Genomic DNA, 55,454 nt, shown 5'->3' with positions numbered 1-55,454 from the left:
AGATAACCATTCCTAACCCTCTGTAAAAAATCTTCTCCCGATTTTTCTATTCTATCTTTTGATTCTAACCTGTTTAAAGCAACTTTTACAGGAATATCAATTAAAAATATTAAATCTGGGTATGTGTTTAAAAGAATTTCATTGTGAACTCTCTCAATAAAATCAAGATCAACACCTCTTCCGAACCCTTGGTATGCAATCGAACTTTCCGCAAATCTATCTGATAATACAATATAACCTTCTTTAAGTTTTGGTTTTATTAATGTTTTAACATGCATGTTTCTATCAGCTGCAAACAGTAAAAACTCAGAGTACCCATCCATTTCTTCAGTTAAAAGAATACTTCTTATTTTTTCTCCAAATTTTGTTCCACCTGGTTCTTTCGTTAATATTACCCTATAACCAAGATTCTCTAAAAATTCTTTAACGTATTTTGCTTGAGTTGTTTTTCCTGCACCATCTATTCCTTCAAAAGTTATAAACATCATTTTCTCCTTGGGTAGATTAAGAGTCTAAGGTGAGGTTTTAATCCAACTAACTCTGTTACTAAGCCAAATTTTTCAATAAAATCGGCAATTTCTTTAAGATCTTCTTCCTCTCCTTCTAATTCTTTAGAAACACCACTTGCTGTAATCTCCTCCACGAGATTTTCTATATCTGTAAAGTTAATAACTTTTTCATTCTTTTTAACTTTAAACGATTTTTTTAAAAATTCTTTTATGCCACTTAACGAAGTTTTTTCTAATACTTTTATTTTAATTCCCAAATTTGAAGCATATTCAAGTAAATCTTTTCTTTTTTCAAGTGATTTCTTATCACATAGTATCAAGTTTGCCTTTTCTAAATCTTTTACGATTTTTCCACCAATTCTAACCGCATGGATTGCTCTTTCAACATAACTAGAATTGATACCTAAAACAAAAATTTTTAGTTCTTGCTTTTCTTCTCTATTTTTTAAAGTATTTTCAAAGTTTTCTGCTGTTTCTTTTTTGGGTTTGATTTCATCTGAAGCTTTTCTTATCTCAGGAAAAACTGGAAAACCACGTAAAATAGCGTCAACTGTTTCTGCAACATCGTTGTATATGGCATAAACCCCTCTTTCTCTTATCTCAATAAGGACATCAAAAGTTGGTGGTGATTTTCTTTCTAAGACTGTTTTTTGAGTGCCCCTTCTTATGGCTTCCTCGTCACTTAATGTAACGGAGGTAATTCCGCCTATTAGGTCCTGTAAGGTTGGATTGACCATTAAGTTTTCAATACTATTTCCATGCGCTGTTGCAATTAATCGAACGCCTCTTTCTGCAATAGTTCTACATGCCTTTGCTTCTTCTATTCGACCTATCTCGTCAATAATGATAGCTTCTGGGAAGTGGTTTTCGACTGCCTCAATCATAACTTCTTCTTGCGGAACTCCAGTTTGCACTTGCATTCTTCTTGCGCTGCCTATACCTGGGTGAGGAATATCACCATCTCCGCCAATTTCGTTTGAGGTATCGATTACTATAACTCTTTTTTTAAGTTCTGTACTGAGGACGCGTGCAGTTTCTCTTAATAAGGTAGTTTTTCCTACACCCGGTTTTCCTAAAAGTAGAATATTCTTGTCACTAACGATAATGTCTTTAAGAGGGTCAATGGTGCCGTAAATAGCTCTTCCGACTCTACAGGTAAGACCAATAACCTCACCTTTTCTATTGAAAATGCCAGAGATTCTATGGAGAGTTTTTTCAATTCCTGCCCTGTGATCTCTATCAAAGACGCCTATTTTATTTAAAGTCTCATTAATTTCTTCTCTTGTAACTGGCTCTTCCCTTAAGTAAATTGTCTTATCAGTATAGCGAGCCTCAGGATACCGACCCAAATCAAGTACAACTTCAATTAGAGACTCAAAACCCCCAATTTCAACGAGTTTATTTTTTATATCCTCTGGTAATATTCTTAAAAAAGCTTCTTTTTCAAAATCTACTTCATTTTCTTTCATTTATTCTCCAGAAAAATACTTCAATTTTTTTTCTTACGTCTTCTATATCACCAAATAAACTATATATCTCATATTGGTCTGTGTCAATAGTTATAACAGGTGCTATTGAAAATTTTGTTATCCACTCATCATACAAATCATTTAACTTCTTTATATAACTCTTTTTAATATTTTTTTCATAACTCCTTCCACGCTCTTTTATTCTTTTCATTAGTGTATCTACTGAAGTTTTTAAATAAATGACAAAATTGGGAGGGGTAATTAATTCAATGTAGTTCTCGTAAATTTTTTTGTATATTTTATACTCATCATTACTTAAGAGCAAATTTGCAAATATTTCTGCATCTTCGTATATAGTTCTATCAAGAATGATATTAGAATAGTTTTTTTCAATTTTCAGTTGTAGATTTGCTCTTTCCGTAAGAAAAAAAAGTTGAGAGTGAAATGCCCATCTTTCAGGGTTTTTATAAAATTTCTTTATAAAAGGGTTTTTTGCTTCAGGTTCTGGCAAAACATTAAACCCCCATTTTTCACTCAGGTATTTTGATAATGTTGATTTTCCAGAACCAATATTTCCTGCAATGGCAACAATAAATTTAGGTTTCATGATTTTAATTTTCTTTCTAGAACACTTAACTGACCCAACACGTTCTCCACTAGTTTTTTATTAAATTCTTCTAATTTAACTTTAGTGCTATTTTTTAGTTCAGTAATGATGTAGTTTCCTTGCATACCCAAAAATGTATTTCCTAAATCAAAAGTCAATTTTTCTTTAAATTTTTCCTTTTCGATTATTATTCTATCATTATTAATTATATTTTCTATTTCAAAAGTTGGTATGTTTCTAAAGAAAATTTCATTAAAAATATATGCAAGTAATGTGTTTACGTATTCATAGTAATAGTAATACAATTCAAATTGTTCCGAAAATTTATTTTTTATTTCTTCAAAGGCAAGTTTTCTTATGTAAGTGATGAACCCTTGAACTACAACAGGGTTTATGATGTATTTTCTTTTAGATTGGCTTTTTTGCATGTATTGGTTGATGTACCCCTTTCCGATACTTCCGTGGTTTATAAAATCGATGATGAATTTATTAATATTTATTTCTTCACTTATGTATATTGCAATCTCATTTTTATTATCAAATTCACCTGCTCCAAAAACGTAAAGATTGAATTCATCAATTAAATCGAAGATTTCTCTTGGAACGAAATTGATTTTCCATTGGGTTTCTATTTTTAAACCAAAAAGTTTTGTTTGTAGGTTCTCAACAATCTCAATGATTTCTAAAATGTCTTTTTCATTTACTTTTTCTAAGGAAGTGATTGTTTCGTTTAGTGTTTCATAGTAAGGAGCAGTTATTCTTATTTCTCTTGCTTTTTTAACGATCTCTTGACTTAAAATGTTGAGATTTTTTTCAAGCGTCTTTTTAAGGTCTATTGGTGAACTATTTTCAAAATTGTTTAAGGTAATATACGGTTTAACATTGATTGAAAAATTATTTTTATTCAAGCCTTTTAAGATTTTTTGTATGTATTCGATTGTTTCTTTTACTTCTGTTCTTTCGTTCTTAAGGTTTTTGCGTTTATCTACATCACTTTTTGATAAAAAGAAAGCAGAAAAGTGGTCAATGAATAACCCAAGTCTGTCTAAAGTTTCTAATATTGAGTTTTCTGTTAATTCTGAGAATGACTCAGTATGTTCTGTAATTGTTTGTGGTATTTTCTTTAGTTCGCTAATCCTTTCGCTGAAATTGCTACTTTTTATGCTAACTGGTTTTGCTTCCGTTAAGGCAACTGAAAGGATCCCAATAGCAGTATCATAGATAATGAACGGAATATTATCTGTTAGGCCAGAGTTCAAAAATTCTCCTAAATTTGTAAGAAATTTCCTAAATATTTTTATATCTTGAGTTTTGTAATTTCTACTTTTCTCTTCAAATAGTTTTAAACTATTTAGAGTGTTTCCTATGGTTGTTTTTAAAGTATTTATATCAGATTTTGTTAAACTTGATAATTTGTAGTCATACCTGTGTATACCACTCAATGTTGCCCATGAAGAAAAAGTATAGTAATAATCATCAAAGAAGTTTTCAATAATTGCTTCAAGATCACTTTCAGTTTTCATTTATGCTCACCGATGTATTTTTTAAGTCAACTGTTAAAATAGAGGTTTCTTCTACAGGCATTAATACTTCTAAAGTAAATTTTTCTGGCTGTCCGTCGGTTAATAGTTCCATAGTTAAATTAGCATTTTTACCTATAAAAACAATTTTTTGAGGGCTTTCAAAAATCACTTTTTCATTAACCTCAGAAAAGAAATCGTAAATTACATCTGACAAAGGGATAAGAATTAAGTTAGAATCTAAGAAATCTTCTTTATTTTCTGTAATTTCTCTTAGTGAGCCACCGTCTTCTTTTGTGTACACCTTTCCATTTAAAACAAAAATCTCTAAAGAAGTAGTTTTTTCATTTGTGGTATATAAGGTTTTAGTGTAGATGTTGTCTCCATCAATTATCTGCGTAAATGTGTAGTTTTTATCTTTCGTTATGTTTTGGAAAGTGTATTTGTAGTCTATAACACTTCCAAGCCATGAATTTATTTGCTCTTTAATGTATTGAGCGTCTCCTTCTTCTAATTGAACATCAGTTTTTCTAAAAAGTAATCTAAATGGTAATTTGACCAATGTTGTTTTGTAACCGATCCTTTCAACGCTTAGAAGGTTTGCAAATGAGAAATTCAAAAAAACAGTTTTCCCATATGGATCCGTAATGAAGTTATTGACCTTTGCACCAGCAACCCCTGTATTTAAACTTTTATCACTAACATCTACCTCCTCAACAACAAACATAAGTAAAAAAACTACAAGGAGAATTACGATTGTAAACAGTGTTTTCTTCATGTCAAAAGATCTTGTATGTTTGTTATTCTATAGATTTCAGGAATATCTGTTCCCAAGAAAGTCCCATACCAGAACCTCATAAGTTTTTTGTAGGGGTTATCAACCTTTATTAAATTTATATTATCCCGAATTAGTGTTTGCCTAAGGGTTTGGTTTACATAATTATTTTTCTTATTTGTTAACGCATCCTTCTCTATAAGTGAGTAGTTTTCTTTAAAGTACGCATCTTTTTTGTTTTGATCACTGGTATAGGCAGTCCAGAAATCGTTATAAAAATCTTTAACCTCTTTTTCGCTCACTGAGATATTTTTGGTAAGTTCATCTTCTTCTTTTTTAGCTAAAAGAAGTTTCTCTACGATCTTAGGAAAAGAATTCTTGCTTACATTAATAGTTATCAAGAAGTCTTCAAGAGCAAGGTCTTTATTGGTAAAATCTTTTCCTATCTCTTCCTTTAGGTTATTAACGTAGTTATTGATTTCAGTTTGTGAAACCTTCAGATTGTTTTTCTCCGATAAATTCTTAAGAATTGTATCGGAAATGGTATTTACATATGCAAGTTGCAACACATTCTTTGCTGCAACGAGTTCTTTTGGATCTGATGAAGTGAGGCTAGGCAGCTGTGCGTTCAGAGTTTTTGCTGCAAGGTAAATTTGGTAATTTATTTCATCGTAAGTTATTTTATTTTTATCAACTTCAAGAAACACATTGTTCCATGGCAAAAATACCGAGGTGTAAACACTTATAAATATTGCAACAATAACCAATAGTGATAAGATAGGAATTAATAATTTTTTAATATTTATTTTCCTTTTTTTCTTAAAAGTTTGACTGCTTTTCATGTTAGCTTCCTGAAGAAGGGTTTATGGGTTGTAGAGGTTCAGTCCCATCTGTTCCTGTGCTAGGGTTAGAAGGGGTGATAGTAGATGATTTGGATAAGCTATTTATCCAAGCTTGTAAATTGTTGAATGGAGTTGCAACAAATTTTCTTAAGAAATTAGCAATAATTCTTCCAGGATTTGTTGTCCTTACTCCGTATTGTTTTTTAAGTTCTTCAATGAATGCCTTTTTAACCTCTTGCTTCTTTACGTTTATGAGCTCGTCTTTTACCTTTGCGTAGGTATCTTTGTCAGCGAGTGTAGCTTCTTTAGCAGGTTGAATATCGATTAACTGTGCAACAACATAACCATCTTGAGTTTTAATTGGGGAAGTGATTTCTCCCTTCTTTAGTTTAATTACTGCGTTGAATATCTCAGGTCTTTCTTCTTTAGTAAAGTATCCTGTTTCTCCATTGTTGTTTTTTGTTGCTTCATCCTGTGAGAATCTTTTTACTGCTTCAATAAAGTCCATTCCCCTTTTTGTTTGGATTGATATGCTATTTGCTGAGGTGTACGCTAAATCTTGTGATTTACTATCATTTGGAGTAAAATTAAATTTGACCATCCTCACATTGACTTTTTCTGGTTGATCGTATGTTTCCTGAACTGTCTTTTCCCCCAAGATATGGATGATATGAAATCCGTATTCTGTTTTTACAGGACCTATAATGTCTCCCACTTTTACATTTTCATTAAAAACGGCATCTTCGAATTCTTTAACCATAACTCCTTTTCCAAAATATCCAAGGTTTTCATACTTTAAAACTTCTTTACCTTCTTTGTCGTTTATTTCCTTGACTTTATTCTCTGCAAAAATCTTGAAGTTAAAATCTTTTGTTGATTTTTTCTCGTTAATCTCTTTTAAAATATCATTTGCTATTTGTTCAGCCCTATTATTTGGTAACAAAACAAGTAAATGCTCTGCAGAGACTTCTTTAACAGAATTGAAAAACTTTTTAATTTCCTCGTCTGTTACTTTAATGTCTTTGTTCTTATCATTTAATGCGGCATCGGCAAGTAATGGTCTTTCAACTGATGGTCCAAAGACCTTCTCAAGGTATGTTTTGAATGCATCAAGAGAACCGTATTGAGCAGTTACATAATTATTAAAATTAGCTTCCCCAATTTGCTTTTTTTGCTGGTCGATATAACTATTAATTTGATCGCTTAAGTTTTTCTTATAAGTTGCTTCGTCTGCTTTTAGATTGTGGTCTTTTGCATACTGGACCAGAAGGGATTCTTCAATGAGGTTATTAATAATACTCTCTTTGAATTGTTGTTCTTGTGCGGCAGTTAGTGTTTGTCCAAGCTGGCTGTAGAGATCTTTATAGTAATTTAGATACTGGTCTACTTGGTTAAATGTAATGCTTTCTCTTCCGACCTTTGCAACTGTATCTTTTTCAACATACCCCCATACAGATGATACTATTCCAAAAATAAAAAGAAATATTAATATCGGAACAATAATTCTTGCTAACCTAGAAGGCTTCCTATTATGCACAACTTTAGGTATTTTACCCTGTTTTCTAAGTTGTCTAATTTTACTTTCTTTTCCCATATTTCACCTCTCATCTTTTAAAATTCCATTCTTTAGTATTATACTTGTTTTTATATAAATCGTATGCAATATCAAGTTCTAAAGAAGTTAATTTACTTTCAACAATCTCTTCGTTTAGAATTTCTTGCATGCCTTTGATTAAGTTAATTTTAACATCTTCAAAGGTTATTTTTCTTTTTAATTCTTGTGAGAGTGAAGTAATTTTATTTTGACCATCCTCTATAAGTCTTTGCCTTGTTTTTTCTTCAAGATTGAAGCACTCAAAAATGTCTCTTACATCAACCTCATAAATTATTGAACCGTGCTGCAACAAACCAATTTTGTTTCTCATCTGTGCTGAACCTACAACCTTTTTTTCATTAAGTAAGATATCAGAAAACGTTGGAGAAGCAAAGCAAGAAGGATTAGAAAAATTCTTGTCCTCTTTTTTAGAAAAGTATGCGTTTCCTCCAAGGTATTCTATTGCTTTTATTATCCCTGTTGAAAGGTGGTGAAATGAATCTAACAGGTTCATCTTGAGTATTCTATGTGGGTATGTAATTGTAATACTGTATGTTAATTCTCTGTCGTGTAGGACAGCTTTTCCTCCTGTGGGTCTTCTTACAAAACCATAACCTTTTTTTGTTAAACTTTCAAAATCAACTTCTTTAATTGCCGATTGAAAATAGCCAATTGAAAGAGTTGGAGGAACAAATTTGTAAACCCTCAAAACGGGACTTGAACCATATTTTGCTTGGGCAATTAACAGGGCTTCATCTATTGCCATGTTAAATGCTCCATTGTTTTCTTTGGTATCGATTAATCTAAACATCTTTATAATTTTAACTAAAATATCTTAAAAGCAAAAAGTTTTCAAAACAGTCAATTTAATTATAATAATAAAAGCGATGTTATGCAATGGGAGGTAGCAATGGAAATTAAAAGAGTTATAATTTTAGTGCTTGATAGCGTCGGTGCAGGTGAAGCAGAAGATGCTATTGAATACGGTGATTGGGGAGCAAACACCCTTTTACATACGATTCAATACAATCCGGATTTAACTTTTCCAAATCTTGAAAAATTGGGTTTGCGTGGTGTAATTTTCAATGAACCTGGAAATTATATCGCTTCATATGGAAGATTAAAAGAAAATTCTAAAGGGAAGGATTCAATTAGTGGACATTGGGAGATGACTGGTGTAATTCTAAAAAAGGCTTTTCCTACATATCCAAATGGGTTTCCTAAAGAGGTTATTGAAAAATTTGAGGCATTAACTCATAAAAAAGTGATTGGAAACAAACCTGCTTCTGGCACAGAAATCATAAAAGAGTTTTATGAAGAACATAAAAAAACTGGAAATCCAATTGTTTATACATCTGCAGACTCTGTGTTTCAAATTGCAGCCCACAAAGATGTAATTCCACTTGAAGAGTTATACAGAATGTGCGAGATTGCAAGGTTTGAGGTTTGCATTGGTGAACATGAAGTTGCAAGGGTTATTGCTCGTCCATTTGTAGGATCTTTAGAAACTGGTTTTATTCGGACTTCGGAAAGAAGGGATTATGCCGTAAAGCCACCTCACAAAACCGTGCTTGATCTTATTAAGGAAAAGGGATTAAATGTAGTTGGAATTGGAAAAATCCATGATCTGTTTGCAGGAACAGGTCTAACTGAATCCGTTCATACCGATAACAATACCGATGGTCTTGAGAAAACTATTCAAGAGATAAATAAAGATTACCATGGCATTATTTTTACGAATCTTGTTGAATTTGATGCAAATTGGGGGCACAGAAGAGATTTTGTATCGTATGGAAAAGGTTTGAAAGATGTGGATAATTATCTACCTAAAATACTTAATGGTTTGAAGGACTACGATATGTTTTTGATAACAGCAGACCATGGCTGTGATCCTACCTTTAAGAATCATACCGACCATACAAGAGAATTTACTCCTCTAATAGTATATGGGAAACATATCCAACCTAATGTTAACCTAGGTTTACGTAAATCAATTGCCGACATTTCTGCAACGATTTCTGAGATCTTTAACGTGGAAAGAATTAATGGAGAGAGTTTTTTAAATCTAATTTATAAATGAATTTTGAAAAACTTACTAATCCACTTAGACTTGAACTTAAACGTGGTTGCAATAACGATGCTGTAATTGGAGGTTTGGATAAATTTATTCTGAAATCTCTTACTGATTTAGATGATGTAAACCTAAAAAGAAAGTTAACAAAACTTTTTAAAGATTACGATGAGAGGACTTCCGAAGAAAGAAAAATTATCATTAGGGAATGTTTGTCTTTAATTGAATCTAATTTAAAGAAAGATAGCCACGTTAGGCAATCTAAAATCTCAAATGAAGTAGAAAATAGTTTAAAGAAAACAAAACTATCTGAACTTTTTATCCCCGTTCAGTATGTAAAAGGAATTGGACCTGAGCTTGCTAAAAAACTATACAAACTTCGTATAGAAACTGCTTACGACTTACTCATGTATTTTCCAAGAGAATATTTAGATTTAAGAGATGTTAAAAAAATCGTGAATCTTACAACAGGCGAAAATGCTCTGCTAAAGGTAAGAATAAGAAATATTGAAGAAAAAAAAGGCAAATTGAATATTTTAACTGTCCTTGCAACTGATGGAACGGGTTTTATAATTGCTGTTTGGTTTAACCAAGGTTATCTAAAAAAGATTTTCAAAGTAGGAATGGAGCTTTACCTTTATGGCAAGGTTCAATTTTCTTACGGCAAGTGGGAAATGCCTTCACCAGCGTATGAAATTGTAGAAGAAGGAAAAGAGCCTTTAAATGCTTTAAGAATTACCCCGATTTATTCTTTAACAGAAGGTTTAAACGAAAAAGTAATGAGGTCTAAAATTAAGAATTTTATAGACTCAATTCCATACAAAATTTTTGATTATATTGATAAGCAGGTTTTGGAAAGGAATAACTTGGTGGATTTAGATTTTGCTATAAGAAACATACATTTTCCACAATCATTTCAGGATATAAGTAAATCAAAGAAAAGACTTATTTTTAATGAATTGTTTGAACTCCAGTATTTACTTCTGAATAGAAAAAGGACTTTTAAAAAACTTGAAGGTTATGCTTTTACAACTAAAAATTCTTTTATTGATGAGTTTTCTTCTTTGCTACCTTTTGAATTAACTTCCGACCAACTAAAGACAATGTCTCACATACTAAAGGATTTTTCTTCTCATCATCCTATGAATAGATTAATTCACGGCGATGTAGGCTCTGGTAAAACTGTTGTTGCTCTTTTTGCTTCCTATGTTGCCTATAAAAATGGTTTTCAATCAGCGATAATGAGTCCTACCGAGATTCTCGCAGAGCAAACTTTCAAAAATGCACTCAATATTTTTAAAAATCTCAATATGAACATTGCTTTATTGACCTCAAGCACAAAAAGAAAAGAGAGGTTGAAAATACTCGATGATCTTCAAAATGGGAATATTGATATAATTATTGGAACCCATGCTCTAATTGAGGAAGACGTATCGTTTAAGAAGCTTGGCCTTGTTGTTGTTGACGAGCAACATCGGTTTGGTGTTATGCAAAGAGGGGCATTAAAGAATAAAGCCATACAACCTCACACCCTTGTTATGAGTGCAACCCCTATTCCAAGAACTCTTGCTTTAACTTTGTATGGTGATTTGGATATAAGTGAAATAAGAGTTTTACCTAAAGGAAGAAAGCCAGTTATAACGAAGGTATTCTTAAATGATGAAGAAAGTCCTTATTCCCTTGTTCAAGAAGAGCTTAATAAAGGCCATAAAGCTTACATAGTTTGCCCATTAATTGAGGATTCAGATTCTTTAGAAGTAAAATCGGTTGAGACACTTTTTAATAAATTGAAAAACACACATCTTAAGAATTATAAAATTGCAAAATTGCATGGTGCGATGCCTTCGGTTGATAAACAGAAAGTCATTGATGATTTTAAAAATGGTGATATTCAGGCAATTGTTTCAACAACTGTAGTTGAAGTTGGAGTTGATGTCAAAGATGCAACAGTAATTGTTGTTGAAGATGCAGATCGTTTTGGGCTTGCAACTTTGCATCAATTGAGAGGTCGTGTTGGAAGAAGTGACCTTCAATCCTACTGCTTGCTTATTGTAAGAACTCCTTCAAAAGAGAGTGTTGAGAGATTGAGAATATTAGAGAAAACAAATAATGGTTTTGAAGTTGCAGAGGAGGACTTGCGCCTGCGGGGGGAAGGTGAGATTTTTGGGACAAAACAATCTGGTTTATCAAATTTGCACTTATATTCTCTTATGCAAGAAGATAGTATTACTTTACTTGAGCAAGCTCGAAGTGAAGCTTTATCGATGATAAATAAAGAGATAACGTGGGAAGAAGAGCGTGTTGAAGAACTTAAGAGGATAATTTCAAAAAAGTATGAAGATGCTATTTTGCTTATTGAGGTAGGCTAATGAGAATAGTTTCAGGTGCATTTAAAGGAATAGAACTCATTTCTCCACCAAGGCATCTTACTCTTAGGCCCACTTCTGATAGAGTGAGAGAAGCAATTTTTGATGTTATCCGTTTTGAAATTGTAGGTAAAACTTTCCTCGATTTATTTGCAGGCTCTGGTGCAGTTGGAATTGAAGCGATAAGTGAAGGCTCAAAATTTGCTTATTTTGTTGAAAAAAATCATGAGGCGGTAAATACTATTTTTAAAAATATAAAGAAGTTTGGAATTGAAAAGCAAATAAAAATTTTTAAAGAGGACGTTTTTAAATTTTTAAGAAATTTTAATGAGGATGTCTTTTTTGATTTTGTTTTTCTTGATCCCCCTTATAAGACTCTATTATCCAGTTTAACCTTAGAAAAATTGTGTTTTTTCAAGTATCTTGCCGAATTTGCAGTTGTTATCGTTGAGCATGCGATTTACGAGAAACTTTTGGATATGTATGAAGGTGATTTTATTCTGCGTAAATTTAAAGAAAAAACATATGGAAAAATTGTTATAAGTTATTATGTTAAAGAAATTAAACAATATTAAAAATCTTGTAAAGAAAGATATTATAAATTACTTCTTTTTGTAGCAAATTTTTTGAAACCTAATTATAATAACATCAATGAAAAAAGAAATTTTTTTGAAAAGAAAGAGTCTTGCTGAAGCAGTTAACGTATTTAGAGAAAAATTAAGAGACCTTAGGATTTTTAAATCCTTAAAAGAAGAAGAAATTCCAACTTACGATTCGCTAGGAAGAATTACTTCAAGAGAGGTTTATGCTAAAATATCAGAACCTTTTTACAACGCCTCTGCAGTTGATGGTTTTGCACTTATTTCTTCCTCAACCTCAAATGCAACTATTTCGAATCCTAAAACATTTGTGATTGGTAAAAATGCAAAATATGTTAATACTGGTGATATTTTGGACTTTCCATTTGATTGTGTTGCGATGGTAGAAGATGTAAAAGTTGACGATAACCTTGTAAGCGTATTTAACCCACTTCATTATTATGAAAATGTAAGAACAATAGGAGAGGATTTTTCTAAAGGAGAAATAATCATCCCAGTTTATGAAAAAATAAGACCAGAGCACGTTGGTATTTTGATTTCTTCATTAAACGAAAAGGTTTTTGTCTTTGAAAAGCCCAAAGTACTTATCATTGCAACAGGTGAGGAAGTTAAAAGGATAAATGAACCACTCCAAAAAGGAGATGTTGTTGATTCAAATTCGTATATGGTTTCTTCAATTGTTGAGGCATACGGAGGAGAAGCAAATGTTTTTGACGAGGTCTTACCGAATGATTTTAAGGTTTTAAGAGACACAATTGATAATGTAAAAGATGTATTCCATGCTATTGTAATAATTGGTGGTTCTGCCAAGGGCACAAAAGACTTAATTGCAGATGTTTTTGAAAGCTTTGGTGAAATTTTATTCCATGGAATTACAATCCAACCAGGAAAACCAATCGTTATAGGATTTAATAAAGATACCCCTCTTATTGGACTTCCTGGGTTCCCTGTGTCTAATTACATTGATGCAAAAATATTTTTAAAAATTTTTATGGAAGAAATAACTGGTGTGAGCCTTGATTATCCATCGAAAGCAAAAGGAGTTGTCAAAAGAGATATTCCTTCAAGCTTAGGTGTACAAGAGTTTGTTCGGGTAAAAATCTCAAATGTTCATGATGAACTGATTGTTGTTCCATTAAAAAGGGGTGCATCTAACATTTCCTCAGTTGTAAATTCAGATGGTTTAATTAGTATAAAAGATGATCTTGAGGGCATTCCTGCAAATTCGTCCATTGAAGTTGAGCTTTTAAAAAGTATAGATGAGTTGAATAACCAACTTCTTTTTATTGGCTCAAACGATCCAATGTTAGAATTCCTGTTAAATTTTGCAAAAAAGCAAAATCCACAATTTAAATTTGGTATTGTAAATACTGGTAGTTTAGGAGGTCTTCTTTCTTTTTTAAGAGGTGAAACCTTCTTTACTTCAATACATCTCTTTGATAAAGAAACAAGGACGTATAACGAATCTTATATAAAGAAATATCTTAAAGATAAGAAAATTTTAAGAATCCTTTTTGCTTTAAGAAACCAAGGTTTAATAGTAAAGAAAGGAAATCCAAAAAAGATCTACTCTATAAATGATTTGCTGAGGAAAGACGTTGTTTTTGTTAATAGGCAAAAAGGTTCCGGCACTAGAATTTTTTTAGATTATCTACTTGAAAGTAATTATATTGATCCTAATAACATAAAAGGTTATGATGTTGAGGAAATTACACACTTAGGTGTAGCAAATGCTGTTTTAAGTGGTTTAGCAGATTGTGGTTTGGGTATAGAGTATGTTGCAAATTTGTTTGACCTTGATTTTATAAAACTCGGCGAGGAGGAGTATGAAATTCTTATAGATTATGAAGAGAAAGAAAACTCTAAAATAAAATATTTTCTTGAAGTGATGCATTCAGAAGCATTTAAAAAAAATGTAGAAAATTTTAAAGGCTATATTTTTAAAGGAGAAATAAGGAGTTTTTAAAATGAAAAAAACACGAGCAAACATTATCAATGTAGTTATCCTTGGCCTTACGAGTTTTTTCACAGACGTTTCAACTGAAATGATCGTAAAAGTATTACCCCTTTTTCTTGAGTCGATAGGTGCAGGTGGTGCTTTCATAGGAGTTATTGAAGGCCTTGCAGAGACAACATCTTCTATTTTAAAGATATTCTCTGGTTATATTTCAGATAAAATTAGGAATAGAAAGTGGCTCACTATTTTTGGATATGCTGAATCAACTGTATCAAAGTTCTTTTTACTTTTTTCAAAGACTCCGTTTTCAGTCCTTATTGTGCGATTCTTTGAAAGAATTGGAAAGGGTATAAGAACTTCTCCAAGAGATGCTTTGATTGCCTCTTATACAGATGAAACAAATAGAGGGTTTTATTTTGGTTTTCATAGAGCACTTGATACTTTTGGAGCAGCAGTAGCCCCACTTTTAGCATTTTGGGTTCTTGATAAATTTGGAAAAACTAACTATGAAGCAGTCTTTAAGATTGCTTTAATTCCTGCAGTCATTGCTGTTCTCATCCTGTTTTTTGTAAAAGAGAAAAAATTAGAAAAAGAAATAAAAAAATCTCAGGGAACCTTTTTTAAGAATTTAAATTTAGGTAAGAAATTTTACATCTTTTTGTTTGCCATTACGATCTTTACCTTGGGGAATAGTTCAGATGCTTTTATTACTATGTATGCAAGTTCATTTGGGATATTTTCAACTACAATACTCCTTATGTGGTTTGTTAATACTATAGTTTATGCAATTTTATCTACTCCATTTGGCATTCTTTCTGACAAAATTGGTAGAAAAGCTACTTTGATTTTAGGATTAACTATTTATGGAATCTCTTACTTGGCATTTGCTCTTGCAAAATCTGAGACTTCTTTCTGGTGGATTTTTGCAATTTATGGAGTCTATTACGCACTTTCTGAAGGTTCACAGAGAGCCTACATCTCAGATTTTGTAGCAAAAGACGAAGTAAGAGGCACAGCCTATGGTTTATACAATTTCGCAGTTGGGATAATGTCTTTTCCAGCATCTTTAATCGCTGGGATTTTGTACCAATACGTTGCTCCTTCTGCGCCGTTCTTTTTTGGTGGATTTCTTGCAATTTTTTCTGCTATTTTAATTTTCTTTATTTAATTCGAGTTTGTAAATAATTAAATAACCAAATATTTCAAATATTATAACTCCTGCAATGGTAATGGGAAGCACTTCTAAATTTGTTCTAGTAACCAAATCTTTTATTTTATAAGCAAAATATAGGCTAAGGATAGATTGTGGAGCAAGACTTACTACTATATCTAAGAATGTAGCATCATCCAATAACTTTGTTTGTTCAATTGCGAAAGCGCCGATGCTTTTTCCTATAAACCTTATTATTAATGTAACTAAACCTAAGTATAGGCTTTTTTCGAGATTAAAAATTGTGACCGAACCAATTATAACAATTACAAAGAGGGTATAAAAAATATTTTCAAACTCTCTTAGTGAGTTTAGGATTGAAAAAACGTATTCCTTTTTAATCATTATAGATATTACAGTTCCAGCAAGTAGTGATACTATAAGACTGTGTGTTTTTAAGATGCTTGAGATACCTATTAAGAGAATAATAATTGAAAATGCAGTTGTAAACTTTATGAATCTTAATTTTGTTAGTTTAATAAAAAGTGAGAGCGCAATCCCTAAAAAAAATCCTAATAAAATGGAAAGAACAACTTCCTGTAATGAAAGAAAAAATATTTGAGAAGTTTTTCCTTGTAAGTCTGAAGAAAAATGTAGCAGAGGGAAAGATAGAAAAAAGAATATTTCTGCTATTAAATCATCAATGATTGTGCAACTTGCTAATTTTTCTTTTAAATCTTGAGCAATTTTTAAGTTTTTTATGATAGTTATTGAAACATCTGTTCCTGTTACCATCCATATGGTGCCCATTACAAGTGATTCGATATTGTTTAATTCCATAACGAACTTTGTAATCAGAAATATGACCAAATACGTGATCAAAGATTGGATAATTGATGCAATTAAAATCTTTTTGGTAAAAGATCTTACATGGGTCAATTCTAGGCCAGCTCTGAACACAAGTAAAACTGGAGTAATTTCTATAACAAGAGCAACAAAATCCTGATAATTCAGCAAGTATCTCTTTATGAAAGATGTTGCTGAAACCAACAATCCAATTATTATGAGGCCAGTGATAGTCGGAAATTTTGATCTTGTAATATAATATGACAAAATTCCTCCGATAAGTACTGAAAGGCTTATGAAGATAAGGAACTCTTCCATAAACTTAGTATATTTAAAGTGTTAATAAAGTCAAGTTGAGTATATTTTAAGAATTATTATAATAAAATGATTTTTGTATGGAGGTACGGATGGAAATAATCGAAAAGTTGTTGGATAATTTGAATAGTGTAATTTTAGGAAAGGAAGAAGTAATAAAAAAGGTTGTAATTGGGCTACTTGCTAATGGGCACGTATTACTTGAAGATGTGCCTGGTACGGGGAAAACAACCCTTGCTAAAGCTGTTGCAAACTCGTTTAACATGACGTTTCATAGGATACAGTTTACACCCGATGTTCTTCCGTCAGATATTATAGGTGTTACAGTATATGATATGGAAACCAAGAAATTCGAAATTAAATTTGGCCCTATATTTACTAACATTTTACTTGCAGATGAAATCAACCGTGCTACTCCAAAAACCCAGTCAGCTTTACTTGAAGCAATGGGAGAGTACGGTGTTACAATAGAAGGGAAAGTGTATAAACTTGAAAAGCCCTTTATTGTTTTTGCAACAGAAAATCCTATTGAATACGAAGGAACGTTTCCTCTCCCAGAGGCTCAACTTGATAGATTCCTTATGCGACTTTCCGTTGGCTATCCAGATAGGTCTTATGAAACCAAAATCTTACAACAGGAAAAGACTCACGAACTTATAGAAAATTCAAGACTAATTGGAAGCCGAGAAGATTTGCTTACTTTACAAGAAAGTGTCAAAAAGGTTTTCATTCATCCAAAAATTTATGATTTCATTGTTGATATTGCTTCTAATATAAGAACTCATAAAGATGTTTATTTGGGCATAAGCCCAAGAGCAACAATACATTTAATGAAAGTCTCACAAGCGAGAGCTTTTATTGAAGGCAGAAATTTTGTAATTCCAGATGATGTGAAACAGTCAGTTTTGGATGTTGTTAATCATAGAATTATTTTAAAAGCTGAAGCAAAGCTTAGGGGTAAAAAAACAAGCGATGTTGTATTTGAAGTTTTAGACACGGTAAAAGTGCCCAAAGATGTAGACTTTGAAAATGAGATATCTTAGGAAAGGCAGCAAATTCTTTTTAATTGCACTATTATTAATGACTGCATTTTTTGGTTTCATCTTCTATTTATTACTCTTTATTTCAGCTGTTTACGTTATCTTTTATGTGATTGCTTTAAGAAGAATGGAAATTTTAGTAGATAGTGATATAACAAATTATACTACAACCCAAAAATCACCGTTCAAAATTAATTATACTTTTCTTTTTAATTCTTTTCTTCCTTTTAAGGTTTTATACAAAATAGACCTCCCACCATATATTGTTTCAATTTCAAACAAATCAAGTAATTTATTATTTGGTAAAAAGATGGATGATAAATTTGAGGCTAATCTTGTTAGCAATAGAAGAGGTATATATGAAATAGGTAGCGCAACTGTTGCTGTTACAGACCCTCTAAACCTCTTTGTGTTTGTTAAAAAATACGGAAAACTTAAAACTATTTTCGTCTTCCCAAAACTTGTTTCCTTATCGAAACTCAATATAAAACTGTTAGATCCTTACGAAGGAATAAAAGCTAAATATAGGATTAATTTTGATTACTCTTATGTTGCAGGTGTAAGAGACTACGCTCCAGGTGATCCTGTAAAACTCATCCATTGGAAACAGACTGCGCATAAAGGGGAGCTGGTTGTTAAAGAATTTGACTTTTCTGCTTCTAAACGTATATACGTTGCAGTTAATTATTACAAAAAATCTCTTAAGTTTTTAGACGCCGCAACTTCCGTTGCAGCATCAATTCTTTATTATGCAAATAAGTATCATTTACCTTTTTCTGTGATAGTAAATTCTAAAGATTTTGTTGATATTAAATTAGATTCTAGTGAGTATCATCTCCTTGAATGTTTTAAGACTCTTTCAAAAAATTTCAACGACGCTTTCGAAACAGGATTTTTTATAAAGGCGCTTATTCAAAAAAGTGAATTTGGAAGTGAACTTTTCTATATTGACAAGGAAATTAATTTTGATACACTTCTTTTACTCTTTAGACTTAAATACCACTTTTCTAAAATTAATATCGTGCTGTTAGTTGATGAAACATTTGTTTTTCCTAATGAAAAGCCCCCTTATTACTATTTTAAAGAGCCGCCGTCTATAAATGAGTTAAATACTCTTAAGGATATCCTTGAAAAGGAAGGGGTAACTCTCTACCCAGTACTTGGAAAAGACTATTTAAGCTTACTTGAGGTGTAAGGCATGGTTTATGCAATTTTTAATATTCAACTTTTATTGGTAGTAGCAAAATTTCTAATCGAAAATATTGCAAAGTATGAGTTGCGTATTGTTTTGTTGTTAATCGCCTTTTTATTCTTGTTGCTGTTTTTTTATCTTTCTTTTAAGTATGATTTTACTCCTGTTAGCTTTTTGTTTGGTAGTTTTATTATTAGTTCTATATTTCATTTTAACATTTGGTTGAATGTTCTTTCGTTTCTCTCTCTATACTTTTATCTTATAGATAAGCTAAAAAGAAACGGAATATTTAATAAAAAAATGTATTTTTATTTATCTTTCGTCCCACTTTTTGGATTGCTAAATATAGATATTTTACCATTTTTAAAAATTAATTTTTCACAGACATTTGTTTCTATTGCTAGTTTTCTTTTTACACCTATTCCTAAAGAAGAATTACACACGAATTTACAGAATTCCCCTAATAATTTAGGTGGGATTATTAATGAACAAGTGGAAGTAAAGAACTTATCTTTTACAAATATTATTGCTATTGTTTTTGCTTTATTTATCTTAATTGGACTTCTTGTTTTTTTGTATTTTGTAGTTAAAGCAAATTTTAATAAGGTAAAGATCTTACAACCAAAAAGAAACAGTCTAAAACAAGTTTTAATTTTTTTGTCGATACTACCTACAATTATTTTGATGTTATTAACCTTAACAACTTATAACATAAGTTTCCAAAGTTTTAATATTGATCAAAGTAATTTTATTTATCCCTTTGTTCTGCTTATCCTTGTTTATGGTTTTGTGCTTTTCATAATGAATTTATATGCAAGAAAGCATGAAAGTAATTATTCGAAATTTTATAATTCTAATTTTAAAGTCTCTTTAATTATTTCGTTTTTTTTAATTCTATTCTTAGTAATTTTTAGTTTGCTCTTTTATCACATTAAAAATAGAGACTTTTTAATAATTTTTGCATTAACTATTTTAACGGTATTGGGGTTTGTTGCTTTGGCCTTTTATCTCTACAAACTAAATGGGGAAATTTTAGTTCCATTAACAGGAGATGCTTTTAAGGATAAACTTCAAACATTATCTAAAAAATACAAGGAATTTGGCGTTAAATATCTAGCAATGATTTCAAGTAAAAAGGAATTTATTGAGTATCTGTATTTTCTTTCAGTTTTGACACTCATAAAACGAGGTTTTAATTACTCTGAAAGTGTAACTCCAAAAGAGTTTCTTAATAGCATTAAAAACTATCTTACAAGTGAAAATTTTTCAAAGTTAGTTGACGCTTTTTACTTTGTTGAATATTCAGGTTGCGAAATTGATAGTGTCTTGTTTAATCAACTTAAAACTAATTCTATAAAAATGTTGGAAGAGTTAGAGAATGTAAAGGCTAATTAACGATTTTAAATTTTAAAATGAAAGTTGAGCCAACGTTTTCTTCGCTTTTAACTTCTAATTCTCCGTTGTGTGCATACGTGTATTCTTTTACGATTGAAAGTCCAAGACCAAGCCCAGAATCATCAGAGTTTACATGAACTTTGTAGAATCTATCAAAAATAAGAGGTAGGTCTTTCTCTTTTATGCCAATTCCAGTATCTCTTATTTCAACAACCGCTTTGTCTTTTTCTTTGGATAATTTTACTTTTATGTAACCATGCATCGTAAATTTAAGTGCATTATCAAGCAAATTAGAGAATATTTCTTTTAATTTTTGAACATCTCCCATTATATAGATGTCCTCATCTTCGAGTAAAAGAATCCCTTTAATTCCTTTTTCTTCTATTTTTAATTTAAAGGCATTAAAGGTCTCTTTCAATATATTTGTTAAATTGACTTTCTCAAATTCTAAAGGAAGTGCTTTACTATCGGCAGTGGAGAGTTTTGTTAAATCTTTTGTCATTTTTTCCATTTTTTCGATTTCTTTTCTAATAATTTCTTTTGCATTTTCTTTTTCCTCGTTAGAAAAACTTTCATCAATTAAAACCTCGAGATATCCTTTAATGGAGGAGAGTGGCGTCCTAAGATCGTGAGAAATGTTCTGCATTAGTTTTGTTCGCATTGATTCAATTTCACCAAGATGAAATGCCATGTAGTTTAACGATTCTGTAAGCTCTCCAATTTCATCATCTGTATTTTTTTTAAGCCTTGCTTTGAAGTCACCTTGTGAGATTCTTCTTGCAAATTCCTTCATCTGTATAATCGGCTTTAAGATATACTCTGAGATGCTAAGTGCTAAAACAAAACCAATGATAACTGAAATGAGCCCAGATATAAGAATGACAAATTTTACGTTATTTAAAAATCTAGTCCCTGCTTCTGGAATTATGATTGATACTCCTTTCCCTACAAAAATCCTTATGAAAAAATACCTTACAAAATAGTTTATTAATAGTATGGAAATTACAGCTGAAGTGAGACTAACAATAATATGACTTAAAATAAATTTTACTCTGAATTTCATTTTAGCAACCTGTAACCTGCGCCATATACAGATTCAATATAATGTGGATTTTTGGGGTCGTCTTTGAGTTTTTTTCTTATATTTTTTATAAATACATCTATAGTCCTATCGAACACAACATCATCGTATTCGTCGTAAATTTCATCCATAATTTCTTCTCTGGATAAAACTGCAGGCGCTTTCTTTGCAAGTGTAAATAAAACCCTAAATTCTCTTGTTGTAAATTCTATTTCAACCCCGTTTTTAAGCACTTTCATCTCTTTAGGTATGATCTCCAAGTCTTTTATAACTATATTGCTCTCATCTTGGTAACTTCTTTTCAAAATGTTTTTTACTCTAAGCACTAATTCTCTCGGACTGAAGGGTTTTACCACATAATCATCAGCTCCTATTTCTAAGCCAGTAATTCTATTCTCTTCGTCAGCTTTTGCCGTGAGCATTATAATTGGAATATTTGACCTTTTTCTAATTTCCTTTGCAACGTTTTCTCCACTTATGTAAGGTATCATTAAATCTAAAATCACTAAGTTTGGTTTTTCTGTCTCAAATTTTAGAAGAGCAACTCTACCGTCTTTTGCTTCAATAACTTCATACTCTGCTTTTTTGAGGTAGAGTTTTACCAAATTTCTTATACTTTCTTCATCTTCCACGATTAATATCTTTTTCATCTCAAAATTATTATAGCCGAAATTGTGAAGAAATTGTGATTTTTATAAACTATAGTATGTATATGCAAAAAATTATTCTTTATTCCTTAACCTGTTATTTAATAGGTTCTCTAAATTCTGCATATATTATTACTTACCTTTTCTCTAAAAAAGACATTAGAAATTTTGGTGATAGTAATGCAGGCGCCACAAACGTTTTTTTGAATATAAATAAACTTTTAGGTATAGTTGTTTTTATCTTTGACTTTTTAAAAGGCTTTTTCTTGATGCAATACGGTATTCGCTTTTTACAGGAGGAGAATATTATTGCTATTGGTTTTGCTTTTGCTATATTGGGTCATGATTTTCCTGTATTTTTTAACTTTAGTGGAGGGACTGGAATAGCAATGATGCTAGGTGGTTTTTTTGCAATTAATTTTAATCTTGCTTTAGAGACTCTTACTGCATTTCTTATTATCTATCTTTTTGTAAGAATTTTTAAAATAAGGTTATATGATTTTTCCTATTTTGTTGAGAGTGAGGCTTTGGGTTATATTGTAGCTATATTTCTGATTTTCTATTCCAAAGATATTTTTTTAATTAAGTGGCTTTTATCTTCTCTTCTTATTGTTGTATTTAAACATAGAGTGAAAGTAGCAAAAATTTTACATCTTAGAAGTGGTGTTTGAAAGGTTGAATAAAAATTATTTTAGATTATAATTAAAAAAGAATTTTTTAGTTGGAGGTAATTATGATTTCAGCAAATGAATTGAGAAATGGGGTAACCTTTGAAATTGAAGGAGAACTATTTGTGGTTATTTCATATCAACACATAAAGCCCGGAAAAGGTTCTCCATTTGTTCGAATAAAGATGAAGAGTCTTGAATCTGGGAATATTATTGAGCGGACTTTTAGACCAGAAGAAAAATTTAAAAAGGCTTTCCTTGAAAGAAAACCTATGCAATACTTGTACAGAGAAGGGGATAATTTTGTTTTTATGGACCTAACAACATACGAGCAACTATATTTAGGCATTGATGATGTTGGAGAAAATGCAAACTTTTTAAAAGAAAATTTAGAATTACAAGTGGTATTTTACAAAGAAAAACCTGTTTCTATTGAACTTCCAAATTTCGTAGAACTTGAAGTTATTGAAACTGAACCTGGAGTAAAAGGAGATACTGCAACATCGGCAATGAAGCCTGCAACTGTAGAAACTGGATATAAATTGCAGGTACCACTATTTATTAATCAAGGAGACATTATAAGAATTGATACGAGAACTGGTGAATATTTAGAGAGGGTGAATAAATGAGCAAAATAATTTTATCTACTGAGGCACTAAAATCAATAATTGAAGAGGCTTTGCTTAAAATTGATGGTGTTGCCAAACTGCCAAATAGAAATTCTGTAAATGTGGAGCATTTGGATTCTATTATCTCAGTTTTTGTAAAAATTACTGCAGTTTTTGGTTTTAACCTTGTCAGACTTTCAGATGAAATTAAAAAAACAATAAAATTAGAAGTCGAAAGTATTACACCTTTTAAAGTAAATGAAATTTCCATTGAGTTTGAGGATGTAGTGAATGAGCGCTAAAAAGAAGGGTATTGAAATTGCTGTAAGAGCAATGTATGCAGTTGATATTGGAAAAAATGAAGTTCCAGATGCTCTATTACCTTTTAAATATGAACCGGCAGATGTGCTAGAGTATGCTTTAAAACTTCTTGATGGCACACTCAGTAAAATTAATGAGATTGACGAAAAAATTTCTCCTCTTTTAGAAAATTGGAACTTAGATAGGATAAACACCGTAGATAAGGAAATTTTAAGGATTGCTATATTTGGGATTGATTCTAATTTTGATAGCGAAGGTTTCATTGTGTTTGAGGCAGTAGAGTTAGCAAAAAAATACGGGAGTTCCGATTCTGGCAATTTTGTAAATGGTGTATTAAGAAATTATTTAAGACAAAAATATGGAGAAGTTAAGAGCTGAAATTTATGTTTATGGCATTGTGCAAGGAGTAGGCTTTAGATATTTTACAAGGACTCATGCAAGAAAGATTGGCTTAACTGGGTTTGTGGAAAATTTAATCGATGGATCAGTTCATATAGTTGTTGATGGCACAGAGGCTTCTTTAAAACAGTTTATTGAAATTGTTAAAAGAGGACCATATGGAGCAAGGGTAGATAAAGTGGATGTTAAATATTCTCAAGTGAAGAATGAATTTGTCGATTTTGAAATTTACTAAGATAAAGAGGTTCCTATATGGAAATAGAAGAATTCATACAAGAAAAAAAGCAGACAGTAGAAGATTACTTAGTAAAAGTTTTAGATAAAATAAAAGAAGATTCACCATTGTATGCAGCTATTAATTACAGTCTAGTAAGTGGCGGTAAAAGACTACGTCCTATTTTACTACTTGCAACATATGAGTCCAACAGTAAAAATATAGAAGATGCTTTACCTTTTGCCTCAGCGTTAGAACTCATACATACTTATTCTCTTATTCATGATGATCTACCAATAATGGACAATAGTGAAATGAGACGTGGAAGGCCTACCTGTCATAAGATCTATGGAAGTGATATGGCTCTTCTTGCAGGTGATGCCCTTATTTCACTTGCTTTTGATATTATCTCAAGTTCAAAGTTAGTTGCAAAATTTACTGAAGAAAATTTGTTAAGGATTATCCATGAATTTGCTGAACTCAGTGGCGTTAAAGGACTTGTGGGTGGGCAAGTAATGGATATGGTTACAATGGAGAATGAGGCAGTTGATGATGATTTGATTTTCTATATTGAAAGAAGAAAAACTGCATCTCTATTTATCCTCGCTGTGAGAACTGCTTTAATTCTTGCTAATGTATCTAATGAAGAGTTGATGAACCTTACCCGTTTTGCTGAAAATTTTGGCATTGCATATCAAATTCAAGATGATATTTTGGATGAAACTTCTACTCTGGAAGAACTTGGAAAAGATGTTATGCAAGATAAAAAAAATAGAAAAGCAACTTTTGTAAACCTATATGGTCTAGATAAGGCTTATGAAATGGGTTTAGATATTAAAAATAAAGCGTTAGGCTTTTTGTCCTTTTACGGTGAAAAATACGATATTTTAAAAAGTTTATTGAATTTTTATTTGAAGGATTTAAAGTAAAATGCTTTTGGAAAGTATTAACTCCCCTGAAGATTTAAAAAAGTTAGATTTAAACCAGCTAAATGCCCTTTCAGATGAAATTAGAACTTTGATAATTGATACAGTTTCAAAGAATGGCGGGCATCTTGCTTCAAACCTCGGAGTTGTTGATCTTACAATAGCATTGCATTATGTTTTTGATTTTTCAGTTGATAGGATCCTTTTTGACGTCTCACATCAAGCATATGCACATAAAATTTTAACGGGAAGAAAAGACAATTTTTATACTTTAAGGCAATTTGGGGGCATAAGTGGATATGCAAACCCAGAAGAAAGTAAATACGACTATTTTATTGCAGGTCATGCCTCTACTTCCCTTGCACTCACTCTTGGGCTTTTAAAAGCAAGAGAACTAAAAAGAGAAAGTTATAACATCATTACAATCATTGGTGATGGTGCTCTAACAGGTGGAGAGGCGTATGAAGGTTTAAATAATTTAGGTCATCTTGGTGAAAAGTGTATTATAGTCCTTAACGACAATGGCATGTCTATTTCAAGAAACGTTGGGGCAATTTCAAAATACTTGTATAAACTGCGATCTTCATCTATATACCAATCATTTAAACGTATCCTTGGAAGAAATTTTGGTAAGAGATTAAAACTTGCAATCAAACAACTCATTTTACCAAGCGTGTTGTTTGAAGAATTTGGTTTTACTTATATTGGTCCCGTTGATGGGCACAACATACCCGAGTTGATTAATACTCTTGAAAGGATTAAAAAAATTGATGCCCCAATTTTATTGCATGTAATTACAAAAAAAGGCAAAGGTTTTGAACTTTCTGAAAATTTTCCAGAGAAATATCATAGTGCAGAACCTTTTTATGAAGTAGATAATACTAAAAAAGATAAATTAGAAAAGACATTTTCTGAAGTTTTTGGAGAAACCCTCGTAGAACTTGCAAAAAATAACGACAAGATTTTTGCAATTACCGCTGCAATGCCAGATGGCACTAAAACAAGCTTGATGAGAGAATCTTTTTCAACCCGCTTTTTAGATGTAGGAATTGCCGAACAGTGTGCTGTTTCAACTGCTGCCGCTCTTGCGAAGGAAGGTTTTAAGCCATATGTTGCGATTTATTCAACTTTTTTACAGAGGGCACTTGATCAAATGATCCATGATGTTGGTATCTTATCACTTCCTGTGGTTTTTTGTGTTGACCGAGCTGGAATCGTTTCTGATGATGGCCCTACACACCAGGGTATTTTTGATATAGCTTTTTCAAGTATTATCCCAAATTTTGTAATTTCAGCACCAAAAGATGCATTTGAGCTTAAGGGTTTAATGGAACTTGCCATGATATCAAGCGTGCCTTTTCTTATTAGATATCCTAAAGATGTTGCAAAAGATGGTTTTAGTGAAAAATTCGTTTTAAAAATTGGAACAGGCGAGAAGATAGCCGATGGAACTCAATTAACTATAATCACATTAGGTCCACTTTTTTACGAAGGATTAAAGGCATATGAGTATCTTAAACAAAAAGGTTATAGTGTTGGATTGATTAACGCAATTTTTGTAAAACCATTTGATAAAAATTTAATTTTAGAAGCTGCTCTAAAAAGTAAAAGGGTAATTACTGTTGAAGATGGAATTAAAAAAGGTGGCTTTGGTGAGATGATCGCCAATTTTCTTGCGCCTTTCGGAGTTATCACTGAGAGCATAGCCATAGATGACTTTTATCCAGAGCAAGGTAAGCGAAGTGAGTTATTAAAGAAATACGGACTTACCTCCCAAAAAATTGTTGAATTAGGAGAGAAGCTTATTGAAAAAAAGATTGGATGAGGAGATCTTATTAAGAGGTTTAGTTTCAAGTAGAACCGAAGCTAAGTATCACATACTTGAAGGTAAAGTTATAGTCAACGGAAGAAAAGCAATCAAACCTAGCGAATTAGTATCAGAGGAAGATTCAATAAAAATTGTTAAAGATAGCAATCAGTTTGTTAGTCGAGGAGGCATTAAACTTGATTTTGCGATTTCTGAATTTAAAATTAGCGTATCGGGTAAAATTGCTCTTGACGTTGGAAGTTCTACTGGTGGTTTTACTGATTGTCTTCTGAAACATGGAGTATCAAAAGTCTATGCGGTAGACGTTGGAAAGGGTCTTATAGATGTATCACTAAGAGAAGATCAAAGGCTTATTTTACTTGAAGGAATTAATGCGCGCTATTTAACTGACGAAATAATTAAAGAAAAAGTTGATATCATTACAATTGATGTATCGTTTATTTCTGTTTTAAAGATACTTAGCACTGTAGTAAATCTAATGAATGAGGATGGATTAATTATTGCATTAATTAAGCCTCAATTTGAAAGTGAAAGAAAATATCTGAGAAAAGGGATTATAAGAGATAAAAATTTTCATACAATTATTTTAAGAGAAGTTGCTTCTAAAATAAGAAATTTGGGACTTGTAGTTACTGAAGCAACAATCTCCCCCATAAAGGGAGGGAAAGGAAATATTGAATTTTTTTACCTCATAAAAAAAGAAGGAGATTTTGTTAAAGATGAAATTATTGATAAAATCGTTGGTGAAGCATGGGAGAGATTATCGTAAGAAAAGTTGGGGTATTTTATAAAGACGATCCTTCTTTAATTAACATTGCAAAAAAAGTTAAAGAGTATCTTAAAAAGAGAAATGTTGAAGTAATCGATAAGATAGAACTGAAAAGTAAGTACTTTGGTGAGGAAATTATTATATTAAGTCTCGGTGGCGATGGAACCTTTCTAAGTGCTTCAAGAACTGCCTTAGAAAATAACGTTCCAATTTTAGGGGTAAACCTTGGTAATCTTGGTTTCCTTACAGATGTTGAAGGAATGGACGTTTTTTTTGCAATCGATAAACTGTTGAATGGTGAATCCTTCATTGAGGAGCGGTCGATTTTATTAGCAGAATCTAATAATTTCTTACAGAAATATTTTTATGCAGTTAATGATTTTGTAATACAAAGAGAGATTAATGATAAAATACTACAGATAGAAATTTGCGTCGATGGTATTAAAGCAGGAACTTTTAGATGTGACGGTGTTATTATTGCAACTTCAACAGGTTCTACGGCTTATGCTCTTTCAGTCAATGGTCCAATCATTCATCCTCACGCTTCGGTATTTGAATTTGCTCTTATTGCTCCGCATAAACTTTCTTACAGGCCTTTAATCTTATCTAAGGAAAACACTCTTACGCTCAAAATCATATCTTCTGGCAATTTCCATTTCCTAAGTGATGGAGTTGAGGTCACTAAATTGAAAAAATTGGACCGTATAACCTTTAAACTTAGTGATAAAAAATTGAAGGTTTTGCATATCAAAGGAATAAACTTTTTTAAGATTTTAAACAAAAAGTTTAACTGGGGGAAATAATTATGATTCTTGGTTTGATCTTACACCACTTCGCTATTGCAAGAAAAGTTGAGGTCTCTTTTAATTCAAACCTTGTAATTATAACTGGGGAAACTGGCGCTGGTAAAAGTGTTATTATTAATGGAATTTCTGTTGTATGCGGTGGCGACACGACAACCGATATGATAAGAATAGGTGAAGAAACTGCTACAGTAGAGGCAAGCTTCCTTATATCTGACAATGAAAAAGCAAAATCACTTCTTAAAAGTTTTTCACTTTATGATGATGAGGACGTCCTTGTAATTTCACGGACAATTTCTAAAGTTAAAGGGAAAACAATTATCAACGGACATTTGGTTTCACAAAAACAACTTTCTCAAATAGGAAAAACTCTTGTTGATTTACATGGACAACACGATATCCAAAGTCTTTTAGATAAATCCTCACACCTTTTTTATCTTGATAAGTTTGGTTTTTCAAGAACTTCAAACCTAAAGGAGCGCGTTATAAACAATATTTCAAGGTATAAGGAACTCAAAAATTATCTAAAGGAACTTGAAGAAATGGATAATAAGGCCCGTGCAGAAACGGATTTTATAAATTATGAAATTGCCGAACTTGAAAAGGCGAAACTAAGAGAAGGTGAAGAAGAGGAACTTGAAGAAGAATATAAACTTCTTACCAATGTGAAAGAAATCATTGAAAAGATATCTACTATTTTACAAACTTTTACAGAAGGTGATGGCTCTCTTTTGAAACAGTTATCTTTTTCTTTAAATATCCTTTCGCAGTTTGAAAGTTTTGTAAAAGAATTCAAAGAGATTAAAGGAAGGATTGAGTCGGACTATGTAGATTTAAAAGAATGTGTTAGAGATTTGGAAAATGTACTTTCAAATGTAAGGTTGGACCCTGAAAGATTATCGTTTGTTGAGGCAAGACTTGATGAAATAAATAGATTAAAACTGAAATACAAACGTAATGTAAGTGGTTTAATAACTTACCTTGAAGAATTAAAAGAAAAGGTTAAAAATTTTAACGATCTTTCTACTAAAATAGAAGAAACAAGAAAAAAGATCTTGGATTTAGAAGAACAACTGAAAAAAGACTTGATAGAACTCTCTAAAATAAGAAGAGAGGTAGCTAAAACGTTTAAGGAAAAAGTTGAGGATGAACTCAAAGATTTAGCAATGGAGAGTGCTTTGTTTAAAGTATCTTTACAGGTTGTTGAAGATCCAGACGGCATTGACATCGAAGGAAGGAAATTAAAATTATTTTCAGACGGAATCGATACATGTGAATTTTTGATAAGCACCAACCCTCCACATGATTTAAAGCCAATTTCTTCGATTGCTTCTGGTGGTGAACTTTCAAGGGTTATGCTTGCAATAAAAAGTGTTATAGCTGATATTGATGATATACCTGTGCTTGCTTTTGATGAGGTTGACGCAGGAATTGGTGGAAAAACAGGAGAAAAAGTAGCTGAAAAATTGTTCAATATTTCAAAATTTAGACAAGTAATAGTAATTACACATCTGCCTCAAATTGCTTCTTTACCTGGAGAACATTTTACTGTTGAAAAAATAGTCGAAGGGAACGATACGATTTTAAAAATGAAAAAACTCAATGAATATGAAAGGATTGATGAAATCGCAAGAATGATTTCTGGTAGTAATATTACAGAAACAACAATTCAGCAAGCAAAAGAATTATTAGGGAGGTGGCATAATGAAAATCTTAGTAATTAACCCTGGTTCAACTTCTACGAAAATTGCTGTGTTTAACAACCGTGAGGCAGTTTTCGAAGAAACAATCAGGCATGAGAAAGAAGAAATAAGTAAATTTAAGTCGGTTTTAGATCAGCTCGATTTTCGAAAAGAGACTATTTTAAAATCTCTAAACGAAAAAGGTATTTCTTTAGAAGAAATTGATGCAGTCGTTGGAAGGGGAGGAATCATCAAACCAATTGATGCTGGAACCTATATTGTTAATGAAGCTTTAATAAAGGATCTAATAAATTATTCTAAAGAACAAGAGCATCCCTCAACACTTGGGGGTTTAATTGCCTATGAAATTGCCATTAAGATTGGCAAACCTGCGTATATCGCTGATCCTGTATGCGTTGACGAGTTTGACGACCTTGCAAGAATTTCAGGTATAAAAGAGATAAAAAGAAAATCACTTTTGCATGCTTTAAACATTAGAGCATCCTTATATCGCTATGCAGAAGAAAACGGAACGAAAATCTCATCGCTAAATGCAGTTGTAGCACATCTTGGGGGAGGTATATCTATTGCTGCAGTTAAGAACGGCAGAATAGTGGACGTGAATAATGCAAACGAAGGTGGACCTTTTTCTCCAGAGCGTGCAGGTAGTTTACCTTCAATTGAAGTCGTTAATTTAGCTTATTCTGGTGCATCTTCAAGGAGTGATTTGTTGAAGTTATTTACAAAAGAAGGCGGTGTTTACTCTTACCTTGGCACAAATAATATTAAAGAGGTTGTAACACAAGCAAAAAAAGACCCCTCTGTAAAAGAAGTTCTTGAAGCAATGTGCTACCAAATTGCTAAAGAAATTGGAGCAATGGCGACCGTTTTAAAAGGAGAAGTTGAAGTAATAATAATTACTGGAAGTGTTGCCTATAATGAAGAAGTCGTAAATGAGATTGAAAAAAGAGTGAGTTTTATTGCTAAAGTCGTTTCTTATCCTGGAGAATTTGAATTAGAGGCTCTTGCTTTTGCTGCTTTAAGAGTTTTAAACGGTGAAGAAGTTGCTAAAGTTTACGCTTAATGTGATATAATATTAAAATCAAACTCTAGGAGGTTGTTTATGGAAACAATAAAAAAACTTGAAGATTTAGTTAATGCCGTAAGAACACTAAAAGAAAAGAAAATGGTATCAGTTGCTTATGGGCAAGACTTGCATACACTACAGGCTGTTTCCCTTGCTATTAAAGAGGGGATTTTGAATGCAACTATTTTTGCAAACAAGGATGAGGTCAGACGTGTTTGTGAGTCAAATAACATTGATATGTCAATGTTTGAAGTTGTTGACATAAAAGATGAAAAGGAAGCCGTAAGACAGGCAGTTAGACTTGTGAGGGAAAGAAAAGCAGACTTTATTATGAAGGGCCTATGTCAAACTGCTACCTACATGCGAGGGCTTCTTGACAAGCAAGAGGGGCTTTTACCTGAAGGTAGAGTGCTCTCACATGCAGCTGTAATTGAATCACCAAACTATCACAAACTTTTAATAGCTTCCGATGTTGCAGTTATCCCGCAGCCGGACCTTTCAATGAAAGAGGCAATGATAAATTACGATGTCCAAATTGCTAAAAAGATGGGTATAGAAAGACCTAAAGTTGCTGTAATTGCAGCAGTAGAGACTGTTTCTCCAAAGATGCAGGCAACAGTTGATGCGGCCATTCTTTCCGTCATGAATAAAAGAGGCCAAATAAAAGACTGCATCGTTGATGGCCCACTTGCAATGGATTTAGCTGTTTCTAAAGAAGCAGCAGAAATTAAGAAAGTTAGCTCAGAAGTTGCTGGAGATGCTGATATACTCATTATGCCTAACATTGAAGCAGGTAATGCATTCTTTAAAGCACTAACTAAACTTGGTAATGCAGAAATTGCAGCTATAGTAACTGGGACAATTGCTCCAGCAGTTCTTACATCAAGAGGTGATAGTGAAAAATCAAAGCTGTATTCATTAGCACTAGCAGCGTTAGTTTCTGAAAGATAAATTTAAAAGGAGAGGTGGAATATGGAAGAAAGAGATATTTATGAAAAAGTTAATCCAGATGATGTAAATGACATTATTGAAAAAGTTTCTGTTGAAAAACTTCCCCAAAGAAGAGAGGTAGATATAAGTAGTGAAAAGGTGGAAAATAAAACTGTAGAAGAACAAGCGAAAGAAGTAATTAAGGAAGAAAAAATAACTGATAAGAGTGCAAACAATTCAAATCAAAAGGCTATATCAAATAACAATTTTCTTCCTAAAGAGTATAAAGCTGGTGATATTATAACAGTAACCGTTGTAAAAATCGACCCTAAAGGTGTTTATGTAAGCGCTCAAACAAAGGAAGACGTCTTTATTCCATTGAAAGGATTAAGCAATAAGCAAATTATTTCTCCAGAAGAGGTTGTAAAAATCGGAGATAAAATTGAAGTGATGGTCTTAAGAGATGGTCCAAATTTGGTTCTTTCAAAAAAGCTTGCTGATATTTCAAAAAAGTATAACGAATTGATAGAAAAAATGAAAAAGGGCGAAAGAGTAAAAGCAAATGTTGTTAGAGTGATAAAAGGTGGTTTGCTTTTGGATATTGATGGGATTTCTGCGTTTCTTCCACAATCTCAAGTGGGTCTTACAAAAGGCGAGACTCTTGATTCATATGTTGGAAAAGAGTTTGAAGTTGAGTTAATAGAAATAGAGCCAAAAGTTAAAAGGGTAATTGTTTCAAGATTAAATATTTTAAAGGAAGAAAAGGAAAAACTTAGAAAACTTGCCTTGGTCAATATTAAAAAAGATGCTATTTACGAGGGATTTGTTAGGTCAATCCAAGATTTTGGTGTCTTTGTCGATCTTGGTAATGGAATTGATGGATTGATACGTGTAAATGAGTTAAATTGGGGTAGAAGAAAAGATCCACACGAAATTTTAAAAATCGGGCAAAAGGTAAAAGTTAAAGTGTTGTCTGTAAACCTTGATGCACAAAGTATTTCTCTTAGCCTAAGGCAAACGAAGCCTCATCCATGGGATACTGTTGAAGAGAAATATCCAATCGAGAGTGTTGTAGAAGGCACTGTAATAAGAATTCACCCCTTTGGAGTAGTGGTGGAACTTGAAGAAGGTATTACAGGGCTTATCCATATCTCCCAGTTAGACTCAAAGAGGATAGATAAAATAGAGAATTTTGTAAAGATAGGAGATAAAATAAAGGCAAAAGTTCTTTCAATTGATAAAGAAAATAGAAAAATGAAATTGAGTAGAAGAGCTTTGCTTGAAGATGAAAAATAAATTTAAGATTACTAAAGAAAAGATCTTGAGCTTACTTCCTCATAGAGAGCCTTTTCTCTTTGTTGATGAAATTGAAGAAATTATCCCTGGGGAAAAGGCTATTGGTATTAAAAAATTTAAAAACGATGAGATATTTTTTCCCACAATCAATTCTAATAACTTAACTATTCCTGAAGCTTATATTATTGAAGCAACAGCTCAAGTTTCTGCGTTTATTCTGTTGACAGTTAATAAGTATAGTAATTCTCTTGGCTTACTTGCTTCTGTTCAAGATTTTAAATTTTTTAAAAAAGTTAATTTTAACGAAACTCTTAGAATCATTGCGAATTTGATTGGTTTAAAGTTAGGTATTGCAAAAAGTTTAGTTGAAGTATTTGTTAATAATAAATTAGTTGCAACAGGGACTATAGCAGTAAAAATAATTGAAGGAGGTTAATATGGAAGAGAATGAAATAAGAGAAAAAGTTAAAAAAGTAATAGTTGAAAAACTAGGTGTTGAAGAAGAAAAAATTAAAGATGAATCACGTTATGTTGAAGATTTAGGTGCAGATTCATTAGCACTGGTTGATGTTGCTATGGCATTGGAAGACGAGTTTGGAATGAAAATTCCTGACGAAGATATTGAAAAAATCACTACTTTTGGTGCAACGGTAGAGTATATTAAGGAAAATCTTAAATAAAACTCTTGTAAATAAAAAAAGGGGGGTTTATGTCCCCTCTTTTTTTATTTACTTAAAAATTCTTTGATCTTAGGAATTATTTCATCTGTCGATAAGAAAATTCTTTCATTTGTTTTTCTAATTTTTATTTCAAATTTACCTTCTTTTTTATAAGCTTTGCCAACTATTAGTTGAATTGGAATACCTATTAAATCTGCATCATTAAATTTTTCACCAGCACTTAACTCTTCTCTATCATCAAGTAGTGTCTCAATTCCATTATCAAGAAGTAATTTATATACATTTTCTGTTGCATTTTTGATACTTTCATCATTTAAGTTTAGTGGAATTACTTCAACTTTAAACGGAGCAATGTTATTTGGCCAGGTTATTCCTTTTTCGTCGTGGAATTTTTCGATGATTGCCTGTAAAGTTCTTCCGATACCTATTCCATAACAACCCATAATAAAGTAATTTTCTTTTCCTTCTTCATCTAAAAAAGTTGCGTTCATTTTTTCTGAATATTTTGTTCCTAACTTAAATGTATGTCCAAGTTCAATACCATTAAATTTTTGGAGCTTTGTGCCACATTTAGGGCATAGATCACCTTCTTTTGCAACTCTTAAATCGGTTATATGAGTTGGTTTAAAATCTCTTTCCACATTCACATTGATAAAGTGATAACCATCTTTATTTGCTCCACTCACATAGTTGTTTCCAAGCAATATTCTTTTATCCATTATAACTTCTATTGGTGAATCCACTGGTCCAATTGCCCCTATATGAGCCTTAAATAATTTGAATACATCTTCATCATTAGCTAATTCTATAAATCTTGCATTTAGAAAGTTTTTCAATTTTATTTCGTTTAAATCATCAACACCCAATACTAAAGCAAGAATAAATTTACTGTTATCTATTTTATAAACCAGTGATTTTATGAGTTTATCTTTAGTAATATTCAAAAATTTAGAAACTTCTTCTATAGTTTTCGCTTCACCAGTGTAAATTTTTTCTAAATTTTTTACTTCTTCTTTCTTAATTTCTTCATCTACTTCGGATTTTGCTGCTTCAATATTTGCTGCATAACCACACCTTGGACATTTTACGAACTCACTTTCTCCACCTAAGTCTGAAATAACAACGAATTCATGCGAAACTTTTCCACCTATTGCCCCTGAATCTGCTTCAATGGGAATAACTTCAAGATCGCACCTTTGAAAGATTCTTATGTATGCATTAAACATCTTTTTATAACTTTCTTCAAGGCCTTCTTCGGAGGTATCGAATGAATAAGCATCTTTCATTAAAAATTCTCTTCCACGTATTAAACCAAATCTTGGTCTTATCTCATCTCTATACTTAGTTTGAATTTGATAAAAAGTTTTTGGCAAATTCTTATAAGATTTTATTTCCTTACGCACAAGATCTACAATTGCTTCTTCATGAGTAGGAGCAAGGCAAAAAAATCTACCTTTACGATCTTGTAGTTTGAACATCTCATCGCCGTAAATATCCCATCTTCCTGTTTCAGCCCAAAGTTCCTTTGGCATTATAGCAGGAAAAATCAATTCAATAGCTCCTGCATTATTTATTTCTTCTCTTACGATATTTTCTACCTTTTTTAATGCTAATAGTCCTAACGGTAAAAAAGAATAAATTCCAGCTGCCATTTTTCTAATTAATCCAGCTTTTAGCATTAACTTATGGCTTTCGATTTCGGCATCTTGAGGGTCTTCCCTAAGCGTCGGAATAAAATAGTCTTTTATTCTCATTTTATGCTCCTTTCACTTAAATACACCAATTTATTACATATTATATAAGACTTGCTAAAACTTTAAAATAGTATAAAATGTTAGCGGTGAGTAATAGTATAAATATTGTAGAGTTTTTGATAGAAAAGAATTTGTCGATCGCTGTAAGTGAATCAGTTACAGGTGGTTTGCTTTCGAAAACCATTACCGATTTTAGAGGAAGTTCAAAGATATTTTTAGGTGGCATAGTTTCATATTCTGTTTTTGCTAAAACTCATATACTTAAAGTATCCCAAGAACTGATCGAAAAATTTGGAACTGTGCATTCAGAGATTGCAAAAAATATGGCGATCAACACACTACTTTTGTTTAATAGTGATATTGCTATCTCAACTACAGGTATAGCAGGTCCTGATTCTATAGAAGGAAAACCAGTTGGACTTGCATACGTTGGTTTTGCCTTTAAAAATGGTAAAAACTACGTACTTGAAGTTAATTTTAAAGGAAATCGTGATATAATAAGAAACAGAATTGTTAATTTTGCTCTAAACCAATTATATAAACTATTAGTAGGAGGTTATTGATGAGAATTGGAGTTTTAACAGGTGGCGGCGATTGCCCCGGTTTAAATCCTGCAATAAGAGGAGTAGTTTACAATGCTTATCATCATGGAGATGAAGTTATAGGATTTGAGGAAGGTTGGAAAGGGCTCATAGAAAATAAAACAAGAACTCTTTCAATAAAAGATGTTGAAGAGATTTTTAACATTGGTGGAACTATTCTTTTTACATCAAGAACAAATCCTTTTAAAGAAGAAAATGGCCCTTCTAAAGTTATAGAAACTCTCAATAAAAATCGCATTGATGCACTTGTTGCTATCGGTGGTGATGATACTCTTTCAGTTGCTTTAAAACTCTACAAAATGGGAGTTAAAGTTGTGGGTGTGCCAAAAACAATGGACAACGATCTTTCACAAACCGATTTCACTTTTGGTTTCTTTACTTCAGTGGAAGTTTCAGTTGATGCTTTAAATAGATTGAGAGATACTGCAAAATCCCATAAGAGAATAATAGTTTTAGAAGTTATGGGAAGAGAGGCAGGTTGGGTTGCGCTTTATACTGGTATTGCAGGTGGTGCAGATTGGATCCTTATTCCGGAAGAAAAACCTGATTTTGATGCTATGTTTGCTCATTTGGAAAAAGTCTTCAAAGAAAAAGGATACGCACTTGTAGTGGTTTCAGAAGGAATTGAAATTCCCAACGAGAGAGAGACTGAGGTTGACGAATTTGGTCATAAACTTTTACAAAAAAGGGGAGTTCACGAATACATTGCAGATTTAATTTCAAAGAAGCTCAATGTTTCTACAAGAAGTGCAGTTATAGGTCATATACAGAGAGGTGGTCCACCAACTGTTTTTGATAGGATACTTGCATCGAGACTCGGAGTTCACGCTATTGACATGGTTCATAATAACGAATTCGGAAAAATGGCGGCACTTTCTGGTAATAAGATTATTTCGGTTTCTTTGGAAGATGCTGTGAATAGACCCAAACTTGTTGACGAAGAGTGGATAAGACTCAAAGAAATTTTTGGTAGATGAAAAGAATTGGTGTTTTAACATCAGGAGGAGACGCTCCTGGTATGAATGCAGCGATAAGGAGCGTCGTGAGAGCTGGCTTCATAAATGGGCTTGCTGTTTTTGGGGTTTTGGAAGGCTACAGGGGTTTAGTTGAAAAAAATTTTATAGAATTCTCTCCTAGAGATGTTAGTGGAATTTTAGAGGAGGGTGGAACTATACTTCTTTCCTCAAGAATAGAAGAATTTAAGGAAGAAACATATCAGGAGAAAGCTATACAAAATATGAGAGATTTAGGTATTGATGCCCTAATAGTAATCGGTGGTAACGGATCTCAAAGTGGAGCGCTGTCTCTTTACAAAAAAGACTTTCCAATTGTTGGTATAGCATCAACAATTGACAATGATTTATACGGAACAGATTACACAATTGGTTTTGATACTGCAGTAAATACGGCCGTTGAAGCAATTGATAAAATACGAGACGTTGCTACTTCACACAATAGAACATTTATAGTCGAAGTCATGGGAAGAAATAGAGGCTTTATTGCAGTAGAAGCAGCTCTTGCAAGTGGTGCTGATATGGCTTTAATACCAGAAATTAAATTTGATATTGAAAAGATTATTGAAAACATAAAGGTAGGTTTACAAAAAAAGAAAAAACACCATATGATTGTAACTGCAGAAGGTGCTATCAAAGGAGATAAACTTAAAGATATAATAAAGGAAAAACTTCCTGATCTTGATGTTGGAGTTTCTGTGCTTGGTTACATACAACGAGGGGGGTCACCTACAAGATTTGATAGAATTTTAGCCACTCTTTTTGGAGTAGAGGCAGTTAATATGGCTTTGAATAATAAATTTGGTTATGTTGTGGGAATAAAAGATAATCATTTGATACACATCCCTCTGGAAGATGCTGTTACGAAGACTAAAGAAATAAATTACAATCTCTATAAAATAATTGAGGAAGTTTCGGTGTAATGAAGAGGTTTTTTCTTTCCATTAGATTTCAACTGATTTTTGTGCTTTTGTTTTTTATCACCACTGTGTTTTTTATCATATCAACTAATATTTCGGATTATCTTTTACAAAATGAACTTGCAAATCAATCAAGTAGGATTAATATAATCGTAAGTCAGGTTGAAGAACGCTACGAAAAGTTTTATGAAGCAGAATCTTTTTTGAGAGGTTATAATAGCATTTCTCCGTCGCTTAAACGTGTTTATATTAATGTTTTCTTAAAACCACTTGTAGATAACTATTTTTCAACTATTTCAACTGTCTACTCAAATGTTGGTTTAGGTTATTATATACCAGTATTTGACGAGCCTTTTCATGCTGTTAACACCCCAAAACCATTAACGAAGAATTTAATAATCGTTTCAGCAATTCCTGATAGTTTTGGTGGAGGATACATTTTTGCAGCAGTTCCGTATGAAAGGATTAATTCAAATGTTAAAGGAATTGTTCTAAAGATAAATAGGCTTGTCTTTTATCTTGCATTTATAACTGTGATCATTGTATTGTTAATAACTTCTTTCTTCAACATAAGAATTCTTTCTTTAAGAAGGGGTTTAAAGAAATTAGAAACAGATTTAGATTTTAAATTCCCTAAATACGGTGGAGAAATTGGAGATATAGCAGACTCAATTAACTCAATGGCTTTAAGTTTAAAAAGAAACATTGAAGAAATAAAAAGAACAGAGGCATTAAAGTCTCTTGGTCTTTTCACTGCAGGCATAGTCCATGAAATAAGAAATCCTCTTACTTCAATTAAAGGCTTTGCTTCGATTCTTTCTCAGAAATTAAAAGGAAAAGATGAGGAAAGATACGTTATTACAATTATAAATGAAAGCGAAAGATTGCAGAGAATTGCAGATGATTTGTTAAAATACGGTAGACCATCTCCACTATCATTTTCTAAGTTTAATTTAAAACCTTTTTTTACTCATATTGTTGAAGTTGCAAAGCACTACGATGAGAAAAAGAATATAGAATTTAAGCTTAACTGCTCTGATATTTTTTTAGTAGCTGATGCAAGGAAATTAGAGGAGCTATTTTTAAACCTTGTGATTAATGCAGTGCAGGCTATAGATAAAAACTTAGGTTATGTTGAAATAAATTGTTTAGAAGAAAAAAATCATGTAAGAATTGAAATAATTGATAATGGCTCAGGGATAGATGAAAAAAATTTGAAAGACATATTTGTGCCGTTTTTCACTACTAAAAGTTCAGGAACAGGCTTGGGTCTAGCTATAGCTTACAGAATTATAGAAGAACATGGTGGAGAGATTTTTGTTGAAAGTAAGGTTGGGATTGGAACGAAATTTACAGTAGTCTTACCAAAAAGAGAATCATGAATATGAAAAAATACAAAATTTTAGTTGCAGATGACGAGAGGAATATTAGGGATTTACTCTTGGTTACTTTAATTGATGAAGGTTATGATGTTATCGAAGTAGACGACGGACAAAAGGCTGTTACTGAAGTAAAAAATGGTGATTACGACTGCGTGCTTCTTGATATTAGAATGCCTGTCCTTGATGGAATGGAAGCATTTGCAAAGATTAGGGATATGAAACCTAATTTACCTGTAATATTTTTAACTGCTTATGGAAGTTCCGATCTTGCAATTAAAGCGATGAAAAATGGAGCATATGATTATCTAACAAAACCGTTTGATATTGAAGAGTTAAAAATTAAAGTAAAGAAAGCAATTGAGTTAAAAGAGTTAACTGAAAATGCCCCAAAGTTGGTTAACAATAAATTTTTAGATTATACTAAGGAAGAAATAATTGGCGACTCACCAAAAATGCAGGAAGTTTACAAAGAAATAGGTAAAATAGCCGTTTCAGATGCAACAGTTCTTATTAGAGGGGAAAGTGGAACTGGAAAAGAACTTGTTGCTAAAGCCATCCACCAGCATAGTAACAGGAAAAATAAACCTTTTATAGTTGTTAATTGTGCAGCCATTCCTGAAAATCTCCTCGAATCTGAGCTTTTTGGCCATGAAAAAGGTGCGTTTACCGATGCCTATTCAAAAAGAATTGGTAAATTTGAGTTGGCAAATGATGGAACAATTTTCTTAGATGAAATCGGAGATATGAGTTTAAATCTACAATCAAAGCTATTAAGAGTTCTTCAAGAAAAAACTTTTACAAGGGTTGGAGGAAACGAAATAATTTACTCAAATGCAAGAATTATAGCAGCAACTAACAGAAACTTAGAAGAACTTGTTAGCAAAGGGGAGTTTCGAGAAGATTTATTTTTTAGGTTGAATGTTGTAACAATTACACTACCACCACTTCGAGAGAGGAAAGAAGATATTAAGTTACTTTTTGATTACTTTATTGCTAAATATTCAACAAAATATAAAAAAGAGGTTAACGGAATATCAAAGGAAGCTATTGATATTTTACTTTCTTATGATTGGCCTGGCAATGTAAGGGAATTAGAAAACGCAATAGCAAGGGCGGTAATAGTTTCTTCTGCTCCAGTTATTCTCGTTGATGATTTACCACTTTCTCTAAGGCAAAAAGTTTTATCTGAGAACAATCAGGAAATAGTTGATGACAGTGAAAATTTAACACTTCCTCAGCTTATAGAGAAAGTTGAAAAGGAAGCAATTTTAAGGGCTCTAAAGGTTTCAAAAGGAAATAAGACAAAGGCAGCACAGATACTTGGTATCTCAAGAAAATCTTTATTTAACAAATTGAGGTATTATAACATAGAATGGGTGACGGAAGATGAAGACGATCAATGAAAAGATCGAAGATCTAAAAAACGAAGTTGTAAATTTAAGACGTGAAATACATATGTTCCCGGAAATTGCCTTTGAAGAGTTTCGCACATCAGAGATAGTTTACAATTATCTAAATAGTGTTGGACTTGAAGTAAAAAAGAATGTCAATAAAACAGGTGTTGTTGCGGATTTAATTGTGAATAGTTCATTTGAAACAGTCCTTCTTCGAGCCGATATGGATGCACTTCCTATTCAAGAAGAAAATAATGTTCCTTACAAATCAAAGATCCCAAATAGGATGCATGCATGTGGACATGATGCTCATACGGCAATGTTGCTTGTTGCAGCAAAAGTTATCTCGGAATATCAAAATGATTTAAAGGCAAACGTAAGATTTCTTTTTCAACCTTCAGAGGAAAAAGATCCTGGTGGAGCATTAGGCATGATAAAGGAAGGTGTCTTAGAAAATCCTAAAGTTAATTATGCTTTTGCTCTACATGTTTCGGGTTTTCATGAAAAAAATAAAGTTTTAATTAGAGGTGGTATTATGACCGGTGAAGCTGACGAATTTGCTATTAATGTAAAAGGTTACGGTGGGCATGGAGCATACCCTCATAAGTCGATAGACCCAATTCTTATTGCATCGCATATCGTAATTGCTTCACAATCAATAGTTTCAAGAAATATAGATCCCCTAAAATCGGTTGTTTTATCATTTGGAAAAATTTCTTCTGGCGATGTTTTTAACGTTATACCCGGCTCTGCTTTTCTTTTGGGAACGGTAAGGTCGCTTGAGCATGAAGATTCTGTATTTGTAAAAGAGAGATTAGAAATGATTGCTAAAAATATTGCTTCTGCTTTTGCTGGCAGTGCTGAAATGATATACAATTTTGGGTATCCACCTTCTATAAACAATGAAAAGGCAACGGAGTATATAAGGAGTATCGCAAGGGAAGTTGTTGGTGAAGAAAATTTGAGTGAAGCTCCAATCTCAATGGGTGGTGAAGATATGTCTTATTTCCTTGAAAAAACAAAGGGTGCCTTTTACTGGTTAGGTGCCTTGAATAAGGAAAAAGGTATATCTTATCCAAATCATTCTCCTAAGTTTGATATTGATGAAGATATATTAACAACGGGTGTTAAATTACATGTTTTAACTGTTTTGAATTTTAAGCCATATTAGATGTTTCCTACTTTTGTAATTTTTGTTAGTGTTTTAATAGAATTTGATTGAGAAAAAAGTGTTCACAATATTGAAAACATGAATAATGAAAGAAATGCAAGTTTTAAAAAGAAAAGGATTGCTCTTGTTGCACACGATAGCGAAAAGAAAGATCTTATTGAGTGGGTTGAATTTAATTGGGGAACAATCTCTACTTGTGAGCTTGTTTGCACAGGTACAACAGGACGGCTTGTTGAAGAGGCGTTGAAAAAGAAGGGAGTTAGCCCTAATATAATAAAACTTAAATCAGGGCCTCTTGGCGGTGACGTACAGCTATCGGCATTAATTGTGGAAGGTAAAGTTGATTACCTAATTTTCTTCTGGGATCCAATGGAGCCACAACCTCATGATGTCGATGTTAAAGCTCTCTTAAGAATTGCTACTCTTTATAATTTGCCCACAGCAACCAATAGAGCTACAGCTGACTTTTTAATTTCTTCTCCACTTTTTAACTCGAACTATAAACCAATAACAAAGGATTACAAAAGTTATATTGAAAGGAAGATAAAGGATTAATAACCAAAGATAATCTACAGCCTCCCTAGGCAATTAGTTACATACCTAAGGGAGGCTATTTAATTATTGGATTCTTTTACCTTTTAGAAATACGAAATTAGTTTTTGCTACTGTATCATAAGGTTCATTATCATAAGCAACTAAATTTGGAACTCCGTTAACTTGTATTTTACCTAAATTTTCTTCTCCAATGATTTTTGCAGGATTTAGAGTTACCGCTTGGAGTGCTTCAGCAACATTTAGGCCTTCCTTTATGAATAATCCTACATTCAGTCTAAGATATTTTGCTGGGAATAGTGGATGACCAGAAGTCAAAGCAACCAAAATACCTTCCTTAACAAGTTCTATGGGGACAGTTGAAGATAATCCTTTTAGTTCTATTGACCAACGTGGGAACATAAGGGGACCATATACGACTGGTATATCCTTTTCTTTTAAAAGTTCTTTTACTAAGTTTGCCTGAACTCCATATAGGATAACACTTTTTAAATTAAACTCCTCACTTATTCTTATTGAGGTTGCAATATCATCAGCTCTAAAGCTTGCGAAGAAAGCTGTATCTTTTCTATTCAAAAGATCTAAAAGAGATTCATAAGTTAAGTTTTGCTCCTTGTGTTCCTTTAGATATTCTTTTGCTTTATATAAGGTGTTTCTTATAAGATATGCAATACCCATCCTAGTTGAAGGTGTTTTATTTTTAGGGGCATAGGTTGATTTCGGTTCAGTATTTATCGAAAACTTAATTCCAAACGGAGACTTCATAGTCATATCGAGTACTTGTTTGCCATAGTTATAAATAAGAGCTCCTCTGCCTCCAATTGGGTTAGAATTTCCAGGTAAAACTAAACTAATTAAAGTTCCGCCTGATATTGCCTTATCAAAGGCTTCATCATAGGGGTTTATTCCATCTAATGCTAAAAGTTCAGGGTATACTGGCGAAGTTGCCTCGTTTAAGTCATCACCTTCAATTCTGCCAAGTGATTCTTCTTTTAATCCAATACCTGAACCAAGATCGATAAGGGGAGGCATTAAAAAATACGTATTGTAAGTTTCTTTTACAGGTTCGTTTATATCATCACCAATATGAACGATTTTTTCTTCATCAAAAAGGATAGTTGCATCTTCAATGATATTTTCACCTGTAAATAACTTTTTTGCATGGATCTTATACATGTTTTCCTCCTTCAAAAACAACATCCCCCTCAAAGATAATCGTGTCTGCTTTACTAAGAACAGAGAAGGGGTTTTCGTTGAAAATTATTAAATTAGCGATTTTTCCTTTCTCAATACTTCCGTAATCCTCTTCAATATTTAGTATTTTTGCTGGGTTTATTGTAATGAGTTTCAATGTCTCATCAAAACCAAGGTTTCCCTCGTATGCAACTAAACCAGCTTGGATTCTTGCGTATCCAATTGAAACAACGGGGTGGTCAGTCATTAGTGCAACTCTTACTCCTGCTTCTACTAATTCTTTAGGGTTTTTAAATGAATTTGATTTAGTTTCAACTTTAGGAGAAACATCCAAAATAGGACCAACTATAACAGGCACATTTTCCCTAGCAAGAAAATCTTTTATTCTTGCTGAGTCTGTTCCATGTTCAATTACAACATCAAGACCAAACTCGTGCTTAGCAATTCTTATAGCTGTCACAATGTCATCTGCTCTATGGGCGTGGATTCTTAAAGGAATTTGATGATCAAAAACAAGGTAAAGACTTTCCATATCTAAATCAAAATCAACCTTTTCACCGCTTTTTTTCTTTTCGTAATAATTTTTAGCTTTAAAGAGAGTTTCTCTGAAAACTTTTGCTGTGCCCATTCTCGTAGTAGGAATTTGATTTTTTGAAGTATAAACTCTTTTGGGGTTTTCTCCGAAGGCGCATTTTAAACCTGCTGGATTCCTAATGATCATTTTGTCAACCAAATTTCCGTATGTTTTCATAATAACACTTAATCCACCTATAACGTTTCCAGAACCACTTCCTGTAAAAACAATCATAAATCCAGATTCAAATGCTTCTTTAAAGGCAGGATCAAAAGGATTTATAGAATCAATAGCTCTTAAGCCAGGAGTAGCAGAGTTAGTCATTTCATTTCCATCTTCATCCATTTCAGTTCCTTCCAAAGAAAAAGTGCCAAGGTGTGTGTGAGCGTCGATAAATGACGGAAAAACCATTTTACCATTAAGGTCAATTACCTTAACGTTTTCGTCAACTTGGATGGGTTCAGCACTAACATCTTTAATTCTTTTACCTTCAATTAAGATATTGCCTCTTTCTAAAGTTCCATTTGAAATGGTAAAAATTTTAGCATTCTTTAAAAGTAACACTTTTCACCTCCATGTTTGAATTATAATGCATTTTTAATTTTTAGTATGATTTTTGATATAATTTAAAAGAGGCAAAAATGTATCCAAAAATTGTTATAGAACATTTTATGAAACCAAAAAACGTAGGGAGAATTAAAGAACCTACTTCAATTGGGAGAGCACAAACTGAGGAAGGAGCTTATGTAATCTTCTATTTTAAAGTTCAAGATGGTCAAATCTCTGATATTAAATACCAAGTTGATGGTTGTCCTTATGCAATAGCGTGTGCTTCTATATTCTCCGAATCAGCAATCGGAAAGGATGTAAAAGACTTTAGAAATTTCAACATCGGCTATTTTGAGCATTTCTTTCAAATTCCACAAGATAAAGTGAACTGCATTTTACTTGTTGTAAATGCAATTAATGATGCATTAAACAAAATCTTTAGTCATTGACGATATTTGCAAATTTTATTTCAAAGGAGTTATTTTTGTAGACAATTTCAAACTCTTGAATTTTGTATTCAAGGGAGTTTATTATTGTATAATTTGGAAAATTTATTGCTAAATATTCTTTGTCAATGTCTTTAGTTGCAAATATTTTTTCTATTTTAATATTGTTTCTTTTAATTGAATTAACTAAATCTGCTCCACTTTTAATGTCAAGAGGGTATATAATAAACAACTTATCAACATATGAAATTGCGTTTTTGCTGAAAAAATTTGAGAAATCGTAGTATTCTATATTGTAAGGCGTGGGTTTGACTATAAAAAGTAAATTAGCCTTATTATTACGAACATAGATAGCGCCAACATTTCTAACATTACAAGAGTAAACGCCTGTTAAAAAATTACCTGAAAATAGCACAAATAAGTAGGCTATACCTATTGCTGCTGTGAGTAAACGTTTTCTATTAGATACAGAAAAATAAATAGCTAGAACTAAGATGATTAATAATATGAATGCAAAAGTATTAATTTTTAAACGTGCAAAACCATGTGGTATTTTTGAAACTATCTCTACAAGTTTAATAAGAATTGAATAGAGAAAGTTTACAACATACGAGAGTATAACTCCGAGTTTTTTTGAGAATAAACTTATTATAACAAAAAACAATCCTATAGGAAGTATAAAAGCAATGTATGGAATGACAACAAGATTTACTACGAAAGATGTTATCGAAACCACATTAAAAAAATATGCAATAATTGGTATTTCAAAAATGTTTACAAAGAAGGATGTTGTGAAACTATTAATAAGGTTACTCTTCGTGAATAGTTTTTCACTTAATGAAATTGCTAACATTGCTGTGCATGATAAATAAAAGGAAATTGAAAGTAAACTATCAGGAAAAATAGCAAAAATTAAGGCTATGGATACGAAAAGAGAATTTAAAAGTGTTTTACCTCTACCAAGATAGTAAGACAGAACAACTACAGATAGCATAACAAAAGACCTAATTGCAGAGAATTTTATGCCAATAAAAATAACAAAAAGAGAGACAAGAAAAAGCGAAAGTATTTGACTGTATTTTGAAAATTTTTTGAATAAAAGCACAAAGAACGTAAAAAGGGTTCCAATATGTAGTCCTGATATTGCGAAAATATGCGCTGTGCCAGTATAGTTGAAAAAAGTTTTAGTTTCATTTTCAAGAGCATTTACTCCAATTAGTGATGAAAGTAATAGTTCACCTGCCTCACTTTTTAATAGAATCCTTGTTCTTTTGATAATTAGAAGTCTTAAGTTATTAAGCTCTCTAAAAAAGAAATTGGATTTAAGAGTATCAAATTTATCCACGGAAATTATATACCTATCTTTTAAGGTAAAAGCATTTACTTTAGATTCAAAAATCCTCCCATTGAGTTGAATTATTTCGCCATATGCAGGAGGGTAGGATCTTGCGTAGATAGCTAAGATGTTCGAATTAGGTGTAATCGTTTGAACGTGGAAGTAGTACTTATCGCCCTTTAAATCACAATAGTCAATTACTTTTCCTATGATTTTAATGTCTTTTCCTAAGTAGTTTTCATTTAATGGATTGAGGACTAATGAGTAATATTTGAAAGATGTTACAAAAGCAACCAATGAAAATAAAATTAGTCCCAAAAGGTATTTTTTCTTAGTTATGGTAAGTATTAAAGTAAAGATTAAAATTGACAATCCAGTCAAAAATAAATTCTTTAAAACTAAAGAAATAGCAAGCAAATTTGAATTAGCAACTGCACATATTACTAAAAATGCAAGCATTAGGTGGTAATTAGATCTTTTATGTTTTCGTAAGTTTTTTCGCCTATACCGGATACATTTACAATATCATGAGGGTTTTTAAATGGTCCATTCTTTGTTCTAAAATCAATAATCGCCTGAGCTTTAGTTTCTCCAATGCCAGGGAGTTCCATTAATTCAGTTTTACTCGCCGTATTTATATTGATTTTCCCTGTTGCCGACTTAGTTGAAGAAGCTATGGCTATTTCAGATGTTAAATCGTTAATATCTAAACTTTTAGTAGGAACAATGATTTGATCTTCATCATTAACCCTTTTTGCAAGGTTAATTGCTAATAGATTCGCATTTTCAGTTGCTCCTCCTGCTAATAAAATTGCGTCTTTAACAATTGAACCTTCTTCAAGTTCATATACGTCTGGTTTTTTAACTTCTCCTGCTACGTATACTTTTATCTTCTTTGGTAGCACTTCTTGGGTGTTTTGTTCCTCTGTGCTAATCTGAATCTCTTGTGGCTTGCTGTAAATAGCCTTTCCAACTAAAATGCCACTTCCAAAAGCAATGAAAATTAAAAGAATTGTAATAATAACTACCTTTTTTATGTCTAATTCTTCCATTAAATCACCTCTGACATTTTGGACAGAAATAAGAAGTTCTACCTCCAATTTTAATAGACTCTATTAAGTCTCCGCAGACAGGACATTTTTGATTTTCTCTTTTATGAACATTAAAGTGCAAGTGAAATTTACCTTTTTCCCCGTTAAGATGCACGAATGATAACTCACTTGCTCCTCCATATTTTTTACCCAATTCTATAACGGTAAAGATATTTTTGTAGAGGTTTTCTATTTCCTCGTTAGATATGTCTTTACATTTCCTTTTTGGATGAATCTTTGAAAGAAACAGAATTTCATCTGTATATGCATTTCCAAGCCCTGCCAACTTTTCTTGGTCTATTAAGACTTCTTTAATTGACTTTTTGCAGTTTTCTCTAAGTAAAATTTTAAATTTATCCAATGTAAAATTTTTACTTAAAACATCAACTCCGAGTTTTTTTATTTCATCTATTGTGTAGATATTGTTGGTTTTATATAACTTTATAAAGCCGGGTTTCATGATTCCACTAATTCCAAGAATTTTATTATTATCAAAAACAATGTAAAACTGGTAATTTTCCTTGTCTTTTTTGTCAATTAAACGCGTAAAACCAGTAAGCAAAAAGTGAATGATAAGATTTATGTCATTTGAAAAACTCAAAGTGAGAACTTTTCCTACGCGATCTGTTAAAAGTAATTTTTGATTTTCAAGTAAGGTGCTTATTTCATTGGAGGTGACATTTGAAAGATCCTCCTTGTTCAGGGAAGCCTCTTCGACTTTCCTATTTACAAACGTGGAGTATATTTCTTCTCTTAAAAATTCAACTTCAACTATCTCTGGCATATTTATTTAATTTCTTTGTCTCCGATGTGTTTGCAAATTCTTTTACCAAATCCTCCTTATTTTTATTTTAACAGAATTGTAAGCAAAAGTCAAATTTTTTATTTTGTATAATTCATTTGAGTCTAGTTAAAACTCTTCTATACATATATTCCTAAAAGCTTTGAGTAAAATTCCTTAATTCTTAAATACGTGCTCTTGAAATTCGTTCTTTTGCTTTCAAAAATTTGGATTGATTTTTTGCATCTTTAATTCTTTTTCTACTTTGTCTCCTGCATTTATAATATAAAGTATTATTCCTAACTTTGAGGTGTCACTCAATTACGGGATTTGCTAGAAAACCAGTTTCTAAAAAATGAATTATAATTTAAGGGGGTAAATACGACAGTTTCACAAAGTGCAAAATATGGAAAAAAATTTATAAAGCGATTTGTTAAGAATTATGCGCTTGTAGGTTTGCAAAGTGGGTCAGGACTTTCCTGCACATTGGTTAACTAACGATTTATATAGTGGTTTTAAACGAAATGCCCTTATCGTGGCTAAATTACATGGATGAAGGTTTTAAAACTAAAGTTTTTACAAAAAAGTAAGGAGGTATAAAATGGATAATAGAGGTGGTAAAAAAATTGTAGGAGTAGTATTAGCGGTAATATTTTTAGTTTTGGCTATTGTGACTTTTGCTGTTAGTTCCATTCGTCTTTATCAGTTTAAACTTTCTCTACCTTCTACTTGGACATCAGAAAATGAAGGGCGTTTTATTGCGTATGGCCTTGAACAGTGGGCTTTTCTTTTCACTATCCCTATTGTTATTTCCCTACTATTAATAGCATATCTTATTTATCCTTCGAAATCTGAGAAGTTTTCTAAGACAGCAAAAACATTGTCTCTAATCTTGGCACTTGTCGGATTTGGAGTAACTATTTTTCTTACTGATTCTGCAATTCTCAATAATCCACCTTTTCTACAGAATATTTTATATGGCTTAATTACTCTTCTTTGGACATCACCATTCTGGATAATGGGAATTTTATCTATAGTTGTTTTTAAAAAAGACAAATTTGAAAACATAGAAAAAAAGAGTTATAAGGTGGGTGTAGTAATACTTATCTTAATAACTTTAATCTGGGTAGTGGAGGCATTGGCAGTTGATATTATTGGAAGGATCATATATTAATAAATAAAAAAAGTTTGTGGGTGGTTTCTCTTTTCTAATGTAACTTCGAGAAATCACCCAATTATAGGATTAGCGTGATTTTATAATTTAAGGAGTTTTTCAAAGGGCTTGATGCCTGCAAATCTTGCGGCATTACCAAGTAATTCTTCAATTCTAATTAACTCATTATATTTTTCGATTCTTTCTATTCTTGTTGGTGCTCCAGATTTAATCTGCCCTACATTTAATGCAACAGCCAAATGGGAGATGAAAGTATCTACAGTTTCTCCAGATCTATGAGAGACAGTTGCATTAAACCCGTTTGAATTTGCTAATCTCATCACTTCAAGAGTCTCTGTTAAAGTGCCAATTTGGTTGAGCTTAATAAGTATTGAATTTGAGGCTTTTAGTTCAATCCCTTTTAAAAGTCTTTCTTTGTTTGTTACGTAGAGGTCATCGCCAGTGAGTTGGATTTTACTCCCTAATCTTTTATTAAGTTCAATCCATCCGTCCCAATCTTCTTCTGCTAAACCATCTTCAATTGAAATAATAGGAAATTTTTTTATAAGATTTTCATAGAAATCAACCATTTCACTACTTTTTAGTTCTTTTCCTTCAAAGTGGTAGTATCCGTCCTTATAGAATGTTGAGGACGCTGTATCTATACCAAGTAGAATATCTTTTCCTGCAACATAGCCTGCACTTGTAATTGCGCTCACAATTAAATCTAAGGCTTCTTCAGTGTTTTTAACTTTAGGAGCAAAACCACCCTCATCACCGACGCTTACTGAAAAACCAAATTTTTTAAGTATTGCCTCAAGAGTTCTGTAAACTTCTGCCCCTGCCCTAATCGCTTCTTTGACTGAAGAAAAACCGACTGGCAAAATTAAAAATTCTTGAATGTCAAGGCCAGAATCTGCATGCTCACCACCATTTATGATATTAAACTGTGGAACAGGTAATACTTGTGCATTTATTCCTCCTATGTATTGGAAAAGAGGTATGCCAAGTTCATTAGCTTGTGCTCTTGCAACAGCAAGCGATACACTCAAAATTGCGTTTGCACCTAACCTCGATTTATTAGGAGTTCCGTCTAACTCAATCATAGTCGTATCAATAAGGTACTGATCTAATGCATCAAGTCCAACAATTTCTTCTGCGATTACTTCGTTTACATTTTTAGCTGCATTTAAAACACCCTTGCCGTTAAATCTAGTTTTATCGCCATCTCTTAGTTCTAAAGCTTCAAACTTCCCTGTAGATTTTCCTGACGGGACTTGCGCTACACCCATAACACCACTTTCAAGGTAAACTTCTGTTTCTAGTGTTGGGTTACCTCTTGAATCTAAAATTTCTCTTGCCTTTAATGAAATGATTTCACTCATTTTAACCTCCTTCGTGTTTATATTCTTTTCTTTCTTTAATGGCTGTTGAGAGAGTAATACTATCGGCTAAACCAATTTCTGCCTCTTTTGGTAAACCAACAGCAATTCTTGAAATCTTCAATTTGGGATTAAAATTTCTTATTGACTTTGCAAGGAATGTTGCTGTAATTTCGCCAGCAAAGTCCGGATTCGTTGCAAGAATTACTTCCTTCAAATCACTACTTCTTATCCTTTCAAATAATTCTTTTATATAAAGATCTTCAGGATTTTTGTGATTTACTGGGTCCAAACTTCCGTGTAACACGTGATACACTCCTTTAAAGGCGTTTGTTTTTTCAATTGCAAGTAAATCAGTTATCTCTTCTACCACACAAACTGTACTATGATCTCTTGAAGGATTTGAACAGATTTCGCATATATCTTTATCAGTAAGATTAAAACACACTGGGCAAAGATGTAAATTGCTTCGTGAAATTTCAATAGTATCAATAAGTTGTTTAATTTGTTTCTCATCAATAGAAATAATATACAATGCAATCCTCTCGGCTGTCTTAGGACCAATTGAAGGAAGTTTCCCAATTTCTTCAATTAAATTTTTTAGTTTCTCAGTTAATTCCATTTGGAAAGTTCGGTAAGAATCCAGAAAATGCACCAAGAGTTGCAAATTTTTCTTGCGCAACAACTTTTGCTTTATTTTGAGCATCTTTAACGGCTACAGTTATAAGGTCTGCAAGAGTTTCACTATCAATTTCCTTAATATCAGAGGTAAAGGTTATTGAGATAATTTCAAGCTTTCCGTTTACAACTGCTTTAACAATATTTTGAGCCGAACCTTCAATTTCTATTTGTTCCAACTCTTCGTTTATTTTTTCAAGTTTTTTTTGTAAATCTTGTGCTTGTCTTAAAAGATCATTTAGGTTTCTCATTTTTTTCCTCCCTTACATCTGTTATAGTGCCTTCAAAAAGCTCTAATATTTCTTTAATTTCTTTTTTATTTTCTAATTCTTTGATTCTTTCTTCTTTGGTAAGTTTTCTTTCTTCCTCAGGCTTTATGTAAACTACCTTAACATCTACTAAAGTAACTTTTTTAATTGCTTCTTCAACTAAATCTTTATTTTCTTTTTTATTCAGTAGTTCAAAATAAAACGGCTTATCAAGTAAAATCTCCAAAACACCTTCTTTAAAGGAAACTGGTTCGAGTTTTGTTAAAATCACAGATATTGCAACTTCTTTCTTTTTAACTTCAGAAACAATTAGTTGCCAAACGGCTTTAAATCGGTTTATATCTACCTCTTTTTTGGGTTCTTCAAAATCTTGCGAAACTAAATTAATAGTTTCTTCACTAATACCTTTTGTTTGAATTGGTTCATTTTTTAACTCATCATCTTGAGGTAGTTCACCTATAAAATCAAGAATATTTATGAGTATAACGAAATTTGAGTTTTGTATGAATTTGATTTGGTTAAACGTATCAAGAATTGTTTTAGAGATGTTAATTAACTTCTTTAAACTAGTGCTTTTTAGCACCTCTTTCATTTTTAAGAAGGTGTTTTCATCGCGCTTTTCTTTTAGGCTTTCATAGTCTCCAATTTTCAAAGAAATCAAGTCGTCGATAAAATCAATCAAGCTGTTAAGGAAAAATTTTGGATTTATACCATTTTCTTCGTTCTTTTTAATTTTTTCAAAAACTGCTTTTCTATCACCTTTTAATATTGCCTCTAAAAACTCTAAAACAAGTTGGTCATCAGGAACATCTAAAAAGTTTCTAACTATTTCTTCTGTTATCTCTTTTGAAACGGTAATAACTTGTTCTACTAAACTCAGTGCATTTCTTAGAGATCCATATGAGAGTCTTGCAAGAAGAGAAGCAGCTTGGTCATTAACGGTTCCACCTTCTAATTGAACTACCTCTTTAATTTTTTCTGCGATTTTGTTTACAGGAATTGGCTTAAAATAAAAAATTTCACATCTTGAGGTTACTGTTTGAGGAATTTTATCTGGTTCAGTTGTTGCCAAAATAAAAACAACATTTTTAGGAGGCTCTTCTATGGTTTTAAGTAAAGCATTAAAAGCTTGCGTTGTAAGCATGTGTGCTTCGTCAATAATGTATACTTTATAGCGAGAAGAAACAGGAACATATTGGACTTTTTCTTTTAAATCTCTTATCTCATCAATTCCTCTGTTAGATGCCGCATCAATTTCTATAACATCAAGGCTAGTGCCATTTGCTATAGATTGACAATTAACGCACCTCAAACAGGGTGTATCTGTAGGGCCATTGACACAATTAAGTCCTTTAGCGAAAATTCTTGCAAGAGTAGTTTTGCCTGTTCCTTTTGGTCCTGCAAAAATATAAGCATGTGAAATCTTTTTTTGTTTTAACTCTTCACGAAGAATCTTAACTATAGAAGTTTGCCATATAACTTCTTCAAATGACTGCGGACGGTATTTTCTATACAAAGAAATATATTCCATACACTTTATTATACAATTTTCAAACCCTTTTGCAAACATTAACAATTGATTAAATTTGGCAATTTAATATAATGTGGTTGAGGTGATCGTAATGACAGAAATAACAAAAGATTATTTAAAAAGTATTATAGACCACACACTTCTCAAGCCAGAAGCAACCCCAGAAGACATTAAAAGACTTTGTGAAGAGGCAGTGAAATATCAATTTTATGCAGTTTGTGTAAATTCAACTTTTGTAAGTCTTGCAAAAAATATTCTTAAAGGAACTAATGTTAAGGTTGCATCGGTTGTAGGGTTTCCATTAGGAGCATCTTCTACTTTTGCAAAGGCACAGGAAACTGAAAAAGCAGTAAGAGATGGAGCTGATGAAATTGACATGGTTATTAAAATTGGTTACCTAAAAGCAAAAGATTACAAGGAAGTTGAAAACGATATAAAAGAAGTTGTTAAGGTAGCAAGTGGTCATGTAGTAAAAGTAATTATAGAAACAAGTTTACTTACAAGAGAAGAAAAGATTATTGCATCAACTTTAGTAGTATCTGCAGGTGCCCATTTTGTTAAAACCTCTACTGGCTTTAGTAGTGGAGGGGCAACAGTTGAGGACATAAAACTTATACGATCCGTAATACCTGAGAACATTGGAGTAAAAGCATCAGGAGGAATAAGGGACTTTGAGACTGCAAAGAGTATGGTCGAAGCTGGTGCAACGAGAATTGGTGCAAGCAAAAGTATAGATATTGTTTCTTAATTGATGAGCTATATAAGAGTTTCTGGAATAACAATTAATTCAATTGATTCAAAAGATTTTGATAAGTATGTGGTTCTCTTAACTGATAAATTTGGTAAGATAACTGCAAAGTTTAAATCAGTAAGAAAAACCACATCAAAAAGAATAGGTTTAACAGAGGAATTTGCATTAGAAGATCTTCTACTCTATAAGAAGGGCAATTATTATATTGTAACTGAAGCAGTTTTAAAAAAAGATTATGCTAATTCAAAAGCAAATTTTTCAAAAGTCATTATATTGCTTTACATGAAAAAGCTTATCTTAGATGCATTTCCATACGAACAGGAGGATGTTAATCTTTACAATTTCGTTATAGATTTTTTAGAAGATTTAGAAGAGAGTAATGAAGCCTTGAATTACGAGTATCTTGCGTTTTTTATCTTAAAATTTTTGAAGTTTATGGGTTTTTCCATTGATTTAAAAGGTAATATTGATGATATTAAATTTTTCTCAATTGATAATGATGGTTTCAATACGATTTCTGGAATTCCCGTAAGAAGAGAAGTCATAGATGAATTTCTTACATTGAGCACTTTAAAGGATACAGAAGAGATAAAAAAATGTTATCATATTAAAGAAATTCTCGATTTAGTGCTTGAATATGCGAGGGTGAAATTAGAATTGAATGAATTCGATAGCTTTAAGAATAATATTAGTAAAATTGTGTGAGGTGAATGATGTATTTCCAAGAAATAATTTTTAAATTGGA

55 protein-coding genes are annotated in these 55,454 nt (G+C 32.0%); 34 read left to right on the top strand and 21 right to left on the bottom strand.

The genetic code is table 11. The features are described from left to right. The 8 genes from tmk to K6343_06335 all read right to left on the bottom strand — a co-directional run. Positions 1 to 485: dTMP kinase (gene tmk / locus K6343_06370; GenBank protein ID MEF3245582.1), on the bottom strand; the 485-nt coding region annotated here is incomplete at its 3' end. Then, positions 485 to 1,978, bottom strand: a complete 1,494-nt coding sequence (locus K6343_06365; protein MEF3245581.1) for an AAA family ATPase — start codon at positions 1,976 to 1,978, stop codon at positions 485 to 487. The genes tmk and K6343_06365, both read right to left, overlap by 1 nt. After that, positions 1,965 to 2,585: a deoxynucleoside kinase gene (locus K6343_06360; protein ID MEF3245580.1), complete on the bottom strand. Its 621-nt coding sequence runs from the start codon at positions 2,583 to 2,585 to the stop codon at positions 1,965 to 1,967. The genes K6343_06365 and K6343_06360 overlap by 14 nt, the downstream gene beginning before the upstream one ends. Next, positions 2,582 to 4,108, bottom strand: a complete 1,527-nt coding sequence (locus K6343_06355) for a hypothetical protein (protein MEF3245579.1) — start codon at positions 4,106 to 4,108, stop codon at positions 2,582 to 2,584. Before K6343_06355 ends, K6343_06360 begins: the two co-directional genes overlap by 4 nt. Next, positions 4,098 to 4,883 carry a hypothetical protein gene (locus K6343_06350; GenBank protein MEF3245578.1) on the bottom strand — a complete coding sequence of 262 codons (786 nt, stop codon included), beginning with the start codon at positions 4,881 to 4,883 and terminating at the stop codon, positions 4,098 to 4,100. Before K6343_06350 ends, K6343_06355 begins: the two co-directional genes overlap by 11 nt. Continuing rightward, entirely contained in the window at positions 4,880 to 5,722 is an 843-nt protein-coding gene (locus K6343_06345) for a SurA N-terminal domain-containing protein (GenBank protein MEF3245577.1), read from the bottom strand. Before K6343_06345 ends, K6343_06350 begins: the two co-directional genes overlap by 4 nt. A 1-nt stretch (position 5,723) precedes the next feature. Continuing rightward, positions 5,724 to 7,316: a peptidylprolyl isomerase gene (locus K6343_06340; GenBank protein MEF3245576.1), complete on the bottom strand. Its 1,593-nt coding sequence runs from the start codon at positions 7,314 to 7,316 to the stop codon at positions 5,724 to 5,726. 10 nt (positions 7,317 to 7,326) lie between these two features. After that, the gene (locus tag K6343_06335) at positions 7,327 to 8,082 is read right to left on the bottom strand and encodes a lipoate--protein ligase family protein (GenBank protein ID MEF3245575.1); all 756 of its coding nucleotides are present in this window, start codon (positions 8,080 to 8,082) and stop codon (positions 7,327 to 7,329) included. Positions 8,083 to 8,226: 144 nt separating this feature from the next. Between K6343_06335 and K6343_06330 the strand changes: the two genes are divergently transcribed. The 5 genes from K6343_06330 to K6343_06310 all read left to right on the top strand — a co-directional run bounded on the left by K6343_06330 (position 8,227) and on the right by K6343_06310 (position 15,477). Then, entirely contained in the window at positions 8,227 to 9,396 is a 1,170-nt protein-coding gene (locus K6343_06330) for a phosphopentomutase (GenBank protein ID MEF3245574.1), read from the top strand. Beyond that, on the top strand, positions 9,393 to 11,756 hold the full coding sequence (gene recG, locus K6343_06325) for an ATP-dependent DNA helicase RecG (GenBank protein ID MEF3245573.1): 2,364 nt from the start codon (positions 9,393 to 9,395) through the stop codon (positions 11,754 to 11,756). The genes K6343_06330 and recG overlap by 4 nt, the downstream gene beginning before the upstream one ends. After that, positions 11,756 to 12,328 (top strand): 16S rRNA (guanine(966)-N(2))-methyltransferase RsmD, encoded by a 573-nt coding sequence (gene rsmD, locus K6343_06320; protein MEF3245572.1) that lies wholly within the window; start codon positions 11,756 to 11,758, stop codon positions 12,326 to 12,328. The genes recG and rsmD overlap by 1 nt, the downstream gene beginning before the upstream one ends. 76 nt (positions 12,329 to 12,404) lie before the next feature. Next, positions 12,405 to 14,318: a molybdopterin biosynthesis protein gene (locus K6343_06315; GenBank protein ID MEF3245571.1), complete on the top strand. Its 1,914-nt coding sequence runs from the start codon at positions 12,405 to 12,407 to the stop codon at positions 14,316 to 14,318. 1 nt (position 14,319) lies between these two features. Beyond that, on the top strand, positions 14,320 to 15,477 hold the full coding sequence (locus K6343_06310; GenBank protein ID MEF3245570.1) for an MFS transporter: 1,158 nt from the start codon (positions 14,320 to 14,322) through the stop codon (positions 15,475 to 15,477). Here the strand turns inward: K6343_06310 and K6343_06305 are convergent. Further along, the gene (locus K6343_06305) at positions 15,460 to 16,572 is read right to left on the bottom strand and encodes a cation:proton antiporter (GenBank protein ID MEF3245569.1); all 1,113 of its coding nucleotides are present in this window, start codon (positions 16,570 to 16,572) and stop codon (positions 15,460 to 15,462) included. The genes K6343_06310 and K6343_06305 overlap by 18 nt on opposite strands. A 140-nt stretch (positions 16,573 to 16,712) precedes the next feature. Between K6343_06305 and K6343_06300 the strand changes: the two genes are divergently transcribed. Genes K6343_06300 through K6343_06290 form a run of 3 tightly spaced genes read left to right on the top strand, consistent with a single transcriptional unit; the run spans position 16,713 to position 20,247 of the window. Next, positions 16,713 to 17,663, top strand: coding sequence for a MoxR family ATPase (locus K6343_06300; GenBank protein MEF3245568.1), 951 nt, complete (start codon positions 16,713 to 16,715; stop codon positions 17,661 to 17,663). Continuing rightward, positions 17,650 to 18,855, top strand: coding sequence for a DUF58 domain-containing protein (locus K6343_06295; GenBank protein MEF3245567.1), 1,206 nt, complete (start codon positions 17,650 to 17,652; stop codon positions 18,853 to 18,855). Before K6343_06300 ends, K6343_06295 begins: the two co-directional genes overlap by 14 nt. A 3-nt stretch (positions 18,856 to 18,858) precedes the next feature. Continuing rightward, positions 18,859 to 20,247 (top strand): hypothetical protein, encoded by a 1,389-nt coding sequence (locus tag K6343_06290; GenBank protein MEF3245566.1) that lies wholly within the window; start codon positions 18,859 to 18,861, stop codon positions 20,245 to 20,247. Here K6343_06290 and K6343_06285 read toward each other — a convergent pair. Then, the gene (locus tag K6343_06285; GenBank protein ID MEF3245565.1) at positions 20,240 to 21,310 is read right to left on the bottom strand and encodes a HAMP domain-containing histidine kinase; all 1,071 of its coding nucleotides are present in this window, start codon (positions 21,308 to 21,310) and stop codon (positions 20,240 to 20,242) included. The two genes, K6343_06290 and K6343_06285, sit on opposite strands and share 8 nt — an antisense overlap. Then, entirely contained in the window at positions 21,307 to 21,978 is a 672-nt protein-coding gene (locus K6343_06280) for a response regulator transcription factor (protein MEF3245564.1), read from the bottom strand. Before K6343_06280 ends, K6343_06285 begins: the two co-directional genes overlap by 4 nt. A gap of 62 nt (positions 21,979 to 22,040) precedes the next feature. On the opposite strand from K6343_06280, the gene K6343_06275 reads away from it, so the two are divergent. From K6343_06275 to K6343_06205, 15 genes are all read left to right on the top strand, one after another. Beyond that, positions 22,041 to 22,646, top strand: coding sequence for a glycerol-3-phosphate acyltransferase (locus K6343_06275; GenBank protein MEF3245563.1), 606 nt, complete (start codon positions 22,041 to 22,043; stop codon positions 22,644 to 22,646). Positions 22,647 to 22,708: 62 nt separating this feature from the next. Next, positions 22,709 to 23,272 (top strand): elongation factor P, encoded by a 564-nt coding sequence (gene efp / locus K6343_06270; GenBank protein MEF3245562.1) that lies wholly within the window; start codon positions 22,709 to 22,711, stop codon positions 23,270 to 23,272. Then, positions 23,269 to 23,553 (top strand): Asp23/Gls24 family envelope stress response protein, encoded by a 285-nt coding sequence (locus tag K6343_06265; protein MEF3245561.1) that lies wholly within the window; start codon positions 23,269 to 23,271, stop codon positions 23,551 to 23,553. Before efp ends, K6343_06265 begins: the two co-directional genes overlap by 4 nt. Continuing rightward, a complete protein-coding gene (nusB, locus tag K6343_06260) occupies positions 23,543 to 23,950 on the top strand; it encodes a transcription antitermination factor NusB (GenBank protein MEF3245560.1) in 408 nt (135 codons plus the stop codon). Before K6343_06265 ends, nusB begins: the two co-directional genes overlap by 11 nt. After that, positions 23,931 to 24,206 carry an acylphosphatase gene (yccX, locus tag K6343_06255; GenBank protein ID MEF3245559.1) on the top strand — a complete coding sequence of 92 codons (276 nt, stop codon included), beginning with the start codon at positions 23,931 to 23,933 and terminating at the stop codon, positions 24,204 to 24,206. Before nusB ends, yccX begins: the two co-directional genes overlap by 20 nt. 17 nt (positions 24,207 to 24,223) lie before the next feature. Next, positions 24,224 to 25,114: a polyprenyl synthetase family protein gene (locus tag K6343_06250; protein ID MEF3245558.1), complete on the top strand. Its 891-nt coding sequence runs from the start codon at positions 24,224 to 24,226 to the stop codon at positions 25,112 to 25,114. Position 25,115: 1 nt separating this feature from the next. Further along, positions 25,116 to 26,936 carry a 1-deoxy-D-xylulose-5-phosphate synthase gene (gene dxs / locus K6343_06245; GenBank protein MEF3245557.1) on the top strand — a complete coding sequence of 607 codons (1,821 nt, stop codon included), beginning with the start codon at positions 25,116 to 25,118 and terminating at the stop codon, positions 26,934 to 26,936. Further along, a complete protein-coding gene (locus K6343_06240; protein ID MEF3245556.1) occupies positions 26,917 to 27,708 on the top strand; it encodes a TlyA family RNA methyltransferase in 792 nt (263 codons plus the stop codon). Before dxs ends, K6343_06240 begins: the two co-directional genes overlap by 20 nt. Next, a complete protein-coding gene (locus K6343_06235) occupies positions 27,690 to 28,511 on the top strand; it encodes an NAD(+)/NADH kinase (protein MEF3245555.1) in 822 nt (273 codons plus the stop codon). The genes K6343_06240 and K6343_06235 overlap by 19 nt, the downstream gene beginning before the upstream one ends. A 2-nt stretch (positions 28,512 to 28,513) precedes the next feature. Further along, positions 28,514 to 30,235 carry a DNA repair protein RecN gene (gene recN, locus K6343_06230; GenBank protein MEF3245554.1) on the top strand — a complete coding sequence of 574 codons (1,722 nt, stop codon included), beginning with the start codon at positions 28,514 to 28,516 and terminating at the stop codon, positions 30,233 to 30,235. After that, positions 30,216 to 31,277 (top strand): butyrate kinase, encoded by a 1,062-nt coding sequence (gene buk / locus K6343_06225; protein MEF3245553.1) that lies wholly within the window; start codon positions 30,216 to 30,218, stop codon positions 31,275 to 31,277. The genes recN and buk overlap by 20 nt, the downstream gene beginning before the upstream one ends. A gap of 39 nt (positions 31,278 to 31,316) precedes the next feature. Beyond that, positions 31,317 to 32,231, top strand: coding sequence for a bifunctional enoyl-CoA hydratase/phosphate acetyltransferase (locus tag K6343_06220; GenBank protein ID MEF3245552.1), 915 nt, complete (start codon positions 31,317 to 31,319; stop codon positions 32,229 to 32,231). A gap of 21 nt (positions 32,232 to 32,252) precedes the next feature. Beyond that, a complete protein-coding gene (locus K6343_06215; protein MEF3245551.1) occupies positions 32,253 to 33,506 on the top strand; it encodes a S1 RNA-binding domain-containing protein in 1,254 nt (417 codons plus the stop codon). Next, positions 33,496 to 33,942: a beta-hydroxyacyl-ACP dehydratase gene (locus K6343_06210; protein ID MEF3245550.1), complete on the top strand. Its 447-nt coding sequence runs from the start codon at positions 33,496 to 33,498 to the stop codon at positions 33,940 to 33,942. The genes K6343_06215 and K6343_06210 overlap by 11 nt, the downstream gene beginning before the upstream one ends. 1 nt (position 33,943) lies before the next feature. Continuing rightward, on the top strand, positions 33,944 to 34,186 hold the full coding sequence (locus K6343_06205; protein ID MEF3245549.1) for an acyl carrier protein: 243 nt from the start codon (positions 33,944 to 33,946) through the stop codon (positions 34,184 to 34,186). Between the two features lie 44 nt (positions 34,187 to 34,230). Here K6343_06205 and K6343_06200 read toward each other — a convergent pair whose 3' ends face one another. Further along, entirely contained in the window at positions 34,231 to 35,940 is a 1,710-nt protein-coding gene (locus K6343_06200) for a proline--tRNA ligase (GenBank protein ID MEF3245548.1), read from the bottom strand. An 86-nt stretch (positions 35,941 to 36,026) separates the two neighbouring features. Between K6343_06200 and K6343_06195 the strand changes: the two genes are divergently transcribed. The 7 genes from K6343_06195 (at position 36,027) to K6343_06165 (ending at position 42,977) form a co-directional block, all read left to right on the top strand. Further along, a complete protein-coding gene (locus K6343_06195; GenBank protein ID MEF3245547.1) occupies positions 36,027 to 36,503 on the top strand; it encodes a nicotinamide-nucleotide amidohydrolase family protein in 477 nt (158 codons plus the stop codon). After that, positions 36,503 to 37,519: a 6-phosphofructokinase gene (locus K6343_06190; protein MEF3245546.1), complete on the top strand. Its 1,017-nt coding sequence runs from the start codon at positions 36,503 to 36,505 to the stop codon at positions 37,517 to 37,519. Before K6343_06195 ends, K6343_06190 begins: the two co-directional genes overlap by 1 nt. Further along, a complete protein-coding gene (gene pfkA / locus K6343_06185; protein ID MEF3245545.1) occupies positions 37,516 to 38,478 on the top strand; it encodes a 6-phosphofructokinase in 963 nt (320 codons plus the stop codon). Before K6343_06190 ends, pfkA begins: the two co-directional genes overlap by 4 nt. Continuing rightward, positions 38,478 to 39,857 (top strand): hypothetical protein, encoded by a 1,380-nt coding sequence (locus K6343_06180; protein ID MEF3245544.1) that lies wholly within the window; start codon positions 38,478 to 38,480, stop codon positions 39,855 to 39,857. Before pfkA ends, K6343_06180 begins: the two co-directional genes overlap by 1 nt. Then, positions 39,854 to 41,260 (top strand): sigma-54 dependent transcriptional regulator, encoded by a 1,407-nt coding sequence (locus tag K6343_06175; GenBank protein MEF3245543.1) that lies wholly within the window; start codon positions 39,854 to 39,856, stop codon positions 41,258 to 41,260. Before K6343_06180 ends, K6343_06175 begins: the two co-directional genes overlap by 4 nt. Next, positions 41,244 to 42,422: an amidohydrolase gene (locus K6343_06170; GenBank protein ID MEF3245542.1), complete on the top strand. Its 1,179-nt coding sequence runs from the start codon at positions 41,244 to 41,246 to the stop codon at positions 42,420 to 42,422. Before K6343_06175 ends, K6343_06170 begins: the two co-directional genes overlap by 17 nt. Positions 42,423 to 42,500: 78 nt before the next feature. Continuing rightward, positions 42,501 to 42,977 carry a methylglyoxal synthase gene (locus tag K6343_06165; GenBank protein MEF3245541.1) on the top strand — a complete coding sequence of 159 codons (477 nt, stop codon included), beginning with the start codon at positions 42,501 to 42,503 and terminating at the stop codon, positions 42,975 to 42,977. Positions 42,978 to 43,040: 63 nt separating this feature from the next. On the opposite strand, the gene K6343_06160 is transcribed toward K6343_06165, so the two are convergent. Then, complete coding sequence (locus K6343_06160; GenBank protein MEF3245540.1) at positions 43,041 to 44,150, bottom strand: amidohydrolase family protein; 1,110 nt, start codon at positions 44,148 to 44,150, stop codon at positions 43,041 to 43,043. Then, complete coding sequence (locus K6343_06155; GenBank protein MEF3245539.1) at positions 44,143 to 45,306, bottom strand: amidohydrolase; 1,164 nt, start codon at positions 45,304 to 45,306, stop codon at positions 44,143 to 44,145. Before K6343_06155 ends, K6343_06160 begins: the two co-directional genes overlap by 8 nt. Before the next feature lie 77 nt (positions 45,307 to 45,383). On the opposite strand from K6343_06155, the gene K6343_06150 reads away from it, so the two are divergent. Beyond that, positions 45,384 to 45,740: an iron-sulfur cluster assembly scaffold protein gene (locus K6343_06150; protein MEF3245538.1), complete on the top strand. Its 357-nt coding sequence runs from the start codon at positions 45,384 to 45,386 to the stop codon at positions 45,738 to 45,740. Here K6343_06150 and K6343_06145 read toward each other — a convergent pair. The 3 genes from K6343_06145 to K6343_06135 are packed head-to-tail and all read right to left on the bottom strand — an operon-like array spanning position 45,730 to position 48,948. Then, complete coding sequence (locus K6343_06145; protein MEF3245537.1) at positions 45,730 to 47,532, bottom strand: competence protein ComEC family protein; 1,803 nt, start codon at positions 47,530 to 47,532, stop codon at positions 45,730 to 45,732. The two genes, K6343_06150 and K6343_06145, sit on opposite strands and share 11 nt — an antisense overlap. Beyond that, positions 47,532 to 48,125 carry a ComEA family DNA-binding protein gene (locus K6343_06140; GenBank protein ID MEF3245536.1) on the bottom strand — a complete coding sequence of 198 codons (594 nt, stop codon included), beginning with the start codon at positions 48,123 to 48,125 and terminating at the stop codon, positions 47,532 to 47,534. Before K6343_06140 ends, K6343_06145 begins: the two co-directional genes overlap by 1 nt. 4 nt (positions 48,126 to 48,129) lie before the next feature. Next, entirely contained in the window at positions 48,130 to 48,948 is an 819-nt protein-coding gene (locus K6343_06135) for a hypothetical protein (GenBank protein MEF3245535.1), read from the bottom strand. Positions 48,949 to 49,546: 598 nt separating this feature from the next. Between K6343_06135 and K6343_06130 the strand changes: the two genes are divergently transcribed. Beyond that, entirely contained in the window at positions 49,547 to 50,119 is a 573-nt protein-coding gene (locus tag K6343_06130; GenBank protein ID MEF3245534.1) for a hypothetical protein, read from the top strand. Positions 50,120 to 50,199: 80 nt separating this feature from the next. Here the strand turns inward: K6343_06130 and eno are convergent, their stop codons facing one another. The 4 genes from eno to dnaX are packed head-to-tail and all read right to left on the bottom strand — an operon-like array spanning position 50,200 to position 53,958. After that, entirely contained in the window at positions 50,200 to 51,483 is a 1,284-nt protein-coding gene (gene eno / locus K6343_06125) for a phosphopyruvate hydratase (protein ID MEF3245533.1), read from the bottom strand. A gap of 1 nt (position 51,484) precedes the next feature. After that, positions 51,485 to 52,102 (bottom strand): recombination mediator RecR, encoded by a 618-nt coding sequence (gene recR, locus K6343_06120; protein ID MEF3245532.1) that lies wholly within the window; start codon positions 52,100 to 52,102, stop codon positions 51,485 to 51,487. After that, on the bottom strand, positions 52,089 to 52,409 hold the full coding sequence (locus tag K6343_06115; GenBank protein MEF3245531.1) for a YbaB/EbfC family nucleoid-associated protein: 321 nt from the start codon (positions 52,407 to 52,409) through the stop codon (positions 52,089 to 52,091). The genes recR and K6343_06115 overlap by 14 nt, the downstream gene beginning before the upstream one ends. Further along, positions 52,393 to 53,958 (bottom strand): DNA polymerase III subunit gamma/tau, encoded by a 1,566-nt coding sequence (dnaX, locus tag K6343_06110; GenBank protein MEF3245530.1) that lies wholly within the window; start codon positions 53,956 to 53,958, stop codon positions 52,393 to 52,395. Before dnaX ends, K6343_06115 begins: the two co-directional genes overlap by 17 nt. A gap of 91 nt (positions 53,959 to 54,049) precedes the next feature. On the opposite strand from dnaX, the gene deoC reads away from it, so the two are divergent. Further along, entirely contained in the window at positions 54,050 to 54,706 is a 657-nt protein-coding gene (gene deoC, locus K6343_06105) for a deoxyribose-phosphate aldolase (protein ID MEF3245529.1), read from the top strand. Between the two features lie 3 nt (positions 54,707 to 54,709). After that, positions 54,710 to 55,414 (top strand): DNA repair protein RecO, encoded by a 705-nt coding sequence (gene recO / locus K6343_06100; protein ID MEF3245528.1) that lies wholly within the window; start codon positions 54,710 to 54,712, stop codon positions 55,412 to 55,414. The last annotated feature ends 40 nt before the right edge of the window (positions 55,415 to 55,454 follow it).

The sequence above is a fragment of the Caldisericaceae bacterium genome (assembly GCA_036574215.1).
Lineage (GTDB): Bacteria > Caldisericota > Caldisericia > Caldisericales > Caldisericaceae > Caldisericum.
The sequence above is the reverse complement of the archived record's forward strand: the minus strand, read 5'-3'. Positions and strand labels throughout refer to the sequence as shown.

Bases quoted from the DNA above. Each gene is read 5' to 3' on its own strand.
- K6343_06290 (MEF3245566.1), top strand. From the start codon at position 18,859: ATGGTTTATGCAATTTTTAATATTCAACTTTTATTGGTAGTAGCAAAA.
- K6343_06115 (MEF3245531.1), bottom strand. From the start codon at position 52,409: ATGAGAAACCTAAATGATCTTTTAAGACAAGCACAAGATTTACAAAAA.
- K6343_06165 (MEF3245541.1), top strand. From the start codon at position 42,501: ATGAATAATGAAAGAAATGCAAGTTTTAAAAAGAAAAGGATTGCTCTT.
- nusB (MEF3245560.1), top strand. From the start codon at position 23,543: ATGAGCGCTAAAAAGAAGGGTATTGAAATTGCTGTAAGAGCAATGTAT.
- dxs (MEF3245557.1), top strand. From the start codon at position 25,116: ATGCTTTTGGAAAGTATTAACTCCCCTGAAGATTTAAAAAAGTTAGAT.
- K6343_06350 (MEF3245578.1), bottom strand. From the start codon at position 4,883: ATGAAGAAAACACTGTTTACAATCGTAATTCTCCTTGTAGTTTTTTTA.
- K6343_06280 (MEF3245564.1), bottom strand. From the start codon at position 21,978: ATGAAAAAGATATTAATCGTGGAAGATGAAGAAAGTATAAGAAATTTG.
- K6343_06265 (MEF3245561.1), top strand. From the start codon at position 23,269: ATGAGCAAAATAATTTTATCTACTGAGGCACTAAAATCAATAATTGAA.
- recN (MEF3245554.1), top strand. From the start codon at position 28,514: ATGATTCTTGGTTTGATCTTACACCACTTCGCTATTGCAAGAAAAGTT.
- buk (MEF3245553.1), top strand. From the start codon at position 30,216: ATGAAAATCTTAGTAATTAACCCTGGTTCAACTTCTACGAAAATTGCT.
- K6343_06365 (MEF3245581.1), bottom strand. From the start codon at position 1,978: ATGAAAGAAAATGAAGTAGATTTTGAAAAAGAAGCTTTTTTAAGAATA.
- K6343_06170 (MEF3245542.1), top strand. From the start codon at position 41,244: ATGAAGACGATCAATGAAAAGATCGAAGATCTAAAAAACGAAGTTGTA.
- K6343_06150 (MEF3245538.1), top strand. From the start codon at position 45,384: ATGTATCCAAAAATTGTTATAGAACATTTTATGAAACCAAAAAACGTA.
- K6343_06315 (MEF3245571.1), top strand. From the start codon at position 12,405: ATGAAAAAAGAAATTTTTTTGAAAAGAAAGAGTCTTGCTGAAGCAGTT.
- recO (MEF3245528.1), top strand. From the start codon at position 54,710: ATGAGCTATATAAGAGTTTCTGGAATAACAATTAATTCAATTGATTCA.
- K6343_06200 (MEF3245548.1), bottom strand. From the start codon at position 35,940: ATGAGAATAAAAGACTATTTTATTCCGACGCTTAGGGAAGACCCTCAA.
- K6343_06180 (MEF3245544.1), top strand. From the start codon at position 38,478: ATGAAGAGGTTTTTTCTTTCCATTAGATTTCAACTGATTTTTGTGCTT.
- K6343_06235 (MEF3245555.1), top strand. From the start codon at position 27,690: ATGGGAGAGATTATCGTAAGAAAAGTTGGGGTATTTTATAAAGACGAT.
- K6343_06310 (MEF3245570.1), top strand. From the start codon at position 14,320: ATGAAAAAAACACGAGCAAACATTATCAATGTAGTTATCCTTGGCCTT.
- K6343_06160 (MEF3245540.1), bottom strand. From the start codon at position 44,150: ATGTATAAGATCCATGCAAAAAAGTTATTTACAGGTGAAAATATCATT.
- K6343_06360 (MEF3245580.1), bottom strand. From the start codon at position 2,585: ATGAAACCTAAATTTATTGTTGCCATTGCAGGAAATATTGGTTCTGGA.
- K6343_06130 (MEF3245534.1), top strand. From the start codon at position 49,547: ATGGATAATAGAGGTGGTAAAAAAATTGTAGGAGTAGTATTAGCGGTA.
- efp (MEF3245562.1), top strand. From the start codon at position 22,709: ATGATTTCAGCAAATGAATTGAGAAATGGGGTAACCTTTGAAATTGAA.
- rsmD (MEF3245572.1), top strand. From the start codon at position 11,756: ATGAGAATAGTTTCAGGTGCATTTAAAGGAATAGAACTCATTTCTCCA.
- K6343_06250 (MEF3245558.1), top strand. From the start codon at position 24,224: ATGGAAATAGAAGAATTCATACAAGAAAAAAAGCAGACAGTAGAAGAT.
- yccX (MEF3245559.1), top strand. From the start codon at position 23,931: ATGGAGAAGTTAAGAGCTGAAATTTATGTTTATGGCATTGTGCAAGGA.
- K6343_06135 (MEF3245535.1), bottom strand. From the start codon at position 48,948: ATGCCAGAGATAGTTGAAGTTGAATTTTTAAGAGAAGAAATATACTCC.
- eno (MEF3245533.1), bottom strand. From the start codon at position 51,483: ATGAGTGAAATCATTTCATTAAAGGCAAGAGAAATTTTAGATTCAAGA.
- K6343_06175 (MEF3245543.1), top strand. From the start codon at position 39,854: ATGAATATGAAAAAATACAAAATTTTAGTTGCAGATGACGAGAGGAAT.
- K6343_06220 (MEF3245552.1), top strand. From the start codon at position 31,317: ATGGAAACAATAAAAAAACTTGAAGATTTAGTTAATGCCGTAAGAACA.
- K6343_06335 (MEF3245575.1), bottom strand. From the start codon at position 8,082: ATGGCAATAGATGAAGCCCTGTTAATTGCCCAAGCAAAATATGGTTCA.
- K6343_06190 (MEF3245546.1), top strand. From the start codon at position 36,503: ATGAGAATTGGAGTTTTAACAGGTGGCGGCGATTGCCCCGGTTTAAAT.
- K6343_06205 (MEF3245549.1), top strand. From the start codon at position 33,944: ATGGAAGAGAATGAAATAAGAGAAAAAGTTAAAAAAGTAATAGTTGAA.
- K6343_06295 (MEF3245567.1), top strand. From the start codon at position 17,650: ATGAGATATCTTAGGAAAGGCAGCAAATTCTTTTTAATTGCACTATTA.
- deoC (MEF3245529.1), top strand. From the start codon at position 54,050: ATGACAGAAATAACAAAAGATTATTTAAAAAGTATTATAGACCACACA.
- K6343_06210 (MEF3245550.1), top strand. From the start codon at position 33,496: ATGAAAAATAAATTTAAGATTACTAAAGAAAAGATCTTGAGCTTACTT.
- K6343_06330 (MEF3245574.1), top strand. From the start codon at position 8,227: ATGGAAATTAAAAGAGTTATAATTTTAGTGCTTGATAGCGTCGGTGCA.
- K6343_06340 (MEF3245576.1), bottom strand. From the start codon at position 7,316: ATGGGAAAAGAAAGTAAAATTAGACAACTTAGAAAACAGGGTAAAATA.
- K6343_06355 (MEF3245579.1), bottom strand. From the start codon at position 4,108: ATGAAAACTGAAAGTGATCTTGAAGCAATTATTGAAAACTTCTTTGAT.
- K6343_06285 (MEF3245565.1), bottom strand. From the start codon at position 21,310: ATGAAATTCAGAGTAAAATTTATTTTAAGTCATATTATTGTTAGTCTC.
- recG (MEF3245573.1), top strand. From the start codon at position 9,393: ATGAATTTTGAAAAACTTACTAATCCACTTAGACTTGAACTTAAACGT.
- K6343_06140 (MEF3245536.1), bottom strand. From the start codon at position 48,125: ATGGAAGAATTAGACATAAAAAAGGTAGTTATTATTACAATTCTTTTA.
- pfkA (MEF3245545.1), top strand. From the start codon at position 37,516: ATGAAAAGAATTGGTGTTTTAACATCAGGAGGAGACGCTCCTGGTATG.
- K6343_06215 (MEF3245551.1), top strand. From the start codon at position 32,253: ATGGAAGAAAGAGATATTTATGAAAAAGTTAATCCAGATGATGTAAAT.
- dnaX (MEF3245530.1), bottom strand. From the start codon at position 53,958: ATGGAATATATTTCTTTGTATAGAAAATACCGTCCGCAGTCATTTGAA.
- K6343_06275 (MEF3245563.1), top strand. From the start codon at position 22,041: ATGCAAAAAATTATTCTTTATTCCTTAACCTGTTATTTAATAGGTTCT.
- K6343_06345 (MEF3245577.1), bottom strand. From the start codon at position 5,722: ATGAAAAGCAGTCAAACTTTTAAGAAAAAAAGGAAAATAAATATTAAA.
- K6343_06300 (MEF3245568.1), top strand. From the start codon at position 16,713: ATGGAAATAATCGAAAAGTTGTTGGATAATTTGAATAGTGTAATTTTA.
- K6343_06145 (MEF3245537.1), bottom strand. From the start codon at position 47,532: ATGCTTGCATTTTTAGTAATATGTGCAGTTGCTAATTCAAATTTGCTT.
- recR (MEF3245532.1), bottom strand. From the start codon at position 52,102: ATGGAATTAACTGAGAAACTAAAAAATTTAATTGAAGAAATTGGGAAA.